This is a genomic window from Methylobacterium goesingense, assembly GCF_022179225.1.
In the GTDB taxonomy this organism is placed as follows: Bacteria; Pseudomonadota; Alphaproteobacteria; order Rhizobiales; family Beijerinckiaceae; genus Methylobacterium; species Methylobacterium goesingense.
The window spans coordinates 1-54142 of sequence record NZ_BPQL01000052.1 but is presented as its reverse complement, the minus strand read 5'-3'; the positions used below and the strand labels follow the sequence as shown (position 1 = coordinate 54142).

Annotated in this window: 49 protein-coding genes; 22 read left to right on the top strand and 27 right to left on the bottom strand. The window is 70.8% G+C overall.

Annotated elements, in window-relative coordinates; translation table 11 throughout:
• The first annotated feature begins 160 nt into the window (after positions 1-160).
• The 8 genes from MFF30_RS10090 to MFF30_RS10055 all read left to right on the top strand — a co-directional run bounded on the left by MFF30_RS10090 (position 161) and on the right by MFF30_RS10055 (position 10588).
• Positions 161-1069 carry an ABC transporter permease gene (locus MFF30_RS10090; protein WP_238279213.1) on the top strand — a complete coding sequence of 303 codons (909 nt, stop codon included), beginning with the start codon at positions 161-163 and terminating at the stop codon, positions 1067-1069.
• Positions 1070-1071: 2 nt separating this feature from the next.
• On the top strand, positions 1072-2100 hold the full coding sequence (locus tag MFF30_RS10085) for an ABC transporter ATP-binding protein (protein ID WP_238279212.1): 1029 nt from the start codon (positions 1072-1074) through the stop codon (positions 2098-2100).
• Positions 2097-3026 (top strand): ABC transporter ATP-binding protein, encoded by a 930-nt coding sequence (locus MFF30_RS10080; protein ID WP_238279211.1) that lies wholly within the window; start codon positions 2097-2099, stop codon positions 3024-3026. Before MFF30_RS10085 ends, MFF30_RS10080 begins: the two co-directional genes overlap by 4 nt.
• 20 nt (positions 3027-3046) lie before the next feature.
• Complete coding sequence (gene ggt, locus MFF30_RS10075; RefSeq protein ID WP_238279210.1) at positions 3047-4624, top strand: gamma-glutamyltransferase; 1578 nt, start codon at positions 3047-3049, stop codon at positions 4622-4624.
• A 138-nt stretch (positions 4625-4762) separates the two neighbouring features.
• The gene (locus MFF30_RS10070; RefSeq protein WP_238279209.1) at positions 4763-6829 is read left to right on the top strand and encodes a glycosyltransferase; all 2067 of its coding nucleotides are present in this window, start codon (positions 4763-4765) and stop codon (positions 6827-6829) included.
• A complete protein-coding gene (locus tag MFF30_RS10065) occupies positions 6826-7935 on the top strand; it encodes a glycosyltransferase (RefSeq protein WP_238279208.1) in 1110 nt (369 codons plus the stop codon). Before MFF30_RS10070 ends, MFF30_RS10065 begins: the two co-directional genes overlap by 4 nt.
• A 216-nt stretch (positions 7936-8151) precedes the next feature.
• Positions 8152-9627, top strand: a complete 1476-nt coding sequence (locus MFF30_RS10060) for a GumC family protein (protein WP_238279207.1) — start codon at positions 8152-8154, stop codon at positions 9625-9627.
• Positions 9628-9775: 148 nt separating this feature from the next.
• Positions 9776-10588 (top strand): WecB/TagA/CpsF family glycosyltransferase, encoded by an 813-nt coding sequence (locus MFF30_RS10055; RefSeq protein ID WP_238279206.1) that lies wholly within the window; start codon positions 9776-9778, stop codon positions 10586-10588.
• A 13-nt stretch (positions 10589-10601) separates the two neighbouring features.
• On the opposite strand, the gene MFF30_RS10050 is transcribed toward MFF30_RS10055, so the two are convergent.
• From MFF30_RS10050 to MFF30_RS10030, 5 genes are all read right to left on the bottom strand, one after another.
• Complete coding sequence (locus MFF30_RS10050) at positions 10602-11174, bottom strand: NUDIX domain-containing protein (RefSeq protein WP_238279205.1); 573 nt, start codon at positions 11172-11174, stop codon at positions 10602-10604.
• A gap of 72 nt (positions 11175-11246) precedes the next feature.
• Positions 11247-11528: a sulfurtransferase TusA family protein gene (locus tag MFF30_RS10045; RefSeq protein WP_238279204.1), complete on the bottom strand. Its 282-nt coding sequence runs from the start codon at positions 11526-11528 to the stop codon at positions 11247-11249.
• A gap of 155 nt (positions 11529-11683) precedes the next feature.
• Positions 11684-12112 carry a hypothetical protein gene (locus MFF30_RS10040; RefSeq protein WP_238279203.1) on the bottom strand — a complete coding sequence of 143 codons (429 nt, stop codon included), beginning with the start codon at positions 12110-12112 and terminating at the stop codon, positions 11684-11686.
• A gap of 126 nt (positions 12113-12238) precedes the next feature.
• Positions 12239-13606 (bottom strand): glutamate--cysteine ligase, encoded by a 1368-nt coding sequence (locus MFF30_RS10035; protein WP_238279202.1) that lies wholly within the window; start codon positions 13604-13606, stop codon positions 12239-12241.
• 124 nt (positions 13607-13730) lie between these two features.
• Complete coding sequence (locus MFF30_RS10030) at positions 13731-14486, bottom strand: 16S rRNA (uracil(1498)-N(3))-methyltransferase (protein WP_238279201.1); 756 nt, start codon at positions 14484-14486, stop codon at positions 13731-13733.
• Positions 14487-14764: 278 nt separating this feature from the next.
• On the opposite strand from MFF30_RS10030, the gene MFF30_RS10025 reads away from it, so the two are divergent.
• Together MFF30_RS10025 and ubiA are read left to right on the top strand one after the other, a co-directional pair.
• The gene (locus MFF30_RS10025; protein ID WP_238279200.1) at positions 14765-15229 is read left to right on the top strand and encodes a hypothetical protein; all 465 of its coding nucleotides are present in this window, start codon (positions 14765-14767) and stop codon (positions 15227-15229) included.
• Positions 15219-16199 carry a 4-hydroxybenzoate octaprenyltransferase gene (gene ubiA, locus MFF30_RS10020; RefSeq protein WP_373320877.1) on the top strand — a complete coding sequence of 327 codons (981 nt, stop codon included), beginning with the start codon at positions 15219-15221 and terminating at the stop codon, positions 16197-16199. Before MFF30_RS10025 ends, ubiA begins: the two co-directional genes overlap by 11 nt.
• A gap of 10 nt (positions 16200-16209) precedes the next feature.
• Here ubiA and MFF30_RS10015 read toward each other — a convergent pair whose 3' ends face one another.
• Positions 16210-16707: a DUF6101 family protein gene (locus tag MFF30_RS10015; RefSeq protein WP_238279199.1), complete on the bottom strand. Its 498-nt coding sequence runs from the start codon at positions 16705-16707 to the stop codon at positions 16210-16212.
• A 366-nt stretch (positions 16708-17073) separates the two neighbouring features.
• On the opposite strand from MFF30_RS10015, the gene MFF30_RS10010 reads away from it, so the two are divergent.
• A complete protein-coding gene (locus tag MFF30_RS10010; RefSeq protein WP_238279198.1) occupies positions 17074-17901 on the top strand; it encodes a 3'(2'),5'-bisphosphate nucleotidase CysQ in 828 nt (275 codons plus the stop codon).
• A 133-nt stretch (positions 17902-18034) separates the two neighbouring features.
• Here the strand turns inward: MFF30_RS10010 and MFF30_RS10005 are convergent, their stop codons facing one another.
• Entirely contained in the window at positions 18035-18286 is a 252-nt protein-coding gene (locus MFF30_RS10005; protein ID WP_238279197.1) for an AsnC family transcriptional regulator, read from the bottom strand.
• A 210-nt stretch (positions 18287-18496) separates the two neighbouring features.
• Positions 18497-18706 carry a cold-shock protein gene (locus MFF30_RS10000; RefSeq protein WP_055956856.1) on the bottom strand — a complete coding sequence of 70 codons (210 nt, stop codon included), beginning with the start codon at positions 18704-18706 and terminating at the stop codon, positions 18497-18499.
• Positions 18707-18996: 290 nt separating this feature from the next.
• On the opposite strand from MFF30_RS10000, the gene MFF30_RS09995 reads away from it, so the two are divergent.
• On the top strand, positions 18997-19386 hold the full coding sequence (locus tag MFF30_RS09995) for a hypothetical protein (protein WP_238279196.1): 390 nt from the start codon (positions 18997-18999) through the stop codon (positions 19384-19386).
• 17 nt (positions 19387-19403) lie between these two features.
• Here MFF30_RS09995 and MFF30_RS09990 read toward each other — a convergent pair whose 3' ends face one another.
• The 3 genes from MFF30_RS09990 to MFF30_RS09980 all read right to left on the bottom strand — a co-directional run bounded on the left by MFF30_RS09990 (position 19404) and on the right by MFF30_RS09980 (position 21868).
• Positions 19404-19622 (bottom strand): hypothetical protein, encoded by a 219-nt coding sequence (locus MFF30_RS09990; protein ID WP_238279215.1) that lies wholly within the window; start codon positions 19620-19622, stop codon positions 19404-19406.
• Positions 19623-19821: 199 nt separating this feature from the next.
• Positions 19822-20103 (bottom strand): hypothetical protein, encoded by a 282-nt coding sequence (locus tag MFF30_RS09985; RefSeq protein ID WP_238279195.1) that lies wholly within the window; start codon positions 20101-20103, stop codon positions 19822-19824.
• A 562-nt stretch (positions 20104-20665) separates the two neighbouring features.
• The gene (locus MFF30_RS09980) at positions 20666-21868 is read right to left on the bottom strand and encodes a pyridoxal phosphate-dependent aminotransferase (protein ID WP_238279194.1); all 1203 of its coding nucleotides are present in this window, start codon (positions 21866-21868) and stop codon (positions 20666-20668) included.
• 286 nt (positions 21869-22154) lie between these two features.
• On the opposite strand from MFF30_RS09980, the gene MFF30_RS09975 reads away from it, so the two are divergent.
• Positions 22155-23093, top strand: a complete 939-nt coding sequence (locus tag MFF30_RS09975) for an alginate O-acetyltransferase AlgX-related protein (RefSeq protein WP_238279193.1) — start codon at positions 22155-22157, stop codon at positions 23091-23093.
• Between the two features lie 99 nt (positions 23094-23192).
• Here MFF30_RS09975 and cysN read toward each other — a convergent pair whose 3' ends face one another.
• Genes cysN through MFF30_RS09960 form a run of 3 tightly spaced genes read right to left on the bottom strand, consistent with a single transcriptional unit; the run spans position 23193 to position 26360 of the window.
• Positions 23193-24593, bottom strand: coding sequence for a sulfate adenylyltransferase subunit CysN (gene cysN, locus MFF30_RS09970; RefSeq protein ID WP_238279192.1), 1401 nt, complete (start codon positions 24591-24593; stop codon positions 23193-23195).
• 1 nt (position 24594) lies between these two features.
• Positions 24595-25566, bottom strand: coding sequence for a sulfate adenylyltransferase subunit CysD (gene cysD / locus MFF30_RS09965; RefSeq protein WP_238279191.1), 972 nt, complete (start codon positions 25564-25566; stop codon positions 24595-24597).
• On the bottom strand, positions 25563-26360 hold the full coding sequence (locus MFF30_RS09960) for a phosphoadenylyl-sulfate reductase (RefSeq protein WP_238279190.1): 798 nt from the start codon (positions 26358-26360) through the stop codon (positions 25563-25565). The genes cysD and MFF30_RS09960 overlap by 4 nt, the downstream gene beginning before the upstream one ends.
• Before the next feature lie 257 nt (positions 26361-26617).
• Here MFF30_RS09960 and MFF30_RS09955 point away from each other — a divergent pair, with 257 nt between their 5' ends.
• The 5 genes from MFF30_RS09955 to MFF30_RS09935 all read left to right on the top strand — a co-directional run bounded on the left by MFF30_RS09955 (position 26618) and on the right by MFF30_RS09935 (position 32068).
• Positions 26618-27124, top strand: a complete 507-nt coding sequence (locus MFF30_RS09955) for an Lrp/AsnC family transcriptional regulator (protein WP_238279189.1) — start codon at positions 26618-26620, stop codon at positions 27122-27124.
• A gap of 108 nt (positions 27125-27232) precedes the next feature.
• Complete coding sequence (locus MFF30_RS09950; protein ID WP_238279188.1) at positions 27233-29008, top strand: diflavin oxidoreductase; 1776 nt, start codon at positions 27233-27235, stop codon at positions 29006-29008.
• A gap of 140 nt (positions 29009-29148) precedes the next feature.
• The gene (locus MFF30_RS09945) at positions 29149-30948 is read left to right on the top strand and encodes an NADPH-dependent assimilatory sulfite reductase hemoprotein subunit (protein ID WP_238279187.1); all 1800 of its coding nucleotides are present in this window, start codon (positions 29149-29151) and stop codon (positions 30946-30948) included.
• 221 nt (positions 30949-31169) lie between these two features.
• Positions 31170-31367 carry a hypothetical protein gene (locus tag MFF30_RS09940; RefSeq protein ID WP_238279186.1) on the top strand — a complete coding sequence of 66 codons (198 nt, stop codon included), beginning with the start codon at positions 31170-31172 and terminating at the stop codon, positions 31365-31367.
• Positions 31368-31444: 77 nt separating this feature from the next.
• The gene (locus MFF30_RS09935; RefSeq protein ID WP_238279185.1) at positions 31445-32068 is read left to right on the top strand and encodes a TetR/AcrR family transcriptional regulator; all 624 of its coding nucleotides are present in this window, start codon (positions 31445-31447) and stop codon (positions 32066-32068) included.
• Positions 32069-32080: 12 nt separating this feature from the next.
• Here MFF30_RS09935 and pyrF read toward each other — a convergent pair whose 3' ends face one another.
• Genes pyrF through MFF30_RS09915 form a run of 4 tightly spaced genes read right to left on the bottom strand, consistent with a single transcriptional unit; the run spans position 32081 to position 36247 of the window.
• Positions 32081-32776 carry an orotidine-5'-phosphate decarboxylase gene (gene pyrF, locus MFF30_RS09930; protein ID WP_238279184.1) on the bottom strand — a complete coding sequence of 232 codons (696 nt, stop codon included), beginning with the start codon at positions 32774-32776 and terminating at the stop codon, positions 32081-32083.
• A gap of 49 nt (positions 32777-32825) precedes the next feature.
• Positions 32826-33467, bottom strand: coding sequence for a uracil-DNA glycosylase family protein (locus MFF30_RS09925; RefSeq protein ID WP_238279183.1), 642 nt, complete (start codon positions 33465-33467; stop codon positions 32826-32828).
• Positions 33468-33527: 60 nt separating this feature from the next.
• Entirely contained in the window at positions 33528-35735 is a 2208-nt protein-coding gene (locus MFF30_RS09920) for a xanthine dehydrogenase family protein molybdopterin-binding subunit (protein WP_238279182.1), read from the bottom strand.
• A 56-nt stretch (positions 35736-35791) separates the two neighbouring features.
• Positions 35792-36247, bottom strand: a complete 456-nt coding sequence (locus MFF30_RS09915; RefSeq protein ID WP_238279181.1) for a (2Fe-2S)-binding protein — start codon at positions 36245-36247, stop codon at positions 35792-35794.
• 290 nt (positions 36248-36537) lie between these two features.
• On the opposite strand from MFF30_RS09915, the gene MFF30_RS09910 reads away from it, so the two are divergent.
• Positions 36538-38070 carry a sensor histidine kinase gene (locus MFF30_RS09910; protein ID WP_238279180.1) on the top strand — a complete coding sequence of 511 codons (1533 nt, stop codon included), beginning with the start codon at positions 36538-36540 and terminating at the stop codon, positions 38068-38070.
• 66 nt (positions 38071-38136) lie between these two features.
• Here MFF30_RS09910 and cobT read toward each other — a convergent pair whose 3' ends face one another.
• Entirely contained in the window at positions 38137-39174 is a 1038-nt protein-coding gene (cobT, locus tag MFF30_RS09905; protein ID WP_238279179.1) for a nicotinate-nucleotide--dimethylbenzimidazole phosphoribosyltransferase, read from the bottom strand.
• A 101-nt stretch (positions 39175-39275) separates the two neighbouring features.
• On the opposite strand from cobT, the gene cobS reads away from it, so the two are divergent.
• The 3 genes from cobS to MFF30_RS09890 all read left to right on the top strand — a co-directional run bounded on the left by cobS (position 39276) and on the right by MFF30_RS09890 (position 41059).
• Positions 39276-40094, top strand: coding sequence for an adenosylcobinamide-GDP ribazoletransferase (gene cobS / locus MFF30_RS09900; protein WP_238279178.1), 819 nt, complete (start codon positions 39276-39278; stop codon positions 40092-40094).
• Between the two features lie 63 nt (positions 40095-40157).
• On the top strand, positions 40158-40379 hold the full coding sequence (locus tag MFF30_RS09895) for a DUF1289 domain-containing protein (protein ID WP_238279177.1): 222 nt from the start codon (positions 40158-40160) through the stop codon (positions 40377-40379).
• Entirely contained in the window at positions 40370-41059 is a 690-nt protein-coding gene (locus MFF30_RS09890) for a retropepsin-like aspartic protease family protein (RefSeq protein ID WP_238279176.1), read from the top strand. Before MFF30_RS09895 ends, MFF30_RS09890 begins: the two co-directional genes overlap by 10 nt.
• Before the next feature lie 41 nt (positions 41060-41100).
• Here MFF30_RS09890 and MFF30_RS09885 read toward each other — a convergent pair whose 3' ends face one another.
• The 8 genes from MFF30_RS09885 to MFF30_RS09850 all read right to left on the bottom strand — a co-directional run.
• A complete protein-coding gene (locus MFF30_RS09885; RefSeq protein WP_238279175.1) occupies positions 41101-44328 on the bottom strand; it encodes an autotransporter family protein in 3228 nt (1075 codons plus the stop codon).
• 188 nt (positions 44329-44516) lie between these two features.
• On the bottom strand, positions 44517-45560 hold the full coding sequence (gene dusA, locus MFF30_RS09880; protein WP_283205884.1) for a tRNA dihydrouridine(20/20a) synthase DusA: 1044 nt from the start codon (positions 45558-45560) through the stop codon (positions 44517-44519).
• 875 nt (positions 45561-46435) lie between these two features.
• Entirely contained in the window at positions 46436-47617 is a 1182-nt protein-coding gene (locus MFF30_RS09875) for a glycosyltransferase (RefSeq protein ID WP_238279214.1), read from the bottom strand.
• Complete coding sequence (locus tag MFF30_RS09870; RefSeq protein WP_238279173.1) at positions 47607-48614, bottom strand: polysaccharide deacetylase family protein; 1008 nt, start codon at positions 48612-48614, stop codon at positions 47607-47609. The genes MFF30_RS09875 and MFF30_RS09870 overlap by 11 nt, the downstream gene beginning before the upstream one ends.
• Before the next feature lie 84 nt (positions 48615-48698).
• Positions 48699-50075 carry an O-antigen ligase family protein gene (locus tag MFF30_RS09865; protein WP_238279172.1) on the bottom strand — a complete coding sequence of 459 codons (1377 nt, stop codon included), beginning with the start codon at positions 50073-50075 and terminating at the stop codon, positions 48699-48701.
• Positions 50072-51226: a glycosyltransferase gene (locus MFF30_RS09860; protein WP_238279171.1), complete on the bottom strand. Its 1155-nt coding sequence runs from the start codon at positions 51224-51226 to the stop codon at positions 50072-50074. Before MFF30_RS09860 ends, MFF30_RS09865 begins: the two co-directional genes overlap by 4 nt.
• The gene (locus MFF30_RS09855) at positions 51226-53367 is read right to left on the bottom strand and encodes a GumC family protein (RefSeq protein ID WP_238279170.1); all 2142 of its coding nucleotides are present in this window, start codon (positions 53365-53367) and stop codon (positions 51226-51228) included. The genes MFF30_RS09860 and MFF30_RS09855 overlap by 1 nt, the downstream gene beginning before the upstream one ends.
• Positions 53368-53430: 63 nt before the next feature.
• On the bottom strand, positions 53431-54142 hold a 712-nt coding region (locus MFF30_RS09850), incomplete at its 5' end, for a glycosyltransferase (RefSeq protein ID WP_238279169.1).

Below are 54142 nucleotides of genomic sequence, written 5' to 3'. Positions count from 1 at the left end.
CTCTCCTCCCCCTTGCGGGGAGGAGTTGGAGGTGGGGGTGGCTCCGCTGGCCTCCGCGCCCCGAGGGCCACCCAACCACCCCCACCCTCGATCCCTCCCCGCAAGCGGGAGGGAGGCCCGCCCTTTTCGGGGATGACATGATCAACGGAAACGGCCCCCGATGACCAAGGCCGCCATCGCCCCGGCCGGCGTCGCCCTGCCGGCCGCCGAGCCCGTGCCCCGCGCCGAGCCGGGCCCGATCCGCGAATTCTGGACCCGCCTGAAAGCGCGGCGCAGCGCCATGCTCGGCCTCGTCATCGTGGTGGCGCTGATCCTGATGGCGGTCTTCGCCGACTGGATCGCGCCCTACGATCCCATCGCCACGGACTGGAGCGCGATCCGGACCGCGCCGAGCTGGGCGCACCCGTTCGGCACCGACGAGGTCGGGCACGACGTGCTCTCGCGCATCGTCTTCGGCGCGAGGGCCTCGCTGGGGGCGGGCCTGACCTCGGTCGCCCTCGCGGTGGCGCTGGGCCTGCCGTTCGGGCTGCTGGCGGGCTACGCGGGCGGCGTGGTCGACCTGTTGATCATGCGCCTGACCGACGCGCTCCTGGCGATCCCGTTCCTCATCCTCGCCATCGCGCTCGCGGCCTTCCTCGGCCCGAGTCTCACCAACGCCATGGTGGCGATCGGCCTCTCGGCGACCTCGACCTTCGTGCGCCTGACCCGGGCGCAGGTACAGGCGGTGGCGGCGGAGGAGTTCGTGGAGGCGGCGCGCGCCGTCGGCAACCCGCCCTGGCGCATCGCGATCCGCCACATCGTGCCCAACATCGTGCCGGCGATCCTGGTCCAGGCGACGCTCACCATCGCGGCCGCGATCATCGCCGAGGCCAGCCTGTCCTTCCTCGGTCTCGGGCAGCAGCCGCCCGAGCCCTCTTGGGGCTCGATGCTCAACGTCGCCAAGAACTTCCTCGAGCAGGCGCCCTGGATGGCGATCTGGCCCGGGGCCTCGATCTTCCTCGCGGTGCTGGCCTTCAACCTCCTGGGCGACGGCCTGCGCGACGCCCTCGACCCCCGGCAGAGGACCTGACGATGGCGCAGGCGAGACAGACCCTGCTCGACGTCCGCGACCTCGCCGTCGCCTTCGACAGCGAGGGCGGCGCGGTCCACGCGGTCAACGGCGTGTCCTACACGCTCGCCGAGGGCGAGACCCTCGGCATCGTGGGCGAATCCGGCTCCGGCAAGAGCGTGCACGTGCTGGCGATGCTGGGCCTGATCCCGCGTCCGCCCGGCCGCATCACCGGGGGACAGGTGCTCTTTCAGGGCCGCGACCTCCTCGGCCTGCCGGAACGCGAACTCCGAAACATCCGGGGCGGGCAGATCGGCTTCGTGTTCCAGGACCCGATGAGCTCGCTCAACCCCGGCATGACGGTGGCGGCGCAGATCATCGAGCCTCTGCGCATCCATCTCGGCCTCGACGGACGCGCGGCCCGCGCCCGCGCCAAGGACCTCCTCGACCTCGTGCGCATCCCGAACGCGGGTGCCCGCCTCGACCAGTATCCGCACGAGTTCTCCGGCGGACAACGCCAGCGCGTGATGATCGCCATCGGATTGTCCTGCCGCCCGAAGCTCCTCATCGCCGACGAGGCGACAACGGCCCTCGACGTCACCGTGCAGGCCGAGATCATCGGTCTGGTGCAGGAGTTGAAGCGCGAGATCGGCATGGCGATCGTCTGGATCACCCACGATCTCGGGGTGGTGGCGGGCATCGCCGACACCGTCCAGGTCATGTATGCCGGCCGCATCCTCGAGCGCGGCCCCGTGGACGACATTTTTCGCGATCCACGGAGTGCGTATACGCTCGGCCTGCTGCGCTCGCTGCCCGACCTCAGCCGGGGCCGGGCCGGGCGCCGGCGCCTGCACCAGATCGAGGGCGCGCCCCCCGACATGCGCCATCCGCCGGCGGGCGACCCCTTCGCGGCGCGCAACATCTACGCGACCCCGCGCTGCCTGACCGAGGCGCCGCCCCTGGCGCAGGCCCCCGGGGCCGCGCCGGGTCATCTCGTGGCCGCCTGGTACGATCTGCCGGCGCGGCTCGCCGCCGAGGAGGCCGCGCGATGAGGCCAGAGCCCGCCGACCGCTATCCGCTGCTCTCGGTGCGGAATCTCAGCAAGCACTATCCCCTGCGCAGCTGGTGGGGCGGCAAGGGCTCGGTGTTCCGGGCGGTGCAGGATGTCAGCTTCGACATCCGGCCCGGCGAGACCCTGGGGCTGGTCGGCGAATCCGGGTCGGGCAAGTCCACCATCGGCCGCGCCGTCACCATGCTCAACCCGCCGAGCGCAGGCACCGTCGCCTTCGAGGGCACGGATCTGGCCAAGCTCTCCGCCTGGGAGATGCGCCGGATGCGCGCCCGCATCCAGATGGTGTTCCAGGACCCCTACGCCGCCCTCAACCCGCGCATGAGCATCGGCGACTACGTGGCCGAGCCGTTCCGGCTGCACCGTCCGGGCATGGCGCGGGCGGAGCGGCGCGACGAGGTCGAGGGCCTGCTGGCCCGGGTCGGGCTCGATCCGCGCTTCGCCCGCCGCTACCCGCATCAGTTCTCCGGCGGCCAGCGCCAGCGCATCTGCATCGCCCGCGCCATCGCCCTCAAACCGAGCTTCATCGTCGCCGACGAGCCCATCGCCGCCCTCGACGTCTCGATCCAGGCCCAGGTCGTGAACCTGCTGCAGGACCTGCAGGACGAACTCGGCATCTCGTACCTGTTCATCTCCCACGACCTGCGCATGGTGCGCTATCTCTGCCAGCGCGTCGCCGTGCTGTGGCACGGCCGGGTGGTGGAACTCGCCGAGGCGGACGCCCTCTACGAGGACCCGCGCCACCCCTACACCCGGCGCCTCCTCAGCGCGGTGCCGGTGCCGAACCCGGTGGAGGAGCGCGCCCGTCTGCGCGCCGCCTCCCTCCTGCCCCCCGCCGACCCGGATGCCATCGGCGGTCTGGTCGAGGTCGCCCCCGGCCATTGGGTCGCCGACACCCGCTATTCCTGACCCTTCGAGGACCCGACATCGTGAGAGATTTCTCGAAACCGGGCCGCTCGCCCGTCTATGCCCCCGAGGCCGCGGTCGCGACCTCGCATCCCCTCGCCTCGCTGGCGGCCATCGAGGTCCTGAAAGCAGGCGGCAACGCCGTCGACGCGGCCATCGCGGCGGTGGCGGTGCAGGGTGTGGTCGAGCCGGCCATGACCGGCATCGGCGGCGACTGCTTCGCCCTCTACGCGCCGAAGGGCGCCTCCATCCCCGTCACCATGAACGGCTCCGGCCGCAGCCCGGCGGCCGCGCACGATTCCTGGTACGTCGCGAACGACGTGGCCATCGGGCCGACCTCGCCGCACGCCGTCACCGTGCCGGGCGCCGTCGCGGCCTGGGGGCGGCTGCTGGCCGACCACGGCACCCGCAGTCTCGGTGAGCTTCTCCAGCCCGCGATCCGCTATGCGGAGGAGGGCTACGCGGTGCAGCCGCGCGTCGCCTACGACTGGGCGCGCAACCGCGACAAGCTGCGGGCCGATCCGGGCTCGGCCGCCGCCTACCTCGTCGACGGCGAGGCGCCGAAGGTCGGCACCACGATGCGCCACCCGACGCTCGCCGCCACCCTGCGGCGCATCGCAGAGCACGGCGCCCCCGGCTTCTACGAAGGCCCGGTGGCCGAGGACATGGTGCGCACCTTGCGCGAACGCGGCGGCCTGCACACGCTGGAGGACTTCGCGGCGGCCGCGCCCGAATACGTCACGCCGATCTCGACCCGCTATCGCGGCTACGACGTCTACGAGTGCCCCCCGAGCGGCCAGGGCCTCGCCGCCCTGATGATGCTCAACGTGCTCTCGCAATACGACGTCGGCGCGCTGTCCGAGCTCGACCGGGTCCACCTCTTCGCCGAGGCCTGCAAGCAGGCCTACCACCACCGCGACGCGCTCTTCGCCGATCCGGTGGTGAACGCCGTGCCGGTCGAGCACCTCCTGTCCCAGGCCTGGCAGGCGCGGGCGCACGGGGCCATCGACATGGCCCGCGCGCAGGAGCCCGTGCTGTGGCCGGAGATCCGCCACACCGACACGGTCTATCTCTGCGTGGTCGACCGCGACGGCAACGCGATCTCGCTGATCAACTCGATCTTCCAGGGCTTCGGCAGCGGCATCACCGCGCCGGAGAGCGGCGTGCTGCTACACAATCGCGGTTTCTCGTTCCGGGTCGAGCCCGGCCACCCCAACACCATCGCGCCGTCCAAGCGCCCGATGCACACCATCATCCCCGGCATGCTGATGCGCGACGGCGCGGTGGTAGCGCCCTTCGGCGTGATGGGCGGGCACTACCAGGCCATGGGCCATGTCGAGCTGCTCACCGGCATCATCGACCGGGGCCTCGACGTGCAGGAAGCCCTCGATGCACCGCGCAGCTTCGCCTATGGCGGCGGCATCGAGATGGAAAGCGGCTTCGAGCCCGGCCTCGCCGAGGGGCTGGCCGCGCGCGGCCACCTCACGGTGCCGGCACCGGTCCCGATCGGCGGCGGCCAGATCATCTGGATCGACCCGGCCACCGGCATGCGCGCCGCCGGCTCAGATCCGCGCAAGGACGGCTGCGCCCTCGGCTACTGAACGGGGACGCGGCGCGACTCACGGAAGATTCAGTCCTTCGCCGCCATGGTCCGGGCAACCGGCCGGCAGCGCGATCCGCGCGGGCCGGAAACGAGGGACGATCGACGTCACGTGACGAACCCGCGGGAAACCTCTCCGGTGACGACGGCGCCGGACGCGGACGGCTCGGCCTACGGGCCGGCCGCCCACGGCGTCGCGGACTGGCCCTTCGGCATGCCCGCCTCCGCGACGCCGTGGCCCGTCCTGCCCGGGGGTGCCCCTTGGCCGCGCGTGCGCATCCTTACCATTGCCTGCCCGGATGCGCCGGGCCTCGCCGCGACCCGCGCCTCCGTCCACGGACAGGCCTATCCGAACCTGCGGCACGCGGTGGTGCCCCCCGGTGATCCGGAACCGGCGACGTGGGGCGCCGACGCCGATTTCGACGCCCTGATGGTCCTGCGGCCGGGGGACCTGCTGGCGCCGGGCGCCCTGGCGGCGCTCTGCCTGGAGATGACCCTGAGCGGGGCCGACCTCGTGGCGGGCCTGCGCCTCGTCTTCGCCTCGAAGCCCCTCGGCCTCGACGCCTGCGCGGCCCCCGCCGGTCCCCTACGCGACCCCGCGCCGCCCGAGGGCGACCTCGCCCCCTTCACCGGGGGCGAAATCCTTCTGTCCCGCGCCTGCGTGGCGCGCGCCGGAGGGCTCGATCCGTGCGCGGCCCATCCGGTCGCCGCGCTCTGGCCGCGCCTCGCCGAACAGAGCGCGCGGCTCTCCCGCGTCGGGCGTCCGGTGCTGCTGCAGCACGCGTCCGGGGACACTGTCGCGCCGATGCCGGCGGGCCTGCGCATCGCCAGCCTGACCGACCGGGGCTATGCCGGCGGTGCCGGCATCGGGCACCGCCGCCTCACCGATGCCCTGGCGCTGGCGGGCCACGCCGTCGCCCACCTCACCCTGGCGGCGGAATCGCCCCCCGCCGCCGCGGAATGGACCAAGGCCTTCCCCCGCACGGTGTCGGCAATCGAAGGCGGCGGGTTCGACCTGGTGCTGGCCGGAAACCTTCACGGCGCGACCCGCAGCCCCGCGATCCTGGAGGATCTCGGGCGGCGCGTGCCGGTGGCCGCCGTGCTCCACGACCTCTTTCCGCTGACCGGACGCTGCGCCTTCCCGGGCGCCTGCCCACTGATCGACGCGGGATGCGACGCGCGCTGCCCCACGCCGGACGCCTATCCGCAGCTCGCGCCGAACCGGATCGCGCGCGCCTACGCGGACAAGCGCGCGGTGCTGTCTGGCGCCCACGCGCCACTGCTCCTGGCCAATTCCCACTGGACCGAGACGGTCGCGCGCCGCCTCGCGCCAGCCGGCACCCGCGTCGGGCGCATCGGCCTCGCCTTCCCGGCGAGCGTGTTCCGGCCCGGCGACCGGGCGGCCCTGCGGCGGGGCCTCGGCCTGCCGGCGGACGACATCCTTGTGATGTTCGCCTCCGTGATCGCCGATGCACCCGGCAAGGGCGCGCCCGAACTCGCCGCGATCCTGCGGCGGATCGCCAAGCCCGGGATCGGGTTCGTCGCCGTGGGGCGACTCGACGATCCGGGGGCGTTCGGCCTGCCCGGGCTCGTCGCGGCGGGGCCGATCGGCGACGAGGACACCCTGGCGCGCTGGTACGGCGCCTGCGACCTCTACGTCACGGCGAGCCGCGACGAGACCCTCGGCCAGACCCCCGTGGAGGCCGCCCTCTGTGGCACCCCCACCCTGGCCTATCGCTCGACGGGCCTGACCACGGCGGTGATCGACGGCGTCTCGGGCCATCTGGTCGAGCCGGTGCCGGGCTCCCTCGAGACCGCCCTGCGGACCCTGATCGCCGACGCGCCGGCGCGGCACCGCCTCGGCGCCCTCGGGCGGATCGCCGTCGAGAGCCGCCATTCCCACGCGTCGGCGGCGATGCAGATCAACGACGTCCTGGTGGCGCACGGCCTTCGGCCGGCGAGCGCCGGGACCGGGCGCATCCGCTTCCGCCCCGAGATGCTCGCCCAGTTCGCCATGGCGCGGGAGCGCGCGCCCGGGCGTAGCGGCACGGTCCCGGGCCCCTCCGGTCCGGGGATCCGTGCCGCGCGCCGGCTCAAGCAGGCGCTCCTCGGGCGCGGCATGCCGCTCTGGTTGCGCCGGGGGCTCTACGGCGCGGCCCGCCTGCGCGGTGGTCTGCGGGCAGGTTTTCGGGGAAGCGCGCCATGACGGCGGCCAGCCCTCCGGACCCGCGCCGGATCTACGTCGACCACACCCATCTGCACGGCCCCGTCACGGGCATCGAGCGGGTGGCGATCGACCTGTTCGGGCCGGAACGCCTGAGCCCCCACGCCGTCGTGCCCGTCCGCTCGCCGAGCGTGGCGCGCATGATCCTGGCCCAGCAGATCGGCCTGCCCCTGCGACTGCTCGGCGACCGCCGGGCGCTGGCGATCTTCCCCGGGTTTCCGCCCGGCCCGATCGCGACGCTGCTGGGGACACGCTGCATCGCCTACATCCACGACACCTTCCTCCTCGACCGCCCGCAGGACCTGAACTGGAAGAGCCGGCTGTACATGGTGCCGAGCTTCGCCTTCGCGATGCGGTTCGGCCGCTGCTTCCTCGTCAACTCCCGCACCACCGGCACGGCCCTGCGCGCGCTCTGCGCGCCCGACGCCCTGGTGGCCCTGCTCCGGCCGGGGGTGCGCGACGTCTTCGGCCTCGGCGACCTGTCCCCGTCGACGCCCCGCCCGGGCGAACCGCTGCGGCTCCTGGCCATCGGCACGATCGAGCCGCGCAAGGATTATCCGGCCGCCATCGCCATCGTGGCCGCCCTCAATGCGGCGGGCGTGCCCGCGGAGCTGCATGTGGTCGGGCGGGTCGGATGGGGACGCCACGCCTTCCTGTCGGCGCCGCCGCCCTTCCTCACCCTGCACGGCTACCTCGCGGACGCGGCACTGCGCCGGCTCGTCGAGCGCTGCCACCTCCTCATCTCGACCTCGAAGGCGGAAGGCCTCGGCCTGCCCCTGCTGGAGGTCCAGCACGGCGGCCTGCCCGTCGCCGCCCCGCACGGGCCCGTCTTCGCCGAGGTGCTCGGCACATCCGGCCTGTCCATCGATCCGGCGGAGCCCGCGCGCGCGGCCGCGGCGATCCGGGACTGGGTCGCGCGGAGCGCCTTCGCGGAGGCCCCGGCCGCGGCGCGGGCGAACGTCGCGCGCTGGAACGCCCTGGCCGGCGCCGATGCGGAGCGCTTCGCCCGTTTCCTGGCGATCGGCCGAGGGGCCTATGCAGAGGCCGACGCGACCGTCGCCGCGTCTCACCCCGCCGGGCCGGCGTGAGAGCCCAAACATCAAGCCGGGGGCGGACCGCGATCACCGGTGGACGCGCCAATCCGCCGACTTGGCATGCCAGGTGCGACCTTTAACACATCGGTAACGATCCCTGCCGTTCCGGTCCCGGTTTGATACGGATGGCGCTGCGGAACGGGACAGGTGCATTCAGGGTGGTACTCGGTCCTCGCCGGTGGCGGGTGGTCGAGGCGGGAGACGACACAGATGTTCGACTTCGGAAGCCCCGTCGGCGGCGAACCGGTCCTGATGGGGAAACGCGAGGCTCCCCTCGACGGCGGGGCGATCCTGCGGCGCCTGTGGCGCGGCAGCGCGTACATCCTGCTCGGCGGCCTCGTCACGGTGGCCCTGGCGGTGGTGCTGCTCAACCTCGCGCGCCCGAACTACACCGCGAACACGCAGATCCTGGTCGACCCGGCCGACCTGCCGGTGATCGCCAACGACCTCAGCAACCGACAGCCGCAGGCCGATAGCGGCGTCTCCATCGCGGAGAGCCAGGCGCGCGTCGTCCAGTCCGACAACGTCCTGCGCCGCGTCGTGGAACGCCTCGACCTCGCCGACGACGAGGAGTTCGTCGTCCCCCCCTCGACCAATCCGCTGATCGTCCGGCTCAAGGCCCTCCTCGGCATGGAGCCCCCGGCGGCGAGCCGCGATCCCGTCAATCTCGCCCTCGACACCCTGCGCCTGAAGCTCGGCGTGCGCCGGGCCGAGCGCACCTTCGTCATCGACATCTTCGTCCAGACCTGGGACCCGGAGAAATCCGCCCGGATCGCGAACGCCATCGCGGAGGCCTACCTCGCCGAGGAAGCGGGCGCGCGGGCCGAGACGGCGCGGCGCGCCTCGGAGGGCCTCTCCGGCCGCCTCGCCGGCCTGCGCCAGGCGGTGGAGCAGGCAGAGCGCAAGGTGCAGCAGTACCGGGAGGCGAACAAGCTCGTGACCACGAGCGGGCGCCTCCTCAGCGACCAGCAGCTCAGCGACCTCAACCAGCAGCTCGTCACCGCCAACCTGCGCACCGCCGATGCAAGGTCCCGCCTCGAACAGGCCCGGCGCATGCGGACCGGCGAGGCCGGCACGGCCCTGCCCGAGATGCTGCAATCCCTGGAGATGCAGAACCTGCGGCAGCAATACGCCGCGCTCTCCCGCAACACCGCCGAACTCGCCACCCGCCTCGGCGAGCGCCATCCCGCCATGGCCGAGCAGTACGCCCAGCAGCGCGACCTCCAGCGCCTGATCCAGCGCGAGAAGGAGCGGATCATCGACACCTCGCAGAAGGATTATGACCGCGCGGTGGCGAGCGAGGCCGCCGTCAGCAAGAGCCTGGAGCGGGCCAAGACCGAGACAGCCGGCAACGACCGCGCCAATGTCGGCCTGCGCGAACTGGAGCGCGAGGTAGAGTCCCGCCGCTCCGTCTACGAGACCTTCCTGCGCCGCTCGCGCGAGACCAACGAGCAGGAGCGCCTGAACAGCTCGAACGTGCGCGTGATCTCCTCGGCGACGCCGCCGCGGCTGCGCACCTGGCCGCCCTCGCCGAAGGTGGTCCTGCCGGTCGCGCTGCTGCTGGGGCTTGGACTCGGGGCCGCCATCGCCCTGGCGCGCGGCGCCCGGCGCGACCGCCGCCCAGCCGTCCCCCCGGGCGCCAAGCCCATGGCGGGCGCGCGCAGCTTCCGTGCCGTCGATGCCTGAGGTAGGGACCGCCCTCTTGCACATATCGACGCCGCCCTCGGAACCGCGCCTGCGCGAGGCGAGTCGTTCCCGAAGCGAGCCCCGCGCCGGGATCGGATCCGCATCCGGCCCCCTCGGCGACACGCCCCAGCCGGCAGGCGAGACCCGCATGAACGTTCGCTTGTTCGACATCGCCTTCACGCCGGGGAGCGCCGCCGACATCCTGCGCTTCGCCGCCGCCCAGCCGGCGACCCGGCCCCGCCTCATCGTCACGGCGAATCTCGACCACGTCGTCACCCTCACGGAGAACGCGGCCTTCCGGGCGGCCTATGACGGCGCCGTCGCCCGTACCCTCGACGGCATGCCCCTGGTCTGGCTCGCCCGCCTACGGGGCGCGCGCTCGGCCGGGCGCGTCACGGGGCACGATCTCATCGCGGCGGCCCTCGCGCCGCCCTGGCCCGCCGGGCAGCGGCTCTACCTCGTCTGCGCCACCGAGGCCGTGGGCCGCCACCTGACCGAGCGCCTCGTCGCGGCGGGCATCGGCCGCGAGGCTATCGCCACGACGGTGCCGCCCTACGGTTTCGAGACCGACGAGGCCTACAGCCGCGCTCTGTCCGAGGCCGTGCGGGCGCACGGCACCACGCTCCTCGTCCTGGGCGTCGGTGCGCCGCGCTCGGAGATCTGGGTCGACCGTCAGGGGGCTGCACTCGGCGCACCCGTGGTGCTCGCCGTCGGCGAGGCCATGAACGTGGCCGCCGGCCTCGTGCCACGCGCGCCGGCCTTGCTGCAGCGGGCGGGGCTGGAATGGTTCTTCCGTTTCCTGCACGCCCCGCGGCGCCTGTTCCGGCGCTACTTCGTGCGTTCCTGGCGGCTGGTCGGGATCGGCATCCGGGCATTCCGGAAGGGCGCGAGTAAACCCGCGGACGCCGCGCCCCTCGGCTCGGTCGGTGCCCGGGTCCGGCGCAATCCGGATTCCTGCTGAACCGCGCGGCGCCTTACCCTCCGGAAAACAGCTCAGGCCGGCGCAGCCGGAGGGTGAGCAGGAGCACCAGGGTCTTCAGATCGGTGACCTCACCCCGGTCGCTCATGGCGGCGAGATCCGCCAGCGGCATCTCGTGCACGGTGATGTCCTCGCTCTCGCTCGCGAGGCCGCCGCCGGTGCCGATCCGGTCGGTCGCCGCGTAGGCGGCAAGGAACAGGTCCATCTGCTCCGTCGAGATCCCGGGCATGCTCCAGCCACAGGTGACGGGCTCCAGGACGCCGAGGCGCAGGCCGGTCTCCTCGAAGGCCTCGCGGCGTGCGCCCTCCTCCGGCTCGGATTCGTCGAGGAGGCCCGCCGGCACTTCAAGGACGCTGGCGACGCCCGCCGCGTAGAGGGCCGGAGCCCGGAACTGCTCGACGAGGAGCGCGACCCGGCGGTCCGGGTCGTAGGGCAGGACCGCCACGGCGCGTCCGTGATCCTCGATCTCGCGCGCGAGCCGGGTGCCGTCCGCCATCGTCACTTCCGCGACGAGGAACCGGCTCCAGCCGTCATGCACGATCCGGGTGCCCCGGATGATGGGCGCCATGCTGTTCTCCCCTCGGCGGGCCGCTCGCGGGGAGCGGCCAGGTCGAGGGCGATCTAGCAGCGGCTTGTCGCATCAATGAGGCGGCACCTGCGGGATTTCGGCCACGCCCTTACGGATTGTGCCCTTGCGGATTGTGAAGGACAGGCCGTCCGGTCCGCGCTCCTGGCGCACCAGCGCGTCACCCGCCTCGCGCACGAGGTTGGGAATGTCGATGGCGGCCATCGGATCGGTGCAGATCACGGTGAGGAGGCTGCCCGGAGCCATTCCGCGCAGCGCCTTGGCGGTGCGCAGGACGGGCAGCGGGCACTTCAGGCCGCTGAGATCGAGATGGGTGATCTCGCCTTCATCCTGCACCGGGCATCTCCGTCCGCGTGTCGCCGACAGGCCGCCTGCGTGTCGCAGCCGAAGGGTCTACAGGGCCCGACCAAAAAAATCCCGCCCCCGGGCGAGGCCGGGAGCGGGATTCGAACGAGGCTCGCGGGTGTCGGGGGACACCCGCCGCAGGGTTGTCAATATCCGTAGCCGTAGGTGGGGTAGCCGTATCCATAGGCCGGGGCGCTGTAATAGCCGTAGGCCGGGGCACCGTAGCCGTAGCCACCGCCGTACCCGACGCCGGCATAGCCGCCGTCGTAGTAGCCGTAGCGCGGCGCCTGGCTGGCCGCGATGGCACCGCCGATGATGCCGAGGGCCGCGCCGGCCGCGAGGGCGCCGCCGATGCCGGGACCGCGGCGGTAGCCGCCGTAATAGCCACGACCGTAACCGCGGCCATAGCCGTACCCGTATCCGCGATAGCGGACGTTCTCGACGCTGGCGTTACCGCCGGCGACCTGGGCCGCGGTCAGGGCGGGCATCGGCGCGGCCTGAGCGGCGGTGAAGGACCCGGCCGACAGACCGACGGCGGTGGTTCCGGCGAGAGCGAGGGACAAGATGCGCGACATGCGAGCGTTCTCCGTCACAGGATTGAATCACCCTGGAAACGGCAGAGTTGGCGATCCGTTCCAGGAATGCCACCGTCAAGCCATTCGCTCCCGTGTGGCTAGACACATGCCAGGGCGGCGGCCCGGTCAGAATACGCACTGGGTGAAGGCAGGCTCCACCGAGCGCTGCCAGGGACCTTCGTAATCCGCGAGGCGCTCCTCCGCGAGGGAGCGGCCGGCGGCCACGATGGCTTCGAGGGGCTGAAGGTACTGCGTCTCGTCGCGCCCCTGCGGGTCCCGGCGGCCGCGGGCGGCGAGCCCGGTGCGGGCGATGGCCAGGGCCTCGGCCGCCACGGCACCGAGGGGGCGCCCGGCGATGCGGGCGGCGAGGCCGAGGCGCGGGACCGTGGCGCGCAAGTTCTCCCGGTCGCAGGCGTTCCAGCCCTTGGCGATGTCCCAGGCGGCCGCGAGGGCCGAGGGCTCGTAGAGCAGGCCGACCCAGAACGCGGCCTGCGCGGCGATCATCGCGGGGCCACCCACATCGGCCCCGCGCATCTCGAGGAAGCGCTTGAGGCGCACTTCCGGAAACGCGGTGGAGGCGTGGTTGGCCCAGTCCGACACCGTGGCGCGCTCGCCCGGCAGGGCGGCGAGGCGCCCGTCCATCAGGTCACGGAAGGAGGCGCCGGACACGTCGTGATAGGTCTCGCCGCGCTTGACGAAATACATCGGCATGTCGAGCAGCCAGTCGACATAGGCCTCGTAGCCGAAGCCGGGCTCGAAGGCGCGCGGCAGCATGCCGGTGCGGTCCGGGTCGGTGTCGCGCCAGATCTCGGAGCGGCGCGAGAGAAAACCGTTGGGGCGCCCATCGGTAAAGGGCGAGTTGGCGAAGAGCGCCGTGGCCACGGGCTGGAGCGCCAGGGCGACGCGCATCTTGGCGACCATGTCGGCCTCCGAGGCGAAGTCGAGGTTCACCTGCACGGTGGCGGTGCGCAGCATCATGTCGAGGCCGAGGGTGCCGACCTTCGGCATGTAGCCCGCCATGATCTTGTAGCGGCTCTTCGGCATCACCGGCGTCTCTTCCCGGGTCCATTTCGGGCTCATGCCGAGGTCGAGGAAGCCGATACCGAGGGGGTCGGCGACGCGGGCGGTGGCGTCGAGATGCGTGCGCAACTCGGCCGCCGTCGCGTGGATGTCGGACAGGGGCGCGCCCGAGAGCTCGAACTGGCCGCCGGGCTCCAGGGAGATCGCGCCCCCCTCGGCACCGGCGAGGCCGATCAGGTGCCCTGCATCCTCAATGGCCTCCCAGCCGGTGTCGCGGGCCAGCCCTTCGAGGAGGGCGCGGATGCCGTTCGGACCCGCATACGGCACCGGACGGTGGCCCTCGCGGTAGAACGGCACCTTCTCGTGCTCGGTGCCGATGGCGAAGCGCGCGCGCGGCTTCTCGCCCTCGGCGAACCACGCGATGAGCTCGTCCCGGGTGGTCAGGGGCGTCGTGTCGGACGTATCGCGCGCCATGCGCTGCCTCGTGCAGAAGGTCGTACGGAGGAGAGGCGCACCGGACCGCAGCGGCGTGGCCCCTGTCGGGATATCGTGCCTCATAGGCTAGGGAACCGGCGCGAACAACGCGCCACACCGCCTCTCAGCGGGCGTCCCCGAGCACGGCCTGCACCAAAGCGAGCACCGCCACCGCCGCCGTGTCGGCCCGCAGGATGCGCGGCCCGAGGGACAGCGCCACGGTGTTCGGCCGGGCGAGGATCAGCGCCCGCTCCTCCGAGGCAAAGCCCCCTTCGGGCCCCACCAGCACCGCCAGCGGCGGCGGCTCGGCGGGGTCGGCCACCCCGCGCCGTAGGGCCTCGACGGGATCGGAGACGGCCGCGTCCTCGTCGCAAAACACCAGCAAGCACAACGGGTTGAGGTCGGCGAGCGCCGCCGGGAGCTTCACCGGATCGGGCACGTCCGGCAGGCTGAGGACGCCGCACTGCTCGGCCGCCTCCACGGCGTTCGCGCGCAGGCGGTCGAGGTTCAGGCGCTCGCCCTGCGTGTAGCGCGTGATCACGGGCCGCAGGGTGCCGGCCCCCATCTCCACCGCCTTCTGGGCCATGTAATCGAGCCGCGCGGTCTTCAAGGGCGCGAACAGGTATTGCAGGCCGGCGCGCGGCGGCTGCTCGCGTGTGCGCTCGCGCACGACGAGGTCGGCGCTCTTGCGGCCCGTCGGCGCGATCTCTGCCCGCCACTCGCCGTCTCGGCCGTTGAACAGCAGCACCGGGTCGGCGGGCCCGCGCCGGAGCACGTTCAGAAGGTAGTTCGCCTGCGCCCGGTCGAGGGGCAGCACGGCGCCGGGACCGAGATCGGCCGCGACGTGGAGGCGGGGGGCGGTGAAGTCGTAGGCAGCCATGGCCGGGGTGGTCGCGCGCCGCCCGCGCCCTGTCAACGCGTGCCCGGCCCGGGGTGATGCAGGCCGGCAACACGCGCACAGATTACGCCGCCGATCCCCGCCCAATCGCGGCCGGGCGTTTGCGGCTCGAAAGACGCCACATTCCTATGCCGAAACGAGACCAAGGACGGGCGGCACGGAACCATCGCGTGCGGCCCGACACGAATCAGCAAGTCCGCCATGGATCACGGGCCCGGGCCCACCGAGCGTGCGGATTGGGGGAGAAAGGATCTCAACGCATGTCTTTCAAGACCATCGCGGCCCTCGCCGTGCTCGGCACGGCCCTCGCCAGCAGCCAGGCCTTCGCGCAGGGGGCCGCCGCCGAATGCGGCGCGATCCAGCAGACGCTCCAGGCCCGCAAGGACCTCGTGGCGAAGGCGAATTCCGCCTCGAACTCGAAGAAGAAGATGACGCCGGCCGAGGCCTGCGCCCTGTTCGGCAAGCTCCAGGCGAACGGCACCGCCGGCATCAAGTGGATCACCGCCAACAAGGAATGGTGCTCGATCCCGGATTCGTTCGCGGAAGGCTTCAAGGCCGACCACAACAAGGTCTCGGGCATCAAGACGAAGATCTGCGGCATCGCTGCCCAGGCCTCCAAGATGGAAGCCCAGGCCAAGGCCCAGGCCCAGAACGGCGGCGGAGGCGGCCTGCTCGGCGGCCCCGGCCTCACCGGCAGCCTGAAGATGCCCCAGGGTGCGCTCTGACCCGTCGTCCGTGGACGGCGTGAACGCCCCGCCGGCCGACCGGCGCGTCGCCGATGCGGTGGCGGGCCACTGGGTCGACCGGCTCGCGCCGCGGCGGGCGCGCCCCTACCTGCGCCTCGCCCGCATCGACCGGCCCATCGGCTGGTGGCTCCTGCTCCTGCCCTGCTGGTGGTCCTCGGCGCTGGCCGCCATCGCGTCCGGCGCGGCCTATCCCGATCCGGTCCATCTCGGGTTGTTCTTCGTCGGCGCGGTAGCCATGCGCGGGGCGGGCTCGACCTACAACGACATCGCCGACCGGGACCTCGACGCCCAGGTCGAACGCACGCGCTCGCGCCCCCTGCCGTCGGGCCAGATCCGGGCGCGCCAGGCCGCCGTGTTCCTGGTGGCCCAGGCGCTGGTCGGTCTCGCGGTGCTGCTGCAGTTCAACGCCACCGCCATCCTGGTCGGCATCGCCTCCCTGGTGCCGGTGGCGATCTACCCGTTCATGAAGCGCGTGATGCCGGTGCCGCAGGCGGTGCTGGGCCTCGCCTTCGCGTGGGGCGCGCTGATGGGCTGGGTGGCGGTGTTCGGGCGCCTCGATGCGCCGGCCCTGCTGCTCTACGCGGGCACGATCGCGTGGGTGATCGGCTACGACACGATCTATGCCGTGCAGGACATCGAGGACGATGAGATCGCCGGCATCCGCTCCTCGGCCCGCTTTTTCGGGCGCCGGATGCGGGGGGCGATCGGCCTCTGCTACGGGGTCAGCGTGGCCTGCATCGCGGCGGCGGCGTGGCGGGCGGGGGCTGGCTGGCCGGGCCTCCTCGGCGTGGCGCTGTTCGCCGGCCATCTCGGCGGCCAGGTCTTGCGGCTGGACACAGGGGACGGGCGCGGGGCGCTCCGGCTGTTCCGCTCGAACCGGGATGCGGGACTGATCCTGTTCCTGGGCCTCGCGGCGGACGCCGTCCTGCGGCACCTCACCGGCCCCTGAGGGACGGGCTTCAGCAGCGCGCGCCGGAGATCTCGCTCTCGCCGCGGTGGATCAGGGGACGGACCGGCAGGGTGCCGGTCTTACGGCGCACCAGGAAGCGCGGGCGACGGCCGTTCAGCAGCCCGACGCGGCGGCGCATCCGGGTGCGGCCCAGGGCCACCGGACCGAGCTGAGCCGACACGATCGAAAGCGCGCCGTCCTCCTTGACGATCATGCGGGGCAGGCCGGACTTCGCGGCGCAATCCCGCCAGATCGCAACGACCTCCTCCTCGCAGAACGGGCCGAGGCGGGTGATCACGGCCTCGCCCGCATCGACGAGGAGCAGGTCGAAGCGGTCCTCGCCGCAGGCATCCGAATCGTCCTCGGCGAAGGCCAGGGCGATCCCGGCGGGGCGGCGCGCGGTGCTCCGGCCGAACACCGGCAGGGGCGAGGCGACGGCGCAGGGCGCGTGCGTCACGGCGGAGGCGACATCTCCGGAGGGGCCGTTCGTGTTCGCGAAAGTGCTCATGGCTCGTACACCTTGTTGGCGCCGGCAACCTCTGTGGGCCACCCGTCTATGGCAAGCAGATTTGCGTCTAACCTCCTCAGACCACCTTAAGAGTGAGCGTTAAGCGAGTGTGGACGAGGCTCAAGTGCGTGGAATGCTCAACGCTTCCTTGCCGAGATCAGGCACATTCGCACGTATCGACATCTGCGCAGGTTCGGCCCGACCCGGCTCGACGCGCATGGCGCGTCCCCGCCGCGCAGCGGGTCGTCGGCTTGTGACAAGTCCGTGTGCCGCCTACAACGGTGGCGCCGCGTCTCGCCCTAAAGGTGTGGAACGAGCGGCGTCTCACGCGACAAGAGACCGACCTCCAGCGCCGTACGGAGACGCATGTCCGACTCGATGTCCCCGGAGGCCGCGCAGGCCCTCGTTCCGGCCCTGCGCGCCACGATCCGCGAAGCGGCCACCCTCGCCCTGCCCTTCTATCAGGCGGGCCGGCAGACCGGCGCGCGGGTCTGGTCCAAGTCGGGGGGCTCCCCCGTCACCGAGGCCGACGTCGCGGTGGACACCTTCCTGAAGGTGCGCCTGAGCGCGTTGCTGCCCCGCGCCGCCTGGCTCTCTGAGGAGACCAGCGACGATGCGCTACGCCTGAAGGCCGACCTTGTCTGGATCGTCGATCCCATCGACGGCACCCGCGCCTTCATGTCCGGGCATCCGGACTGGTCGATCGCGGTGGCGCTGCTGGCGGCTGGCCAGCCGGTGCTCGGCTTCGTCCACGCGCCCGTGACGGACACGTTCTACGAGGCCGCCGCCGGGGCGGGCGCTACCCGGAACGGGCAGCCCATCGGGGTGTCGGGACAGCGGGAGATTGAGGGCGCCCGGGTTACCGGACCGAAGCCGATGCTGGAGCGTCTCGCGCGCGGGGCTGCCCGCGACGGCGTGCAGCCCGACCTCGTCACGGTCGAACGCATTCCCTCCCTGGCCCTGCGTGTGGTGCGGGTGGCCGAGGGCTCCGTCGATGTCGGACTGGTTTCACCGAACGCGCGCGACTGGGATCTGGCCGGGGCCGACCTGATCCTGCGGGAGGCCGGCGGATCTGTCTGCGACCTGCAGGGCCAGCCGACCACCTACAACCGGCCGGACCCGGTCCACGGCGAACTCGCCGCCGTGTCGCACGGACTACGCGACGCGGTCGTCGCAGCCGTGGGGACCCGCTGACGCGGGTCCGGGCTCCGGCTCGATTTGATGGGTGGGGGCGTGTGAAACCCGGCACGCCCGGACCGGGAGCTTATTAGACCCGACGCGGAACGCCGTGTGCCGAGCATCCGCGTACGGCGGCTCGGCAGCTTTCTCAGGCGTGCTCGAGAAGGGCGACGGCCTCGGGGGCCATGCCGAAGCGCTCGGCCAGATGCCAGCGCAGCTCGCGCGGCGAATGATAATTGTAGGAGGTGTCGATCAGGTGGCTGAGGTCGATGTCGTGGCTCTTGGCATCCTGAACCTGGGCATCGTGCGACAGGGTCTGCTTGAGACGACCAACCTTGAATGTCGCCGCGTCCGTGACGGGCGAACGGACGCCGCGGCGCCGAGTGTATTCAAACAACATATTTTTCTTGTGTACTTTCAGAAACTTGGATGTGCAGGCCCCAGGGGGCTCAAATCGTTGGTGTTGGGGGAATGCCGGGTCTCGCGTTCCCTTCTCCCCGGAAGGGTTCCGATCGCCGGCGGCTCTCAAGCTTCATATGAAGCTCTCTCGCGACCTCGCAAGAGGCCGCTTTGGGGGGGGACGCCAGCCCGAAGGCTGGCGCCGGAAGCGTCAGGCCGCCTGGAGGTTACCAGCCGAGTCCTTGCCGCTGCGCTTGTCGGTCTGAATCTCGTAGGAGATCTTCTGACCCTCGATGAGGTTGCGCATGCCAGCGCGCTCGACTGCGGAGATGTGAACGAACACATCCTTGCCGCCGTCGTCAGGCTGAATGAAGCCGTAGCCCTTGGTCTCGTTGAACCACTTAACAGTGCCGGTATTCACGAAATAGATCCTCGTATCGTTCGTCGATCAACAGCCCGCGTCTACGCGACGCAAGCGGCGGATCCTCTTCGGTAGACCTGACGGAATCAGCAGGACGTGAGACGCTTCTTGGTGCAAACGCTCAGCTCACCGATGCCCGCTGTCCCTACATGTAGTCCGATCATGCGGCGGCAACAAGGCATTCAACCCGACCGAACCGTCGCCGCCCCGCGCGCAGGGCCCGCCGGACCCGGTGTTCTTCGCCGCTCCGACCGCATATAAGAGTTCGTGACCAAGCATTTAGGCGATTCATGGCAGGCATCTCGGTTTCCCTCGAAGGCGCGAACATCCAGCTCTCGTTCCAGAAAGACGATCAGGCGACGGCGGTGGTCATGGATGCCCGCGCGGCGCGCGCCCTCGTGCGTGCCGTGAGCCAGCTCCTCACCGCTATCGACGAGCCGGACGACGCCGATCTGCCCGACGATCTGAGCGACGAGGACATCGCGATGCTCGATGTGACCTCCTCCGCCATCGAGGTCGGCACCGACGAGCAGGGGCAGGCCGTGGTCGCCCTGCAGGCGGGCGCCCTGCCGCCGTTCCAGTTGCGCCTGACGGACGAAGAGGCCCGCCACGTGGTGACGAGCCTCTCGGAGATTCTCAGCGCGCCGCGCGACGTGCGGGCGTCGCACGGCGATCACTGAGCCCGGATCGCGAGACGCTACATGCGCACGCCGGGGTCGGTCGGCCCGCCGGGGAGATAATCGGGCTCGGAGCCCGGCCCGGTCGGCTCGTCGATGCCCGGATCGTTAACCGGATAAGGGGTGCGCGGTCCGGTCGGGCCGATATCCGGCTGCTCCTCCGGAATCGGCGGTGTCGGCAGGTCGCCAGGGATGCCGCCGGGCAGCGGCTCGGGGATGGGTAGGCCGGGATTGGCCATGCCGAGTGTGGCCATGCGAAGCCTCCTGTCGGGTTGTGGGAGATGCTCACCAACCCCCCGAGGCAGAAGCCGGTTCCGGTATCGGCCGGATCGTCGCACGGTGCGCCAGCGCTGTCCGGCCCCACACGAGACCAGATCATGCGGCGTGCGACCATCGGCGCCGCGGCGTTGCGCCGCCCGGCGAACGGCCGCGCGCGCTTCAGCGCTTGGCGGCGGCTTTCTGGAGCTTCGCGCCCTCGAACAGGGCTAAAAGGCCGCGCTGGTCGAGGCCCTTCGTCACGTCCGGATGCACGACGGCGGGCTCGGCTGCCTCCCCCTTGCGCGGAATGATCGAGCCGGTGGTCACCGGATCGGCGATTTCAGCCAGGACACGGGACGAGGGCGTGGGTTCGCGCTGAAGGCGCAGGACCCAGTGGGTGGCGGTGGCAAGCGCGGCAATGGCGAGGATCGCCTTGATGCCACCCGTCAGGAGGCGTCTCATGATAGTCGGGCCCGAAGCTACGCGGTGGGACGCGACCGGTTCCCCGGTCATCCCCCACTGTTGCCGAGGATCCTTAACGATCGGCGCCCTCCCGCAGGGGCGGCCTGTTCCGCTTCGGCACGATTTCGAGATGGACCCGGATGGCGACGCGGATTCGATGAATAGGCCACGGAAGCCGGGATCGAGGTGGGCCATGCGCCACGGCGGCGGTTCCTGTTCCCCGCGCCCGTGACACGCCTGTCGCAACCCGGCCCACTAGGCCTCACAGAAACCGCGCAGAGAACTGGTCCGCGCCGCCCCGTCACGACAAGCCCCGCTACCATGCCAAGCCCGAGAGGGTTCGCGAAACCATCGGACGCCTCGGCGGCAGGGACGCCCGATGTAGGGGGCCCGCGCGAAGCCGGCAACCGACATCGCGCGGTTCATCCCGGCTGCGACGATCCGCACGCCTCGCTGAGGGCGCGCAGGCGCGCGGCATCGTTCGACACTTCGTCCAGAGCTGGAACGACCGGGCCGGCCGCCATGCGGGGCCGCCGGACCGGCTTTTCCCGGTCCTTGCGGATCAGTTCAGCGAGCCGCAGAAGCGCTGGATCCGCGTGCAGGCCTCCTCGAGGGCGGCGTTGGAGGTCGCGTAGGAGATGCGCAGGTTCGGGCCGAGACCGAAGGCCGAGCCGGGCACGGCCGCGACGCCCTCGGCCTGGAGGAGTTCGCCCACGAAATCCGCGTCGGTCTCGATGACCTTGCCCGAGGGCGTCCGGCGCCCGATCGTCTCGGCGCAGGAGGGATAGACGTAGAACGCCCCCTCAGGCGTCGGACACTTGAGGCCCTTGGTCTGGTTGAGCATCGAGACCACGAGGTCGCGCCGGACCTGGAAAGCGTCACGGAACTGCGCGAGGTGTTCCTGCGTGCCTTCCAGCGCGGCCACGGCGGCCCATTGCGAGATCGTGGTGGCGCCCGAGGTCTGCTGGCCCTGGACGAAGTCCATTGCCTTGATCAGGTGCTCGGGGCCGGCGGCGTAGCCGATGCGCCAGCCCGTCATGGCGTAGGCCTTGGAGACGCCGTTCATGGTCAGCGTACGCTCGTAGAGGCCGGGCTCGATCTGGGCCGGGGTCACGAAGGCGAAGTCGCCGTAGGTCAGGTGCTCGTACATGTCGTCGGTGAGCACCCAGACGTGCGGGTGGCGCATCAGGACGTCGGTGATCTTCTTGAGTTCGGCATGCGCGTAGGCGGCCCCCGACGGGTTGGAGGGCGAATTCAGGATGATCCACTTGGTCTTGGGCGTGATCACCCGCTCCAGCTCCTCGGGCTGGAGCTTGAAGTCGTGGGCCATGTCGGTCTCGGCGAAGACCGGGGTGCCGCCGCACAGCACCACCATCTCGGGGTAGGACACCCAGTAGGGACGCGGGATCACCACCTCGTCGCCGGGGTTCAGGGTGGCCAGCAGGGCGTTGTAGATGACCTGCTTGCCGCCGGTTCCCACGATGGTCTGCGCGGGCTTGTAGTCGAGCCCGTTCTCCCGCTTGAACTTCTTCGCGATGGCCTCCCGCAGGGGGACGATGCCGGAGACCGGCGGATACTTGGTCTCGCCCCGGCGGATCGCCTCGATGGCGGCATCCTTGATGTGTTGGGGCGTGTCGAAATCAGGCTCACCCACGGAGAGGCTGATCACGTCCATGCCCTGCGCTTTCAGCTCGCGCGCCTTCTGCGTCATCGCGATCGTCGCGGACGGCTTCACGCGGGACAAGGCGTCGGCCAAAAAGCCCATGGCGGGGTGCTCCTGCTGATCTCGTGTTCGCGCCGCGCGGGGCGAAGGGGCGTCGGACGCCAGGCCCGGCGGCGCGCGGACCGTAGTGATGCCGACCCATCGGAGCAAGATCCAGACCCGTTCGGGGCCTCGGGAACGCACGCCGTCCGCGTGCCCCCCGGACGGCGATTCCCCGCCGCCGGGCGGAGCCGGATCGCACACCGTGATCCGCACCTCGGTTGCCGGTGAACCGGCCGCGCGTTAAGCGCTGCCCCGAGAGGTGAGATCAGGCCGGAAAGGATCACGGATGCCCGACGCGCTGGCGGCCTTCATTCACGAGGGACGCGACGGCTGGCTGTTTCTCACGGCGGGCAGCAACAACGTGATCGGCCAGTTCAGCGATACGCCCCTCATGAAACAGCGGCTGGCGGACTGGAGGGGGCTGCTCATCGCCCGGAGCCGGCGCTGCGAGAGCCTCGGCACCACCTACCAGCACCTGATCGTGCCCGAGAAGCTGACGGTCTACGACCACCTCCTGCAGGGTCTCGAGATCGACCAGCGCCTGTCCCCGGCCCTGCGCCTGCGCCAGAGCCTGATCTGGCATCCCCTCGTGCGCCGCTCCTGCCTCGACCTCGTCACCGCCTTCCGCCAGCGCTGCCGGGACGAGGATCTCTACTTCCGGACCGACAGCCACTGGTCCTTCGCCGGGCGCATGGTGGCCTATCGCGCCCTCTGCCAGTCCCTCGGGGCCGTGCCGCAGGAGGACCTGCCGGAACGGCCCTTCGTGGTGCAGCAGTTCCAGGGCGACCTCGGCGGCCAGCTCGAACCGCCCCAATCGGAGCCCGCCCGCTTCTACGACCTCCAGCGCGACGCCGTGCGGCACTACGCGAGCCCCATCGTCGAAAAGCGGGAGGCGGACGGCGCCATCAACACGCTGCATGTCGGCGCGCACGTGATCTACCGGAACGCGTCCCCCGCTGCCGATCCGCGCCGCCTCGTCCTGTTCGGCGATTCCTACGCGCATTTCGCGCCGTCGATGCTGACCATCATGCTCGCGGAGACCTTCCGCGAGGTGCACTTCATCTGGTCGACCTCGATCGACTGGCGCTACGTGGAGCGCACGATGCCGGACATCCTCGTCACGCAGATCGCCGAGCGCTTCATGTTCCAGGTGCCAGACGACGGCTTCGATCTCGACGCGTACTGCGCCGAGCGGTTCGGGGCCGAACTCGGGCTCGGCGCCTGAGGCCGGAACGCAAGAACGCCGGCCCGCGACAGGCGGGCCGGCGTTCTTACGTTCCAAACGGGCGGATGCCGGGCCGGACGGCCCGAAATCCGGGTGCGGTCAGATCCCGCCGAAGACCCAGCGCAGCTTCGACAGGAAGCCGCCGCCGGAGCGCTTTTCGCGGACAGCCGCGGGCTCTTCCTTGACCGGAGCCGCCGCCGCATCGGCCTGGATCAGGCCGAGAGCCGCCGTGTCGGTGGTCTCGCGGTCGATCAGGATGAAGCCGCCGGTATCGCGATTGGCCGCGTAGGCATCGACCGCCACCGCCCGGTCGAGGGTCAGGGTGACATCGGCGATGTCGTTGGCGGTGAGGCGCGCGGCCGGCTCGGGGTTGCCGGTCTCGGGATCGATCCGGGTCCGGATCGTCGTGACGACGGCGTTCACTGTCACGGTCCCGATCTTGGCGAGCAGGGTGGCGCCGGGCAGGAGCTCGGTCTCGGCCGCCCAGAACAGGCGGGCCTCGAGGCTGTCGGTTACCCGCATCGGCGCGTCGGCCGTGACGATGACCGAACCGCGCGAGGCGTCGATCTCGTCGGCCAGCACCAGGGTGACGGACTGGCCCTCCACCGCGTGGGGCAGATCGCCGTCGGCGGTGACGATGCGGGCGATGGTCGAGGTGCGGCCCGAGGGCTCCACGATCACGGCGTCCCCGGGGGCGACGCGCCCGCTGGCGATGAGGCCGGCAAAGCCCCGGAAATCGGAGTTCGGCCGGTTGACCCACTGCACCGCCATGCGGAACGGGGCGGCCTGCTCCTCGACGCGGACCGGGACGGTCTCGAGGTACTGGAGCAGCGGGGTGCCGGTGTACCAGGGCGCGGCGGTGCCCGGCAGCACGACGTTGTCGCCGTTCTTGGCCGAGAGCGGAATCGCCCGGATCTCGGTGAAGCCGAGGGGCGCCGCGAAGTCCTTGAACGCGGCCAGAAGCTCCTCGAACCGGGTCTGCGACCAGCCGACGAGGTCCATCTTGTTCACCGCGAGCGCCACGCGCTTGATGCCCAGCAGCGAGACCAGGAGCGCGTGGCGCCGGGTCTGCCGGGTCAGCCCCTGGCGGGCATCCACCAGGATCACCGCCACGTCCGCCGTGGAGGCGCCGGTGGCCATGTTGCGGGTGTATTGCTCGTGGCCGGGGGTGTCGGCGACGATGAAGGAGCGCTTGTCCGTGGAGAAGAAGCGGTAGGCGACGTCGATGGTGATGCCCTGCTCGCGCTCGGCCTGGAGGCCGTCCACGAGGAGCGCCAGGTCGATCTCGGCGCCCTGCGTGCCGTGCTTGCGCGAATCGCGCTGCAGGGCCGTCACCTGGTCGTCGAAGATCTGCTTGGTGTCGTGCAGGAGTCGGCCGATCAGCGTCGACTTGCCGTCGTCGACGGAGCCACAGGTGATGAAGCGGAGCACCTCCTTGTTCTGGTGGGCCGACAGGAAGGCGTCGTAGCCGAAGGCTTCGGGTGACTGATGGATCGTCATCTTAGAAATAGCCCTCCTGCTTCTTGCGCTCCATGGCGCCGGCGCCGTCCTTGTCGATGACGCGGCCCTGGCGCTCCGAGGTCCGGGCGGCCAGGGTCTCGCCGATGATCTCCGGCAGGGTCGCGGCACTGCTCTCCACGGCGCCGGTCAGCGGATAGTCACCGAGGGTGCGGAAGCGGACCGACACGTCCTTCGGGGTCTCGCCCGGGTTCAGGGGCAGGCGGTCGTCGTCGACCATGATGAGCTGGCCCTCGCGCTCCACCACCGGACGGGGCTTGGCGAAGTAGAGCGGCACGATCGGGATCCGCTCCTGCTCGATGTAGAGCCAGACGTCGAGTTCGGTCCAGTTCGAGAGCGGGAACACGCGCAGCGACTCGCCGCGCTTCTTGCGCATGTTGTAGAGGTGCCAGGGCTCGGCGCGCTGGCGCTTCGGGTCCCAGCGGTGCTGGGCCGTGCGCAGGGAGACGATGCGCTCCTTGGCGCGGCTCGCCTCCTCGTCGCGCCGGGCGCCGCCGAAGGCCGCGTCGAACCGGTGCTTGTCGAGGGCCTGGCGCAGGGCCTGGGTCTTCATCACGTCGGTGTGGACCTCGGAGCCGTGGCTCACGGGGCCGATGCCGCGGGCCAGACCGTCCTGGTTGGTGTGGACGATCAGGTCGAGACCGAGTTCCTTCGCGCGCTGGTCGCGGAAGGCGATCATCTCCTTGAACTTCCAGGTGGTATCGATGTGCATCAGGGGGAACGGCAGCCGCCCGGGGGCGAACGCCTTCAGGGCCAGGTGCAGCAGCACCGACGAATCCTTGCCGATGGAATAGAGCATCACCGGGTTCTCGGTCTCGGCGACCGTCTCCCGCATGATGTGGATGCTCTCGGCTTCCAGGCGCTGGAGATGGGTGAGCCGCGCGGACCGGCTCGCCGCTTGGGTGGTGGCCGCTTGGGTAGTGGCCGCTTGGGTGGTGAGGGGGGCGCCGCTCATCGGGCCATCTCCAGGGCATTCGAGGGTGGGGTTGTTTCGAAGGCGGCCGCTTCCTGGCCGGGCGCGACGCTCTCTTCGGCGGCGTGGACGTGCAGGCCGCATTCCTTCTTGGAGGTCTGCTCCCACCACCAGCGGCCGGCGCGCTCGTCTTCGCCGATGCGGATCGCCCGGGTGCAGGGCGCGCAGCCGATCGAGGGGAAGCCGCGATCGTGCAGCACGTTGTAGGGCACGTAATTGTCGGAGACGAAGCGCTCCACGTCGGCGCGGGACCAGTCCGCCAGCGGATTGATCTTGATCAGGCCGCGCGCCGCGTCGGCCTCCGCCAGCGGCGTGTCGGCGCGGTTGGCCGATTGGCCGGCCCGCAGGCCGGTGAGCCAGCCGGCGGCCCCGTCCAGTGCGCGGCCGAGCGGCTCGACCTTGCGGAAGCCGCAGCAGGCCTGCCGGGCGGCGACGGAATGGCGGAATCCATTGATACCGGATTCGGCCACGAACCGCTCCTCGGCCTCGCGCTCGGGCGCGTAGGCGCGGATGCGGATGCCATAGGCCGATTCGGTCTCGCTCCAGGTGTCGTAGGTCTCGGGGTAGAGCCGGCCGGTATCGAGGGTGACGATCTCGGTCCGGCCCTTCTGCATCGCGACCGCGTGGGTCAGCGCCTGATCCTCGATGCCGAGGCTGGTGGTGAACACCAGCCGGCCCGGCACCGTCGCCTCGATCAGCGCGATCCGGCCCTTCAGGTCCAGGCCGGCCATCGCGGAGGCGAGGTCCAGCGCCGCGTTTTCCAGGGGAGAGGTCATGAGCGACTTCTTACGGTGACGGTTTTGCCGGGCGGGCGTGGCGATGTGGCTTGTCTGATCCCTGAAATGTTCGCTATAACGAACGCTGTCAAGGCATGGCGGCCATCCGCACGGGTCAACCCCGAAGCGCGGCGGCGGCCTTGCCGCAGCGGGCCGCGACCCCATCCTGTCACCCGGTGGAGAAATTTCCTTCTCATCGGGCCACCACGATAGGGCGCGCCGCCCGTCCGTCCGTCTCACGAACCCGCGAGGCCAGCTTGGATTCGATCGACCTGAAGATCCTGGCGTTGCTGCAGCACGACGCCACCCTGTCCATCGCCACCATCGGCGAGAAGGTCGGACTGTCGCAGACCCCGTGCTGGAAGCGTATCCAGCGCCTGGAGGCGGACGGCGTCATCGACCGGCGCGTCGCTGTGCTCGATCCGGTGAAGCTCGGCCTTGGCCTCACCGTATTCGTCTCCATCGAGACTGCAGATCACTCCCGCGAATGGTTGGAGCGCTTCGCCGAGACTGTTTCGGCGATGCCGGAGGTGCTCGAGTTCTACCGCATGGCCGGCGACGTGGATTACATGCTCCGCGTCGTCGTCGCCGATATGCGCGCTTACGATACGTTCTATAAGCACCTCATCGCGACTCTGCCCCTCAAGAACGTGACCTCTCGGTTCGCGATGGAGAAGGTCAAGTCCACCACGGCCCTACCCCTTCCGGCCCCACCCGCCAACGGACGCTTCACGCCGACGCTGGCGGTGGTCGCCGGAGAATAAAATTCTCTTTTGCACTGCACGCGCAGGCAGCTCCTTCTACCGTGACGTCGTTCTGTAAAACGGACACCCCGTTGACAGCCGGCCTCTCAGGACGACATGGCTTTCCACATGGCACGACACGCGATCATTCCCCGCACGGCTCCCTTCGGCGACACCGAACGCGCCAGCCTCGACGCCGTCCTCGGCGCAGCCTCCCCGATCCAGCGCGCCTGGCTCGCGGGTTTCCTCGCCGGCCTCGACGCCAGCGGCACGCCGCAGGCCGCCGCCGTTCCGGCAGCTCCGCCGAAGGCCGCCGAGCCGCTGACCATCCTGTTCGCGAGCGAATCCGGAAATTCCGAGACGCTGGCCAACGACATGGCCAAGCTCGCCCGCAAGAACGGCTTCAAGCCGAAGGTCGTCGACTTCGCCGACCTCGAGATCGCCAGCCTCGCCAAGGAGAAGCGCATCGTCGCCATCGCGGCGACCTGGGGTGAGGGCGAGCCGCCGGCCCGGGCCGTGCGCGCCTACAACGAGCTGATGGGCGACGGCGCGCCACGCCTCGACGGCGTGTCCTTCGGCGTGCTGTCGCTGGGCGACACCTCCTACGCGGAGTTCTGTGCCATCGGGAAGGCGCTGGACGCCCGCTTCGAGGCGCTGGGCGGCACCCGGGCCCACGAACGCGCCGATCTCGACCTCGATTTCGAGACGCCGGCCGCAGCCTGGATCAAGGACACCCTCAAGGCCCTCACCCCCCCGCCGAGCGCCGACAACGTCGTGGCGGTGGATTTCGCCGCCCGCGCCGCCGGCGACGAGGACGAGGAGGCCGAGCCGAGCCGCGAGCCCCGGGTCGTCGAGGTCATCGACCACGTGAACCTGAACTCGTCGCGCTCCGACAAGGAGACGATCCACATCGCTCTCGAATTCGAGGACGGCGCCCCGGCCTACGAGCCCGGCGATTCTCTGGAGATCTATCCAGAGAACGACCCGGCCCTGGTCGATGAGATCCTCGCCGCCACCGGCCTCGCCGGCGACGCAGCTTTGCGCAAGGCCCTGCTGGCCGAGCGCGACATCACCACGCTGTCGGCCACCACCGTGGAGCGCTTCGTCAAGGCGACGGGCCATGCGGAGGCCCAGAAGCTCATTGACAGCGGCGAGGCCAAGGCCTGGATCGAGGGCCGCCACCTCATCGACCTCATCCAGAGCTTCCCGGCCACGATCACCGCCGAGCACCTTAACACCATCACCCGGCCGCTGCCGCCCCGCGCCTATTCCATCGCCTCCTCGCGCAAGGAAGTGGGCGACGAGGTCCACCTCGTGATCGCGGCGGTGCGCTACGAGACCCACGGCCGGGCCCGTTCCGGCGTCGCCTCCACCCATGTGGCCGACCGGATCAAGAACGGCGCCAAGCTACGGGTGAAGCTGAAGCCCAACCGGCACTTCCGCTTGCCGCAGGACCCGGCCACCGACATCATCATGGTCGGCCCCGGCACCGGCGTCGCCCCGTTCCGCGCCTTCGTGCAGGAGCGCCGCGCCGTCGAGGCCGCCGGCCGTTCCTGGCTGTTCTTCGGCGACCGGCACTTCACCCACGACTTCCTGTACCAGCTCGAATGGCAGGAGGCCCTGGAGGACGGCTCGCTCACGCAGATCGACGTGGCGTTCTCCCGCGACCAGCCCGAGAAGATCTACGTGCAGGACCGCATCGCCCAGCATGCCAAGGAACTGGTGGCCTGGCTCGACGGCGGCGCCAGCTTCTACGTCTGCGGCGACGCCACCCGGATGGCCAAGGACGTGCGGGGCGCCGTGGTCAAGGCCTACCAGGACGTGAAGGCCCTCAGCCCGGCGGATGCCGAGGCGGCGGTGGCCGCGCTGGAGCGGGCGCACCGCTACCAGCAGGACGTCTACTGAGACCCCCTCCCTCCCCCTTGTGGGGAGGGACCGAGGGTGGGGGTGGTGCAGGATCGAGCGCTCGCGGTGCCTTCTGCACCACCCCCACCTCCAACTCCTCCCCACAGGGGGGAGGAGAGCTCCCGAACCGGATGCCCGCCATGGCCGACAAGACCACCACCCGCACCTACGAGACCCCGCCCACCGACCGCCCGATCTCGGACGCGGAAGCGGCGCGCGCGGCGGGTCTCGCCGCCAACGAACACATCAAGATCGCCAGCGGCTATCTGCGCGGTACCCTGGCCGACGGCCTCCTGAAGCACGCCACCGGGGCGATCTCGGAGGATGACGGGCAGCTCGTGAAGTTCCACGGGATGTACCTGCAGGACGACCGCGACATTCGGGCCGAGCGCACCAAGAAGAAGCTCGAGAAGGCCTACAGCTTCATGATCCGCCTGCGCATCGCCGGCGGCGTCGTGACCCCGAAGCAGTGGCTGGCGCTCGACGAGATCGCCACGACCTATGCGGGCGGCGCCCTGCGCGCGACCACGCGCCAGACCTTCCAGTACCACGGCGTGATCAAGTCGAACCTCAAGCGCACGATGGCGGCCATCGACGCGACGCTGCTGGACACCATCGCGGCCTGCGGCGACGTCAACCGCAACGTGATGGCGGCCACGAACCCGGCCCAGACCGGCGCCCACAAAGCCGCCTATGAACTCGCCAAGGACATCTCGGATTCGCTCCTGCCCAAGACCAGCGCCTGGCGCGAGATCTGGCTCGACGGCGAGCGCGTGGTGGGCGGCGAGGAGGTGGCCGAGGTCGAGCCCGTCTACGGAAAGACCTACCTGCCCCGGAAATTCAAGACCGTAGTGGCGGTGCCGCCCTCGAACGAGGTCGACATCTTCGCCCACGACCTTGGCTTCATCGCCATCCTGGACAAGAAGGGTAAGGTGACGGGCTGGAACGTCACGGTCGGCGGCGGCATGGGCATGACCCATGGCGAGACCGATACCTTCCCGCGCACCGCCGACGTGATGTGCTTCGTGAAGCCCGAGGACGCCCTGAAGGCGGCCGAGGCCGTGATGACGGTGCAGCGCGACTGGGGCAACCGCAAGGTCCGCAAGAACGCCCGCCTGAAGTACACCATCGAGCGCTACGGCCTGGCCGCCTTCCGGGCCGAGGTCGAGAAGCGCGTCGGCAAGCCGCTGGCCGATCCGAAGCCCTTCACCTTCACGGGCAACGGTGACCGCTACGGCTGGACCGAGGGCGACGACGGCCGCCACCATCTGACGCTCTACGTCGCCTCCGGCCGCATCAAGGACTATCCGGACGGCGGCCCGCAATTGCTCACGGGCCTGCGCCGGATCGCCGAGATCCACCAGGGCGACTTCCGCCTGACCGGCAACCAGAACGTCATCATCGCCAACGTGCCGGCCGAGAAGCGCGCCGAGATCGAGGCCCTGGTCGACCAGCACGGCATGATGAAGGGGGCGAGCGCGCTGCGCCGCAACTCCATGGCCTGCGTCGCCCTGCCGACCTGCGGCCTCGCGCTGGCCGAGAGCGAGCGCTACCTCCCGAGCCTGATGGACGAACTGGAGGCGAGCCTCGCCTCCCACGGCCTGCAGGACGACGAGATCACCATCCGGATGACCGGCTGCCCCAACGGCTGCGCCCGGCCCTTCATCGCCGAGATCGGCCTCGTCGGCCGCGGCCCCGAGCGCTACCACCTCTATCTCGGTGCGGCCTTCGACGGTTCGCGGCTCGGCAAGCTCTACGCCGAGGACGTCACCGCCGCGGAGATCAAGACGCACCTCGACCCGCTCTTCGCGGCCTATGCCCGCAACAAGCAGGCCGGCGAGCGTTTCGGCGACTACCTGATCCGCGACGGCTACGTTACCCGGACGATCAACGGCCCCGACTTCCACGATGCAACCGGTGCGCTGAAAAGCGCCGCCTGATGCACCGCCAGCGCCCGCCGGGGTACACCTCGGCGGGCGCGATTTCGACGGATGCCGGGAACCAAATTCAATCCAGATTCATGCGGCGCAACAACACGACCCCGCATCGCAACACTAGAGCGACCTCACGGCCACGCTTGGACTGATGTCCCGAAAGCGCGACCATTGGTGAACCGTTCCGGTCCTGCCTCGTTGTATGGCAAGACAGCCCGGAGCGCGCCATGGCCAAGCATGAGATCTTGAACTTCTTCGAACATCGCCGCGACGGTGCCTGGATCTGCGTCAGGCCATTCACGCTGACGACCAAGAGCAGCAGCGTCGATATCCGCCAGGGTATGCGCTTCGACTACGGCAAACGCGTCGGCGGCGTCGATCTCGCCGAATACTTGGAGCAACTGGGCTCCCAATTCGGTTCCTGATCCTTCTGATCAACTCGTCGAAGCCGCTCCCCGGATGCGGTTTTGACGCCGCTGCGGCGACAGCCTAGTTTAGCGTCATGACCCGCACGGCGGCCATTGTCCGCGACATCCCCGAAGAATCCGCGCCCACCACCCGCTGCCGCATTCTCGCGACGGCGGAAGAGGCGTTCCGCGTCGTCGGCTACCAGAAGACGACCGTCGCCGACATCGCCAAGACCCTGCGGATGAGCCCCGCCAACGTGTACCGTTTCTTCGAATCGAAGAAGGCGATCCACGAGGCGGTGATCAAGCGCCTGATGGACGACACCGAGCGCCGCGTGGCCCTGGCCGCCGTCGCGCCGGGTCGGAACGCGGCCGAGCGCATCGCCGACGTGGTCACGGTCATGCATCAGGCCTGCGTCGAGCGCTGCGAAGCCAATCCCCGCCTGCACGAGATGATCGAGGCAGCGGTCACCGAGAGCTGGGACGTCTGCCGCGCCCATATCGACGCGATCGGCTCGGCCCTGCGCGGGCTCGTCCAGGAAGGCGCGGTGGCCGGCGAGTTCGACGTCGCCGATCCCGCGATCGCGGCGGCCTGTATCCACACCGCCATCATCCGCTACTGCCATCCCGCCCTGGTCAGCCACTACCCGGACGCGGGCGCCCCGCCGCTTGCCGCGATGATCGCCTTTCTGCTCGAAAGCCTGCGCCGCAGGGCCTGACGCGCCGAACGCTCAGAGCATCTCCGCGACGATGCCCTGCGCCACCGCGCGTGGATCTGCCGCCTGGGTGATGGGACGGCCGACCACGACGTAGTCGATTCCGATCCGCCGCGCCGCGCCGGGCGTCATCACGCGCTTCTGGTCGCCGGCCTCGGCACCGGCCGGTCGGATACCCGGGGTGACGATGGCGCGGTCCGTCCCGATCCGGGCGCGCACCGCCTCAGCCTCGGCGGCACTGCACACGATTCCGTCGATCCCGGCCTCGGCCGCCTGACCGGCGCGCCGAGCCACGAGTTCGGCCACCGGCAGGGCATAGCCCGCCTCGGCGGCATCCGCATCGTCGTAGGAAGTCAGGACCGTCACGGCGAGGATCTTCGGGCCGTTCGCGCCCCGGCCGCGGATCGCCGCCCGCATGGTCTGCGGATAGGCATGGACGGTGAGGAAGGTGGCGCCGAGGTCGGTCAGCGCGCGCACCCCCTCCTCGACGGTGTTGCCGATGTCGTGCAGCTTGAGGTCGAGGAAGACCTTGCGGCCGGACGCGGCGAGGCGCGGCACCAGGGCGAGCCCGCCCGCGTAGGCGAGCCTGTAGCCGATCTTGTAGAAGGTCGCGGCGTCGCCGATCCGGTCGACGAGGCCTTCCGCCTCCGCCACGGTTCCCACGTCGAGGGCGACGATCAGGCGGTCGCGCGGGTCCTGCAAGGCGGTCATGGCTCTCTCCGGTTTCGCGGGCGAGCGATCCCGCGCATGGCCGCTCCTGTCAACGGGGCGCCATCGCGTGCGCCACCTCCGTCTTGAGGACAGGCAGCAATTCGGCCTCGTACCAGGGATTGGCCTTGAGCCAGCCGCTGTTGCGCCAGGAGGGATGGGGCAGCGGCAGCACCCGCGGCGTGCCGGGGCTTGCCAGGATCTCGCGCCAGCGCCGCACCGTGTCGGTGAGCCCGGCCTTCTGGCGCCCGAGATGCCATCCTTGAGCGTATTGGCCGATCACCAGGATGAGTTCGAGGTTGGGAAGCCCGGCGAACAGCTCCACTCGCCAGCGCTCGGCGCATTCCCGGCGCGGGGGTTTGTCGCCGCCCTTGGCGTCGTAGCCGGGAAAGCAGGCCCCCATCGGCACGATGGCGAGGCGACTCGCATCGTAGAACGCCGCCTCGTCGAGGCCGAGCCAGTCCCGCAGCCGCGTGCCCGAGGGGTCCATGAACGGGACGCCGCTCTTGTCGGCCCGGTTGCCCGGCGCCTGGCTCGCCACGCAGAGCCGGGCCGAGGCGAGCCCCTGGACGATGGGGCGCGGCTCCTGCGGCAGGGGCGCGCCGTAGAGCGGCGCGTCCCGGCAGATCCGGCAGGCGCGCAGGCGCGCCACGGTGGCGTCGAAGGCGGTCTCGGCGTCGATCTCGGAAAGCATGATGCCCTCCGAGATAGGCGGCCCTCGCCCGTGGACGAGGGGCCGCGTCGTCGCTTCCGGTCAGGCGCCCTTCAGGCCGCTGAGGTCGAGGGGCAGCGAGCGCAGGCGCTGGCCGGTGGCGGCGAAGATCGCGTTCGAGATCGCAGGGGCGATCACGGGCACGCCGGGCTCGCCGATGCCGGTGGGCGCGGCGGTGGAGGGCACGATATGGACCTCGACCACCGGCATCTCGCTCATGCGGGTCGGCTCGTAGGAATCGAAGTTCCGCTCCTGCACCACGCCGTCCTTGAGCGTGATCTTGTTGCGCAGGACAGAGGACAGGGCGAAGCCAACGGCGCCCTCGACCTGGGCGCGGATCACGTCCGGGTTGACCGCGACGCCGACATCCACCGCCGCCACGATGCGGTTCACCTTCACCTTGGCGTCCTCGGCCGTCACGTCCGCCACCATGGCGACGTAGGAGCCGAAGGATTCGTGCGCCGCGACACCGAGGCCCCGGTTCTTATCGGTTGCCTTCTTCGGGTCCCAACCGGCCTTCTCGGCGGCGAGCCTCAGGGTCGCGGAGAGGCGCGGGGCGCCGCCGAGCAGCCCGAGGCGGTAGGCGACGGGATCGGCGCCGGCCGCATGAGCGAGCTCGTCGATGAACACCTCCATCGCCTGGGCGGTGTGGGTGTGGCCCACCGAGCGCCACCACAGGACGGGCACGCCCTCGCGGGCGTTGTGAACCTCGAAGCGGTAGGCGGGCAGCGCGTAGGGCGTATCGGACGCGCCCTCCACCGTGGTCGCGTCGACGCCGTCCTTGACGATCATGGTCTCGAAGGCGGTGCCGATCATGATCGACTTGCCGATGGTCCGGTGCTCCCATCCCGTGATCCCGCCCTTGGCATCGAGGCCGGCGCGCAGACGGTGGACCACCATCGGCCGGTAAAAGCCGCCGGCCATGTCGTCCTCTCGGGTCCAGACGAGGTGAACCGGGGCCTTGCCGCCGGTCGCCCGCACGATCGAGGCGGTCTCGGCGAAGTAGTCGGCGCTTGGCGTCGCGCGTCGGCCGAACGAACCGCCGGCCCACTGCGTGTGGAGGCGGACCTTGTCGGTGGTCACGCCGAGATTGGCGGCCACCACCGCCTGCTCGATCGTCTGGAGCTGGCAGCCGGCGAAGACGTCGTAGGTTCCGTCCGAGGCCTTCTCGATGGTGGCGTTCAGGGGCTCCATCGCCGCGTGGGCGAGGTAGGGGAAGGTGAACTCGGCCTCCAGCACCTTGGCCGAACCGGCGATGGCACCGGCAGCGTCGCCCTTCTTCGAGGCGACGAGGCCGGGGCTGTCGAGGCGTTTGCGGAAACCGGCCAGGATCGCGTCGGACGAGCGGGTCTCGGCCGCGCTGTCGTCCCAGGTGACCTTGAGCGCGTCGCGGCCCTTCATGGCCGACCAGGTGTCCTTCGCCAGCACCGCGACACCGGTGGGGATCGTGACCACGTCGACCACGCCGGCCACCGCGCGGGCGGCCTTGTCGTCGACGCTTTTCACGGTGCCGCCGAAGCGCGGCGAATGGGCGACCACCGCCGTCAGCTGCCCGGGACGGCGGACGTCGAGGGAGTAGATCGCCGTACCGTCGGTCTTGGCCACGGAATCGAGGCGGGGAACCTTCTTACCGATCAGAGTGAACTCGCTCGCCTCCTTGAGGCGCGGCTCCTTCGGCACCGGCTGGGCAGCGGCGGCTTCGGCGAGTTCGCCGAACCGGGCCTGCCGGTTCGAGGCCGCGTGGCGCACCGTGCCGGACGCGACCGTGATCTCGGAGGCCGGGACCTTCCAGCGCTCGGCGGCGGCGGTCACCAGCATGGCGCGGGCGGCAGCACCCGCCTTGCGCAGCTGGACCCAGGAATTGGCGATGGCGGTGGAGCCGCCGGTGCCCTGAACCGGGCCGAAGGCGAAGTTGTTGTAGAGCGTGGCGTCGGCCGGCGCGAAGGTGGTGCGGATGGTGGCCCAGTCCGCATCGAGTTCGTCGGCCAGGATGGTGGCCAGCCCCGTCGTGTTGCCCTGGCCCATGTCGAGGTGCTTGATCACCACCGTCACGGTGTCGTCGGCGGCGATCCGCACGAAGGCGTTCGGCATCGGCGGCAGGCCCGAGAGGTCGGGGCCGGCGGCGGCCTGGGCGAACTTCGCCGGGTCGAGAGTGAAGCCGATGACGAGGGCCCCGGCGGCCACGGTGGCGCCGCCGAGGAAGGCGCGGCGGGACGGCACGGGCGGGGCGGCCTGACGGACCTTCAGCATGGGTGGCTCCAGTTCAGACGCAAGGTTCGGGAGATGGCGGACGTCTTCGGCGGGGCTCAGGCGAGGGTTCGCGCCGCCTCGTGGATCGCCGCGCGAATACGCTGGTAGGTGCCGCAGCGGCAGACATTGCCGTCCATGGCACCGTCGATGTCCGCGTCGGTCGGCTTGCGGTTCTCGGACAGGAGCCCGATCGCGGACATGATCTGGCCGGATTGGCAATAGCCGCACTGAACCACGTCGAGGCCGCGCCAGGCGGTGCGTACCGCCTCCGCGACCTTGCCGGAGACGCCCTCGATGGTGGTGATCTTGGCCTCGCCGACGTCGCCGATCCGGGTCTGGCAGGCGCGGACCGGCTGGCCGTCGAGATGGACCGTACAGGCGCCGCACTGGGCGATGCCGCAGCCGTACTTCGTGCCGGTCTGGTTGAGGTGGTCGCGCAGGGCCCAGAGGAGCGGCATCTCCGGGTCGGCGTCGACCTCGTGGGCGACTCCGTTGACGGTGAGTTTCAGCATCCCGGCCTCCAGGGGCGTAGTTTGGAATAGAGCTAAACCTTGCGCGGCCCCATCCGTGTGCGCCAGCGCACCTGTGCCCCCGGAACCCAATCCCCGCCCGCGAAAGCGGAACTTCGCAAAGACGTGCGCGGGAGCGAGGCGGACGAAAACCTGAGGAAACACGGACAATGCCACGCATCCAGGCAGGCGGTTCTTAACACATCCCCCGCACTCTCGGGGTGGTCGTATTCCGGCCTGTCGGCGGTCCCCTGATCGGGATCGCGACGCCTCCCCGAAGCCTCAAGACGGTGATGACCGACCTGACTGCGGAAATGATACAGCGTGGCCGCGGCCCCTCCGTCCAAGAGGCGGCCCGCCGCCGTGAGGTCGCGCGCGACATGCGCTCGGCCCGCGAGAAGCTCACCTCGACGAGCGGCCTCGAACGCGCCTTCGACTACGAACTCATCCGCGCCTACGCGCAGCACCGCGCGGGGGCGGTGATCCCCCTGGGGCTGCTCGGCCTCGCGGTCGCGGGCATCGCGTCCGTGTGGACTCTTCCCGTGATCGCGATGGCCTGGGGCGTCTGCCTGCTCGCCACGGTGACGCTGTCGACGCTGCTGACGCGCCGCTTCCTGGCGCAGGACCCCGCGCAGGTCTCGGTCTGGCGCTGGCGCCGGACCTTCATGGCGGCTGAATTCCTGCAGAGCACCGCCTGGGCCATGATGGTGCTCGTCGGCGCCTCCGGGGCGCTCACCTTCGTGCTGTTCGGCCTCGTCATCGTGGCGGCCGTGGCTACCATGCTGGCCGCCACCCTGCCGGCGGCGGCCGTGGCGGCCCTCGTTCCCCTCTGCGTCGCGGCCCTCTCGCTCCTGGCCGTGTCGCAGGACGTGAACACGATGATGCTGGTGACGATGGTGGTGGGCGCGCAGGTCTTCTTCATGGGGCTCGCCCGCCGCGTCTACGCCGCCACCGTCGAGGCCCTGCAATCCCAGGCCGAGAAGGACGCGATCTTCGGCGAGCTCGAGCAGGCCAAGGCCAATTCCGACGAGGCGCGCCGGCGCGCGGAGGAAGCCAACCTCGCGAAATCGCGCTTCCTCGCCACCATGAGCCACGAGTTGCGCACGCCGCTCAACGCGATCCTGGGCTTCTCGGAGGTGATGAAGAACGAGGTATTCGGCGCCCACGTGGCGGCCTCGTACAAGGAATACGCCGCCGACATCCACGACAGCGGCCTGCACCTCTTGAACCTCATCAACGAGATCCTCGACCTGTCGCGAATCGAGGCCGGGCGCTACGAACTCAACGAGGAGGCCATGCAGCTCGGCCACGTCGTGGAGGATTGCCGGCACATGATGGGCCTCCGGGCCCGGGGCAAGAATCAGACGATCCACGAGTTCATCGACGCCACCCTGCCCCGCCTTTGGGCGGACGAGCGGGCGCTGCGCCAGATCGTCCTGAACCTGCTCTCCAATGCCGTGAAGTTCACGCCCCCAGGCGGCGAGATCACCATCAAGGTCGGCTGGACCTCGTCGGGCGGCCAGTATGTCAGCGTGAAGGACAGCGGCCCCGGCATTCCCGAGGACGAGATCGGCACCGTGATGTCGTCCTTCGGGCGCGGGTCTCTGGCGATCAAGACGGCCGAGCAGGGCTCGGGCCTCGGCCTGCCCATCGTGAAGGGCCTCGTGGACCTGCACGGCGGAAACTTCCAGCTGAAGTCGCGGCCACGCGAGGGCACCGAGGTCGTGGTGATCCTCCCCGCGAGCCGGGTGATGGACACGCTGCCCGCCATCGAGGTGCCGGGCGAGGCCGCGCCGTCCCAGGAACGCCGCGCCCGCGCCGCCTAGGCCGACCTGTCGCAGATCCCTGCCGCAGAGCCGGCGCCCGTCGGTCCGGGACCTGCCCGGCGGGCATCAGCCCGCGCTGCGCTCCGAGACCCCGGCCTGCGCGAAGGTCGCCATGTCGCGGTGGCAGGCCAGCGCGCCCTTGAGAAGGCCGAGCGCCAGGGCGGCGCCGGAAGCCTCGCCGAGGCGCATGCCGAGCGCCAGCAGCGGCACGAGGCCGAGGCGCTCCAGCACGTCCGCGTGCGCGCCCTCCGCCGAGACGTGCCCGGCCAGGCAATGGTCGAGAAGGCCGGCAGCGAGGCGGTGCAGGATAGCGGCGGCCGCCGTCGCCACGTAGCCGTCGAGCACCACGGGCACCCGCTGGAGACGGGCCGCCAGGATCGCGCCCACCATGGCGGCGATCTCGCGGCCGCCGAGGCGCGCCAGCACCTCCAGGGGATCGTCGAGATGCCCGGCATGATGGGCGAGCGCGGCTTCCACCGCCGCGACCTTGCGGGCGAGCCCCGCGGTGTCGACCCCGGTGCCGCGCCCGACCCAGTGGGCGGCCTCGCCCCCGTAGAGGGCCGCGTAGATCGCCGCCGCGACGGTGGTGTTGCCGATGCCCATCTCGCCCAGCGCCAGGCAGTCGGTGCCGGCAGCCACCGCCTCCATGCCGAACGCCATGGTGGCCACGCAGGCCTTCTCGTCGAAGGCCGGTCCCACCGTGATGTCGCCGGTTGGCATATCGATGGCGAGGTCGAACACCTTGAAGCCGAGGCCGTAGGCGGCACAGATCTGGTTGATCGCCCCGCCGCCGGCCGCGAAGTTGTCGAGCATCTGGCGGTTCACCGCATCCGGAAAGGCGGAAACGCCGCGCGCCGTGACGCCGTGGCTGCCGGCGAAGACGCAGACCAGCGGGCGGTCGAGGGTCGGCTGGCCCTTGCCCTGCCAGGCGGCGAGCCAGGAGACGAGGTGCTCCAGGCGTCCGAGGGACCCGGCCGGCTTCGTCAGGGTCGCGTCGCGCTCGGCCACCATCGCCACCGCGTCCCGGTCCGGCCCCGGCAGGGACGCGACGAGGCGGCGGATATCGTCGAACGGCGTGGCGGCGGTCTGGTCAACGTCGGTCATGGGGCAAATCCGGTGGCCGGCCCCGGCGCCAGGATGGCGGGCCGCCCGTTGCGGGAGCTATAACGGGCCGGGCACGGGTGGTGAAGGCGGGCCGGTTCGCGATGCATGAGACGGTCGAGCCCGCCTTTCCGGGCGCTGCCCTCGCCTACGATCTGGCCGGCTGCCTGCGCTTCTTCTCGCGCCTGCCGGTGCCACGGCTCCCCGGCGAGGGCGACCCGCACGGCGTGCCGGATTTCCGCACCCTGCCCCGGATGCTGCCGCTGGCCGGCCTGATCCTCGGCCTGCCCGGCGCCGGAATGCTGCTCGGCGCCTGGGGCCTAGGCCTCGGGCCCTTCCTCGCCGCGACCCTGGCGGTGACGGTAGGCGTGCTGATCACCGGAGCCCTGCACGAGGACGGGTTGGCGGACGTGGCCGACGGGTTCGGCGGCGGCGCGACGCCGGCCCGGCGCCTGGAGATCATGCGCGACAGCCGGATCGGGGCCTATGGCGGGGTCGCCCTGATGCTGTCGCTGGCCCTGCGCATCGGCGCGCTGGCGACGCTGCTCGACCGCTCGGGGGCCGTGGCGGCCCTCGCCCTGGTGCTCGCCGCCGCCCTGTCACGGGGTGTCGCGCTCGCGCCGCTGGCGCTCCTGCCGCCCGCCCGTGCGGACGGGGCCGGCGCCAGCGTCGGGCGCCCGAGCCGGGCGACGCTGATCACCGCCGGCGCCATGAGCGTGGTCCTGACCCTTCTTGGTCTGCCCCTGGGGCTTCCGCCGCTGGGCGGCTGTCTGATGCTGGTCCTGAGCGCGTCGGCGGCGCTCGCCGTCACGGCGCTCGCGCGCCGCGCCATCGGGGGCCAGACCGGGGACGTGGTGGGCGCCGCGCAGCAGGGCGCGGAGATCGCCGCCCTGCTCGGGCTCGTCGCGGCGATCCCGGCCTGATCCGGTTCCGCGACGCCGACCGGACTTGATCCGGGGGCCGCCGCCCTGTCATGGATCGGGGCGATGAGCCAGATCCGCCCCAAGCCATCCAGCCCCTGCACGAAGCTCTGCCTCCTCGATGCGGCCACCGGCCTGTGCGAGGGCTGCGGCCGCACCCGCGACGAGATCGCCCTGTGGGGTTCGATGTCGGAGCCTCAGCGCCGCGCCGTGATGGCCACACTGGAGGGCCGCCTGCGCGCGGCCTATCCGGAGCGGACCCTGGCGGGAGCGACGCCATGTGGCTGATCGGGCTGCTGATTGTCGGAGGTGCCCTCGCGCTCCTCCTGCTGTCGGGGGACAACCAGCGCATCGCGGGTCTCGAGCCCGACCAGTTCGCGCAGGTGGCCATGACCACGGGTCTGCTCACCGTGATCGTGGCGGGGTTCTGGCACCAGTTCCGCAGCCGGATGAGTGCGAACGTCACCGCGCTCCTGGTCTGGGGCGCCCTCGGCGCGGCCCTGGTGGCGGGCTACGCCTATCGCGACGAGGCCCGGACCCTCGGCGACCGGATGCTCGGCGCGGTGCGGCCCGGCAGCGCCGTCACGGGCGCGGACGGAACGGTGACGATCACCCGGCGCGCGGACGGCAATTTTCACGTCCGGGCCCAGGTGAACGGCCGGCCGCAGGGCTTCCAGTTCGACACCGGGGCGAGTTCCGTGGTCCTCACCGCCGAGAGTGCTGCCGAACTCGGTATCCGCCCGGCGGAATCCGAGTTCAGCGTGCGCGTCTCCACCGCCAACGGCGTCACCGTGGCGGCCCCCGCCTTCCTGGATAGCCTGCAGGTCGGCTCGATCGTGGAGCGGCGCGTGCCCGCCCTGGTCAGCCGCCCCGGAGCCCTGCGCGAGAATCTGCTCGGCATGACCTTCCTCGATCGGCTGGCCTCCTTCGAAGTCCGCGGCGACCGGCTCATCCTGCGGGACCGCTGAGAAGCGCGACGCCGTCCCGGAGGACGGCGTCGCGCGTGCGCTCAGAACCGATAGGTGAAGTTGCCCTTGACGGCATGGTCCTGCGCCCGCTCGCCGACCTGGCCCGTATAGGCCACGCCCAGCGTGGCGTCGCGCGCCACCCTTACGTCGAGTCCAGCCTCGGCCACCAGCGCGTCCCGGCTGATCGGGGTGCCCGCCGTGAGGAAGCCCGGCCCCGTGCCGAAGCTCAGGAGGGCCTTGGGCACCACGTCGCCATAGGCCCGGCGGTAACCCACCAGCCCGTGCAGCGAGACCGGCGCGCCGAACCCGAGATCGAGGCTGGTCTGGCCGCGAACGCCCACCGTCGAAGTCGCCACCTCGGTGGTCTGCGCCGCGCCCGTCAGGGCCGCCAGCCCCCCCGTCTCGGTGAAACGATCCCGCCCGATCGAGACGTAGGCGCCGCCCACGAAAGGCTCGAGATAGGCCGGCTGGATCGTCGCGACCGGCCCCTCCCCCTTGGTGAGGAGGCCGACCTGGGGCGCGCCCAGGAAGAACCTGTAGCCGAGCTCGCCGAAGCCCTGCACGGTGGCGCCGCCATAGCGAGCCGTGTCGCTGTCGGTGAAGCCGGCAAAGCTCACGGCCCGGCGCAGGCGGCTCGACTGGTCGGCGTAGACCGCGCCGAGGCGCAGGGCGACGGGTCCGCGCTCGAAGCCGCCGTAGACGCCGCCGAAGCCGCTCTCGATGGTGCCGGAGGAGAGCCGCCCCGCGCTGTCGAGGCTAGTCGCGGTGTAGCCGCCTGCCACGCCGAGGCGGAAGCCCGTCTTCAGGCGGGCATCCGCGCCGAGCACGAAGCCGGAGGTCTGGCGGGCCAGGCCGGCGGCGTTGCCGTCGGTCCGGGCCTCGCCGAAGCTGCCGAAGCCCTGGCCCCAGAGCCCGAACACCCGTGGGTCGAGGACGCGCACCGGCACCGGTGCGACCGGAGCGGCGCGGCCCGGCAGATCGGCCGTGTAGGCCGCCGGCAGGGCACCGTAATCGCTGAACTCGGCCGCACCAGGGGTGGCGCCCCAGCGCAGGCGGTCGAGGATGGCCTCGCGCACGAAGAAGGCGGTCTCGAACTGCGCGCCCGCCATGCTCGCGTGGATGTCGCCGGTGAGCGCACCGAAGGCGGCGCGCGCCTCGGGCGTGGTCAGCCCGACGGTGCGGCCGTAGAGGGCGGCCCCCGGCCCGGCGGCCTGGATGGCGTCGGCGACGCCGGCCTGGTTGCGGGTCTGGGCGATGCTGGAGAAGGCGATGTCGTTGCGCGTCAGCGTCAGGTCGACGGCCCCGGGCTGGTAGCGCAGGGTGGGGGTGAGGAAGGCGAAGTTGGCACTGACCCCGTCGAACCGGCCCTGCACGCCGCCGCCGGCGGTGAGCACGGTGTAGGCGGTGCGCGGATCGTAGGTGCCGGCGGCGGCCTGCACCTGGACGGTGCCGCCGTTGAGGGTGGCGGTGCCGGCCACCGCGAGGCGGTCGGCTTGGCCTGCGGCGTCCGCCTCGACCTGGAGGGTGGAGCCGGGGGCGAAGCTCGCATTGCCCGCCACCGCGAGGGTGCCGATGCCGTTGCCCGGCGCCACCACGGCGCCGGACCGGGCCGCCAGGCCGCCCACCGTGCCGGTGCCGCCCAGAAGTCCGCCCGCGCCCACCGTCACGGTTCCGGCGATCGTGCCGTTGGCGTAGAGCGCGCCGGTCTGGCCGATGGTGACGTCGGTGGCGACGCGGTCGCTCGCGGCCAGCGACAGGGTGCCGATGACGTTCTGGAAGTAGCCGGCCGCACTGTAGAGGTCGATGCGCGACCAGTAGCTCAGCGGTGTGCCGTAGAAGGCGCTCAGCGCATTCGTCTCGGTGTTGACGATGATCTGATTGATCGTGGCGGTCTGGAGCGAGCCGTAGAGGCCGCCCCTCGGCGCGATCTGCGCCGCCGCGTCACTGCTGCCGCCATAGAGGGGCGCGAGCAGGATCGCGGCATCCGGCCCGCCGGTGGGCGCGGCTTCCCGGGGTGCCTGGGCGAAGGTCAGGATCGGCAGGCCATAGGTGAGGCGCGACTGGTAGAGAGCCTGGTTGGCGGCGGAGGGGACGTAGGGGTTGTTCGCCGTGTTGGCCGCGCCAGTGGCGCAGGTGGCGACGGCGGCCCCGCAGCCGGCCGAGAGGTAGCCCTGGAGCTCGCCCTGCGCCTGGGTGAAGAGCGACGTCAGGTTGATCGCTGTGCCGGTGGTGGTGGCGTTGTTGATGTAGGCCGGGTTGGTGAAGGCCTGAGCGAGGTCGTAGGCCGCGAAGGCGCGGCTGGCGATGATGTCGAGGGGGTAGTGAACGCCGAGCACGATGCGGCTGTCGGCGTATTCCGACCCGCGCAGGAGCATGCTCTGGTAGAGCGACGGCGTCAGCATGCCGAGCAGGATCGAATCGGTGATCGCGTAGTTGGTGTGCCCGCTCGGGAACGAGGGGTTGGTGGTCAGCCCGTTGATCGAGGTCGGGTCGAACGCGTTGATGGCGTTCGGCCTCGCCTGGACCGGGCGCGAGCTGCCGTAGACGTCCTGACCCGCTTGCGTGTTGGTGACGCCGGCGGCGATGTCGAGGACGCTGGTCGTCGTATTGGGGAGCCCGTTGAAGCGCGGCAGCGTGTAGCCGGCGGGCGCCACGGCCGGGACCGCGACGTAGCCGGCCGGCGTCACGCTCGGGTTGGTGGCGGCCCCGTTGGCGAAGTAGTTCTTCGCCACGCCGAGATCAGAGCTCGTGAAGGTATAGGCCCGGTTGAGGAGGTCGAAGGTCCGGGCGAGCGGCCCCGTCGTCGCCGTGCTGGCGCGGATTCCCTGCTGGTAGAGCCGGCCCAGGACCGTACCGTAACCGCCCACCGGCTGGACCGGGTTGATGGTGCCCGACGTTCCTGGATTGCTCTGGATCGCCTGGAGCGGCAGGCCGCCGGCCAGGTTGTCCGCCGGGCCCAGATTAACCACCGAGCCGTTGACGAGGGTGACCGTGCCGAGGAAGGGCGTGCTGCCCGGCAGAGCCTTGTCGCTGATGGCGAGCGCCCGCTGCTGCGGCGTCGACTGGTTGTTGGTGGCGATGGCCTGGGAGAGGTTGAGCTGCAGCGTCGCTTGGCCGACCGGGTTCGCATTCAGGGCGAGGAACGGTCCGAGCAGGTTCAGGACATTCGCGTTGGCCGGCGTGATGTTGGCCGTCTGCGCCTGCGCCGAGGCTAAGCCCGTCGCCGAGAGTATGATAGCCGCCGTCGAAACCCCGTATTGGAACCGCATGATTCGCCCCCTGCTTCCGTCCACCGGACGGAGGGACTGAATAGCGAGGCTTACGTTTCGCGCTTGTTCATAATCCTGTCATATTATACACTGAATATCGGCGTGCTGAATCGGCAACAACTTCGCTCTGCCCGTAAAGTATTTTGCCAGCGAAGTAGAACCCAGGTAATTGTCGCCGCGCCTCGAAGTTACGCGGCATCCTGCGGAGCGGCGTCATCTCGGGCGCTCTGCTCCGAGACGGACCCGTGGCGGGACACCTGGGCGATCGCCGCGCGCAGGGTTGCGAGGCCGGCATCCGCCTGAGTCCCGGCCGTCGAGAGATGACGGCGATAGGCGCGGGCGCCCGGGCGACCGTTCAACAGGCCGAGCATGTGCCGCGTCACCGCGTGAAGGCGCACGCCCTCCTGCAGGAAGCCGGCGAGCACCGGCTCGAACGCCTCCAGGGCCGCGAACGGGTCGACGGCCGGGGCAGACTCGCCGAACAGGACCGGATCGACCGCGAGGAGGATCGCCGGATCGCTGTAGGCGGCCCGGCCGATCATCACACCATCGACGTCCGCGAGATGGGCCGCCGCCTCCGCGATGGTGGCGATGCCGCCGTTGATGGCGATGGGCAGGCCGGGATGGGACCGCTTCAGTCGTGCCACCCGCGGGTAGTCCAGGGGCGGCACGTCGCGGTTCTCCTTGGGCGACAGACCCTGGAGCCAGGCCTTGCGGGCATGCACCACGAGGCCGTCGACGCCGGCCGCCACCACCGCATGCGTCAGAGCGTCGAGGGCCTGCTCGGTGTCCTGGTCGTCGACGCCGATCCGGCACTTCACCGTGACCGGCACAGACACCGCCGCCTTCATGGCGCCGACGCATGCGGCCACGACGGCGGGCTCGCGCATCAGGCAGGCACCGAAGCGCCCGTCCTGTACCCGATCGGAGGGGCAGCCGACATTGAGATTGACCTCGTCGTAGCCATAGGCCTCAGCGATCCGCGCGGCCTCGGCTAGGTCGGACGGGTTGGAGCCGCCGAGCTGCACCGCCACCGGATGCTCGATGTCGGCAAAGCCCAGCAGACGATCGCGGGGGCCATGAATGACCGCCCCGGTGGTGACCATCTCGGTGTAGAGGCGAGCGCGTCGCGACAAGGTTCTGTGGAAGGCCCGACAGTAACGGTCAGTCCAATCCATCATGGGCGCAACGGAGAAGCGCCACGGACTGATATCGTCAGTTCTTCTCGTCATCACAATCGCTTGCGCCGTCTCTTTCGCAACCGTGCTCGCTTGCATCTCGACCGTTCCATCACGCGATCCGGCCCTCGCGGCCGCGCGCCGTCGGTGTCGCCAGTCGAGACGACCGTCCAGCGGATACGGAAATGCGGCGGCACCGGATAACACGCCGGGCCGGCGATCCAAATTCCGGGCATTCTCTGCCGGTGGGCTCAGACCTTTCGATCGCGCCGCGACGGGATGGGCCTGGATGGGGAAACGGATCTGACATCGTGCGGGCCCTCGGTGCCGCGCTGAGCGGTGTTGGGCCGTGGACCATTCGGGATCGCGCCGCCGCCTTCACCGACGGGTCGGACAGGTTCGTCGATGGCCGAGGCGCACGGATGGAGGTCCGGTCGGACAGGATCCGATGCCAACCGCGCACAGGGTGGTGCGCCGGCACCTGCCGGACTCGGTTCGGAACCGGATCACCGGCAAGCCAACACATCATGTCCATCGGACTGCGCGCCTGCGCTCGCGCGTGTGGATCAATACGCAATGGCCCAAGCTTTGCAATAAACGATTTACCATCGTGTTTTTCATGGTTACGTTTCTTCTAAAGGTTTGGTCTCCTTGGAGATTCCGGACGAGCTGGGTGGGGCAATGGATCTGATCGACGACGTGGACTCGACGGGAATACGGGCAGCGTGCAGGCGGGCGTACATCCTGTACCGCTTCGCCCTCATCGTGGTCGGCGATCTCTGGCGCCCGTAGCAGCACGATCGGTCCGCGTTTTCCCGATTCCGCGCGGCGAACAGGGGCGAGACAGCGCCGACGTCACGGATGAAACTGTCGCCTTCACCCGGTGAGTGGCAGCCCGCGCGACAGGGTCCGTCAGCGCCGGATCGATCTCAATCCTGATTGCCGGCGCAAAACGCCCCCGGTGTCAGCCTCTCGTTCGATGGGGAGACGGCTGAGGCCGCGGCCAGCCAGGCCTGTGCGAGTGCGTCGGCGACAGCCTCGTAGGTGAACCGCTCGGCGACGTTACGAAGGCCGGCGCGGCCTCGGGCCGACCGCTCACCGGGGTCGGCCGCGATCCTTTCCAAGAGCCGTGCCATCGCCTCGGGATCGCTCTCGGGAACGATCCAGCCGCCCGGCCCGACGACGGAGGGAATCGCCCCGCAGGTCGAGCCGATCACCGGCACGCCGCAGGCCTGCGCCTCGATGATCACGCGTCCGAACTGCTCGCGCACCGCGCCCGTGGTCCGGGTGGCGAGGACGACGGCGTCGCAGGCGTGAAAGAAGCGTGCGACCTCGGCCGGGGCCGCCCACGGCGCGAAGGTGACGGACCGTTCGAGGCCGAGTTCGGCGATCCGCCGTCGCAGATGGGGCGCGTGCGGTCCTTCCCCCATGATCGCGAGGCGGGTCGGCACCCGACTGCGGGCCATCGCGTCGAGCACGTCGTCCAGCCCCTTCTCGACCACGAGGCGACCGACGTAACCGAGACGCAGGACATCGGACGGACCGGACTCCGTCCGGGGCCGGAACGTCCGCGTATCGACCCCGTAGCCGATCGGGGTCACGGCGCCGGCATAGCCGCCCGCCCGGACGACCGCCGTGGCATCCGGGCTGCGGGCGAGCACGTGCGCCGTACGGGCCAGGGTGAAGCGCCGGATCGCCTCGAAGGGCGGCGGCAGCCGCTTGAGGATGTTCTGATCGACCTCCAGCACCATGCCGGCCGGGCCGCGCAGGAGGCTCGCCTGCAGGGCGACGAAACTCCAGGGCTCCTCCCAGAGATGCACCACGTCGGGGCGCAACGTCCGGATCAGGCCGCGCAGGCCGGGATAGATGTGCAGATACCATCCCATCGGCCCGGCCTTGGGCAGCCAGGTCGGCAGCACGTGCACGCGGATGCCGGGATCGTCGGGGGGATCGGCATCGATCGCACGGCCGAACTGATGCCAGCGCCGCGGCACGACGAGATGAACGTCGAGGTCGGTGCGGCCGCCGAACGGCGCATAACGCAGGCGGCCGGCCTCCCGGCTCACCGCCGCGTGGGCGATCGACAGGACGCGTAGCGGTCTAGACACGATTGAGCATCCTGGCGGCGAGCCCCGTCGCCCCCGTGAGGTGGGCCTCGGCGGCGGCGATGTGGCGGTGGGTGCCGCTCAACGTGTTGCGGGGCAGGCTCCATGCGTCCTGCCCCCGGCGCACCAGGCCCTTGCGGGTCGTGGCGGCGCTGGAAAAACCCGCCCGCCGGGTGAGCGCGAAGTCGCGGGCGCCGCAATCGCCCCGGCGTCCGTAGGGGAAGGCGAAGTGCCGGGCCTCGCGCCCGAGACGCGCGCCGATCCGCTCACGGCACCCGGCGATCTCGCCGAAAGCCGCCTCGGGATCGAGGGCGGAGATGCGGGGATGGCTGACGGTATGCCCGCCGATCTCCACCAGGGGATCGTCACCGAGGGCGGCCAGCATGTCCCAGGTGATCGCATGTCGCCAGTGCATCGCCTCCTCGTCGATACCGTTCCGGCGGCAGAAATCGCTGTAGCGGGGGCCGGCCTCAGAGCCGTCCCAGGCGGTGGCGATGCGCAGGTAGGCCGCCCGGCGCTCCTCCGGACTCGACAGGGCGAGCCGTCCCTCCGGCAGGTGGACGACGTCTCGCGTCCGCAGCACCTCCTCGAGGCCGGCCCCCCAGAGGGGAAGGGTTCCGTCCGGGATTCCGGTGGTGAGGAAGAGGGTGACGGGAACGCCGTGGCGGGCAAAGAGCGGAACGATCGCCTCCGCCGTGTCGCGATAGCAATCGTCGACGGAGAAGTTGACGTAGCGGCCCCCGCGCGGATCCTCGGCGCGCCGCTGCGCCTCGTCGAGGGTGACGATGTCCCAGCCGGTTTCGCGCAGGTGCGTGAGGAGCCGGTTCAGGAAGCCGAGGTCGAGGTGGAAGCCTTGGTTCGGCATCGCCGGCCAATCCTCGGTCCTGACCGCCCGGTGGAAGGTGAAAAGGCAGCCCCGCGACCCGAGGGCCGCATGCGCCAGCCCCGCGAGCGTGCTCCCCAGCGATCCCCCCCCGGCTCGCGCGCCCGGCATCGTGTGCATTCCCCGCTCCTGCGTCCGCATGTTCATGTCAGGCTTCGACCCCATCGCAGGGACGGCCACGCGGGGATGGCTCAGTCCCGCGCCTCATCGCCCGGCCCTGCCCGCTACCGGTGCCAGGACCACGAAGGTCCAGAACAGCACGCCGAGTTCACCCGATGCGATGTTGGCGAGCATCATCTGCACCAGGGCGCCACACGCCAGGGCGCCGACCACCACCGCCTCCGGGCCGCCGTCGCGCCGCGCCCCGTCGATGGCCCGCCCGATCGCCAGGAGCAGGCCGGCGAGACAGCACAGGCCGACGACCAGCCCCATCGTGACCCAACAGGAGACGATCATCCCGTCGATGGCCATGGCGCCGGCGCTGCCGACGTCGGTGACCGTGAAGCCCCGGCCGAAGATCTCGCTGTCGGGCAGGTTCCACAGGTGAACGTATTGCTCCAGCCGCTCGCGGGCGCTGTCGTCCTGAGCGCCTGAGCCGATCGAGGCCAGCCGTTCGCCAATGACGCCCCCGAACGGCGTCACCGACGCGCCAGCGACGGCTAGCACGGTCACCACCATCATGCCGGCAGCCCGGCCGCGGGTCGCGGCGAACAGCAGGCAGAACGCGACGCCGAGCGCGAGGGACAGCCACGCCGTCCGGTACATCGACAGGAGCAGCGCGAAGGCGGCGGGCGTCGCCAGGACGATCGTGATCCAGCCCGAGCGCAGGAACCCCACCAGCAGCAGGCCCGCCGCCGTGAAGGTCGCGAAGCTCGCCGGTCCGTTCATCGTGCTGAACGTGCGAACGCCGAAGGGCACCGGCTGTCCGATCGACATGATCGTGGTGAGTTGCATCCAGTAGCGATCCCAGGTGGGGGGATCGATGTACTGATAGAGCCCGTACAGGCCGGTCAGCGGCAGGATCGCGAGGAACACCGAGGCGGCGGCGTCCACCATCTCGCGCCGCTCCGCGTCCGACCGGAAGGCGAGAACCGCGCAATAGAGAAGCGGCGCGAACCACTTGAGCGATCCCGTCGCGGCGGTGGCCCAATCCCCCTGGAACAACGACAGGGCGGTGCCGTAGGTGACGCAGGCGCCGACCACGATCACCGCGGCCAGGGTGGGCGGCATCGGCCGGTCTTCCTCGATGGCGGCGCGCAGGCTCGGAAGCGGCATCAGGATCGCCAGAAGCGGACCGACCAGCATCACGCCGCTCGCCTCGTAGCCGGCGGAGAGATCGACGAGGCGGCGCAGGAACGGCGCGAACGAGAAGATCAGGAGGATCGCCTGGAGATGGGAGGCGGGCGAGCGCCTCCAGGCATACCAGCCGACCACCGCACAGCCGGCGATGAAGGCGAACCGCGTCGCCCCTCCGAGCACGGGGCCGGCGAGGGCCGTGCCGCCGAGGAGCAGGGCCGCGGCGAGCCAGCCGGGCAGGTTCAGCCGATGCCAGGCCGGCGCGGCGGCGAGGCTCGACCTCATGCCCGCCCCCCTTCGGCGACCCGGCGGATGATCCCGGCGATCGCATCGCGCATCCCGTCGGCCCCGTAACGGGTCCGCGCCCGCTCGGACGCAGCGGCGACCTGCGTGGCACCGCCCGCATTACCGGCGAGGATCCGCCGGATGCCCTCGGCGAGCGCCGCCGCGTCGCCCGGCGGCACCAGGGTACCGAACGCCCCCTCATCCAGAATCTCGGCGGCGGCGCCGGTCCGCGTGGCGACGAGGGGCACGCCGGCCAGCATGGCCTCGACGAGTGTGCGCCCGAACGGCTCGGGATGAATGGACGGATGGACGACGACCTCGACGGCCTGCATCAGCAGAGCCACGTCGGATCTCTGCCCGAGAAAATGCACGCGGTCGGCGATGCCCAGTTCGGCGGCCAGACGCACCAGCTCGGCCGCGTAGGCGTCCTCCCCGAAGAGGGGCGCGCCCGCCACCACGGCACCGACGCCCGGAAGCTCCGCCAGGGCGTGCAGCAGGACGTGCTGCCCCTTCCACGACGCCAGCCGGCTGAAGACGCCGACCAGCAGGCCCGACGGCAGGCCGGCGGCGCGGCGCAATTCGGCGCGCGACCGCGGATCCGGGACGAGATCGAGGCCGTTCGGCACGATCGCCACCCGGTCGCGTCGCCCGCCCGCCGCGACGAAGGCGTCGGCCACGGCCGTCGAGGGTGCGATGACGCAGGTCGCCCTGGCGTTGGCCAGGCCCACCTGAAGCCGGCGCTGGGCAGTTCCGAAATGCAGGGGGTCGATGATGTCGTGCAGGTGCCAGATCAGGGGCCGGCGGACGATCCCCGTCGCGAGGGCGCCGAGCACGAAAGCCTTCTGGGAATTGGCGTAGATCACGTCCGCGCGCCGCGCGCGCCCGGCGATTTCGAGGACGAGGGCGGCCAGACGCCCCGCCATCGGGAGTGCCCGCAGGGGCGAGGACGAACGCCGCAGACCCGTGAGGCCGCCCCCTGCGCGCGCGCGCTCGACGCGCAGCCCGCAGCCGGCCATCGCGGCATTGAGCGGACCGTCCTCGAACAGGAAGGCGGTGGCGCCGCGCCAGGCCCGGACGACGTCCGCCAGCACCAGTTCGGCACCCGACATGGTGCTGGTGTGATTGATGAACAGAACTCGGGGGCCGGTCATCACACGCGCCCGAGAAACGCGGCGACGGGGGCCGGCCGCTCTCTATAGAGCGCCTGATCCTGCGGCGGCACCATGGTGATGATGGCGCCCGCCATCGTGCCGCCCGCGGCACGGATGCCGTCGATGGTCGCCGCCGTGGCCTCCACCTGCGACCGGCCCCAGCGGGCGCAGACCAGCACGCCGTCCGCGTGCCTGGCCAGCGCGGCGGCATCGGCCAGGAGCCCGAAGGGGGGTGAATCGATGAGGACAAGGTCGTAGTCGTCCGCCAGGGCGACGACCTGAGCGGCTCTGGCCCCCATCAGCAATTCGGTTGAGCTCTCGAACGCGCGGCCTGCCGGCAGCGCGTCGAGATTGGGAAAGCGCGTGTGGCGGACCGCGGCGCCCACGGCGACTTCGCCGCGCAGGACCGCGACGAGGCCCGGACTGGGCGGCAGCCCGAGGGCCTCCGTGAAGGTCGGGGCGCACAGGTCACCTTCGACGACGAGCACGCGGCGGCCGCTGGCGGCGACGCTGCAGGCGAGCGCGAGCGTCGTGAACGTCTTGCCCTCCTCGGGCAGGGCCGAGGTCATCAGCAGGGTGCGCAGGCCTCGTCCTCCGTGCCGCAGGGCGATCTGTGCGTAGAGCGACCGCAGGGCGGCCTGCAGCTTCGCGTCGTCGCGCGCCTGGGCGAGGGCGAGTTTCAGCGGGATGGCCCGGCGGCCCGGAATGAGTTCGCCTCCGGCGAAGGGGCGTCGGGTGCTCAGGCGCGGGACGAGCGCGACCGCGATGGCGCCGGCGGCATGACCGATCGATGCCGCCGCCCGGATGGTGCCGTCGGTCTTGTCGCGCAGCAGCGCCGCGGCGGTGGCAAGGAGCGTCGCGAGGGTGAGCCCCGCCGCGAGAAAGGGCAGCCGCTTGGGGAAGAACGGCTTCGTGGGCAGCTCCGCCAGGCTGACGACGCGGGTACTGCCGGTGAGAATCCGCTGCTCGGTCTCGAGGTCGCTCGCGCGCCGGAAGAGATCGGCATATTGGGCGCGCTTGAGCTCGACGCTCCGGGTCATGTCGGCGAGCGTCGCTTCGGCGTCGGTCGCGGAACCGACATCGGCCTTGGCCGCGTTCAGCTGCTTCTGCAGCGAGGCCACCAGGGTTCCGGACGCATCGTAGACCTGCCGGGCACTGGCCGCGACGCTGGCCACCTCCTGGCGCATCCGGGCCTGATACATGCTCCGTTCCCGCTGCAGGCCCTGAATCGTGGGATGGTTCGGTCCCAGCGTGGTCTCGCTGTTGGCGATCTGACTGGAGACGAGCGCGGATTGCTGCTTGAGGTCCCCGATCGTGCGGCTCGCCAGAACGGCGGGGGAATCGGCGGACCCGCGCGCCTGGTCCGCGTTGATCTCGCGCAGGCGGGCGGCGGCCTCGGCGCGCGTGGCTTCGGCGGAGGCGAGCTGCTGACTGATGCTCGTCAGGCGTTCGGAGGCGATGGGTGCCGTCGAACCGCGAACGAGACCCTGCCGGCGCCGGAACGCCTGGATGCGCCCCTCTTCCTCGCGCAGCGTCTTCTCGAGCTGATGGATCTCCTGCCAGATCCACGCGGCGGCCGCCTCGCGGGTCTTGGCGAGATTGGCACGCTGATCCGCCATGAAGGCCGTGATGACCGCGTTCGTGATGCTCTGCGCCACCTCGGGCACCGACGACTGGTAGGTGATGTTGAGCACGCGCGAACGGCCGACGTTTCCCACGAGCACGCGCGGCTCGAGGTATTCGACCAGCGCTCCGCTGTCGGGAAGCAGCGTCGCGCACGTATCCGTCGTGCCGCCGGCGAACCGCGCCAGCGCGAACCCGCTCGACGCGACCGCTCGGCACTCGCGCCGGGCCGCCTCGGCGATTCCCGGCTGCGCCATGGCCAGGCGAAGGATGCGGGGCGAGCGGACCTGCAACAGCTGGCTTTCGAGATCGGCCGGATCGCCGCTTCGCTGCGCCCAGGCGGCGGAACTGTTGGCCGTCCCGGGTTCGGGCTCCGCCACGATCACCGAGCCCGTCGCGGCGTACCGCACGGGCAGCACGAGCAGCGCGACCACCGAGAGGCCGAAGACGGTCAGGAACACGCCGAGGAACAGGCGCCGCCGACGCCACAGCCGCGTGGCGATACCGACGCGCGGCATCGCCGGCGCCTCGTTCTCCACATTTCTCTGGGCAAGCGCGATGCTCACTGCCTTAAACCCCGCCTAACCATACGCCTCGAGAGTATAGATGCGATCTTCCTGAAAATTGACGTTCAGACGGTCGCTCACCATTTGCTTTTCGACGAAGGTGGTAAACTCGCGCCGAAAGCGATCCGCCGAGAAGTGGGCCGCCTGTGCCCGGCAAGCCGCGCGCGAGAAGCTGTCCTCGTCGGCCACGAAGCGACGCACGCACGCGGCGATGGCCGGGGCGGTCGGCTCGTCGAAGAACAACCCGGTCCGTTCCAGTCCCCAGGCGACGACCGTCTCGCACGCTCCGCCGCGCCCGAGCGCCAGCACCGGGGTTCCCTCGGCCTGCGCTTCCACCGGGACGATCCCGAAATCTTCCTGGGCTGCGAAGATGAAGGCCCGGGCCGTCGTCATCAGACGACGCAATTCCCCGTCGCCGACGAACCCCCTGAACGTGACATTCGGACCCGCGCGCTGGCGCAGCCGATCGGCTTCCGGGCCGTCTCCCGCGACCACGAGCTGGAGATCGGGCAGGTGCCGGAACGCGTCGACGATCGCCTCGATGTTCTTGTAGGGGACGAGCCGGCTCGCGGCGAGGAAATGGCGGCCTCGGGGCCGGTCGATACTTTCGCCCGCGAGGGTCACCGGCGGATGGATCACCGCGGCGTCACGCCCGTAGATCTTCCGGATCCGTCGGGCGACATAGCGGGAATTGGCGATCATCGCGTCCGGCCCCGAGGCCGTGCGC

Excerpts from the sequence above, each read along its gene's own strand:
- MFF30_RS09910 (WP_238279180.1), top strand. The coding sequence starts at position 36,538 with ATGACCGACCTGACTGCGGAAATGATACAGCGTGGCCGCGGCCCCTCC.
- MFF30_RS09945 (WP_238279187.1), top strand. The coding sequence starts at position 29,149 with ATGGCCGACAAGACCACCACCCGCACCTACGAGACCCCGCCCACCGAC.
- cysD (WP_238279191.1), bottom strand. The coding sequence starts at position 25,566 with ATGAGCGGCGCCCCCCTCACCACCCAAGCGGCCACTACCCAAGCGGCC.
- MFF30_RS09915 (WP_238279181.1), bottom strand. The coding sequence starts at position 36,247 with ATGCTGAAACTCACCGTCAACGGAGTCGCCCACGAGGTCGACGCCGAC.
- MFF30_RS09935 (WP_238279185.1), top strand. The coding sequence starts at position 31,445 with ATGACCCGCACGGCGGCCATTGTCCGCGACATCCCCGAAGAATCCGCG.
- MFF30_RS09865 (WP_238279172.1), bottom strand. The coding sequence starts at position 50,075 with ATGAGGTCGAGCCTCGCCGCCGCGCCGGCCTGGCATCGGCTGAACCTG.
- MFF30_RS09890 (WP_238279176.1), top strand. The coding sequence starts at position 40,370 with ATGTGGCTGATCGGGCTGCTGATTGTCGGAGGTGCCCTCGCGCTCCTC.
- MFF30_RS10065 (WP_238279208.1), top strand. The coding sequence starts at position 6,826 with ATGACGGCGGCCAGCCCTCCGGACCCGCGCCGGATCTACGTCGACCAC.
- MFF30_RS09995 (WP_238279196.1), top strand. The coding sequence starts at position 18,997 with ATGGCAGGCATCTCGGTTTCCCTCGAAGGCGCGAACATCCAGCTCTCG.
- MFF30_RS09950 (WP_238279188.1), top strand. The coding sequence starts at position 27,233 with ATGGCACGACACGCGATCATTCCCCGCACGGCTCCCTTCGGCGACACC.
- MFF30_RS10085 (WP_238279212.1), top strand. The coding sequence starts at position 1,072 with ATGGCGCAGGCGAGACAGACCCTGCTCGACGTCCGCGACCTCGCCGTC.
- MFF30_RS10010 (WP_238279198.1), top strand. The coding sequence starts at position 17,074 with ATGTCCGACTCGATGTCCCCGGAGGCCGCGCAGGCCCTCGTTCCGGCC.
- MFF30_RS10060 (WP_238279207.1), top strand. The coding sequence starts at position 8,152 with ATGTTCGACTTCGGAAGCCCCGTCGGCGGCGAACCGGTCCTGATGGGG.
- MFF30_RS09855 (WP_238279170.1), bottom strand. The coding sequence starts at position 53,367 with ATGCCGCGCGTCGGTATCGCCACGCGGCTGTGGCGTCGGCGGCGCCTG.
- MFF30_RS09870 (WP_238279173.1), bottom strand. The coding sequence starts at position 48,614 with ATGCACACGATGCCGGGCGCGCGAGCCGGGGGGGGATCGCTGGGGAGC.
- MFF30_RS10025 (WP_238279200.1), top strand. The coding sequence starts at position 14,765 with ATGTCTTTCAAGACCATCGCGGCCCTCGCCGTGCTCGGCACGGCCCTC.
- MFF30_RS09860 (WP_238279171.1), bottom strand. The coding sequence starts at position 51,226 with ATGACCGGCCCCCGAGTTCTGTTCATCAATCACACCAGCACCATGTCG.
- MFF30_RS09885 (WP_238279175.1), bottom strand. The coding sequence starts at position 44,328 with ATGCGGTTCCAATACGGGGTTTCGACGGCGGCTATCATACTCTCGGCG.
- MFF30_RS09960 (WP_238279190.1), bottom strand. The coding sequence starts at position 26,360 with ATGACCTCTCCCCTGGAAAACGCGGCGCTGGACCTCGCCTCCGCGATG.
- MFF30_RS10050 (WP_238279205.1), bottom strand. The coding sequence starts at position 11,174 with ATGGCGCCCATCATCCGGGGCACCCGGATCGTGCATGACGGCTGGAGC.
- cysN (WP_238279192.1), bottom strand. The coding sequence starts at position 24,593 with ATGACGATCCATCAGTCACCCGAAGCCTTCGGCTACGACGCCTTCCTG.
- MFF30_RS09980 (WP_238279194.1), bottom strand. The coding sequence starts at position 21,868 with ATGGGCTTTTTGGCCGACGCCTTGTCCCGCGTGAAGCCGTCCGCGACG.
- MFF30_RS10090 (WP_238279213.1), top strand. The coding sequence starts at position 161 with ATGACCAAGGCCGCCATCGCCCCGGCCGGCGTCGCCCTGCCGGCCGCC.
- MFF30_RS10080 (WP_238279211.1), top strand. The coding sequence starts at position 2,097 with ATGAGGCCAGAGCCCGCCGACCGCTATCCGCTGCTCTCGGTGCGGAAT.
- MFF30_RS10005 (WP_238279197.1), bottom strand. The coding sequence starts at position 18,286 with ATGTTGTTTGAATACACTCGGCGCCGCGGCGTCCGTTCGCCCGTCACG.
- cobT (WP_238279179.1), bottom strand. The coding sequence starts at position 39,174 with ATGACCGACGTTGACCAGACCGCCGCCACGCCGTTCGACGATATCCGC.
- cobS (WP_238279178.1), top strand. The coding sequence starts at position 39,276 with ATGCATGAGACGGTCGAGCCCGCCTTTCCGGGCGCTGCCCTCGCCTAC.
- MFF30_RS09990 (WP_238279215.1), bottom strand. The coding sequence starts at position 19,622 with ATGGCCAATCCCGGCCTACCCATCCCCGAGCCGCTGCCCGGCGGCATC.
- MFF30_RS10055 (WP_238279206.1), top strand. The coding sequence starts at position 9,776 with ATGAACGTTCGCTTGTTCGACATCGCCTTCACGCCGGGGAGCGCCGCC.
- dusA (WP_283205884.1), bottom strand. The coding sequence starts at position 45,560 with ATGACGAGAAGAACTGACGATATCAGTCCGTGGCGCTTCTCCGTTGCG.
- MFF30_RS09985 (WP_238279195.1), bottom strand. The coding sequence starts at position 20,103 with ATGAGACGCCTCCTGACGGGTGGCATCAAGGCGATCCTCGCCATTGCC.
- MFF30_RS10040 (WP_238279203.1), bottom strand. The coding sequence starts at position 12,112 with ATGTCGCGCATCTTGTCCCTCGCTCTCGCCGGAACCACCGCCGTCGGT.
- MFF30_RS10030 (WP_238279201.1), bottom strand. The coding sequence starts at position 14,486 with ATGGCTGCCTACGACTTCACCGCCCCCCGCCTCCACGTCGCGGCCGAT.
- MFF30_RS09940 (WP_238279186.1), top strand. The coding sequence starts at position 31,170 with ATGGCCAAGCATGAGATCTTGAACTTCTTCGAACATCGCCGCGACGGT.
- pyrF (WP_238279184.1), bottom strand. The coding sequence starts at position 32,776 with ATGACCGCCTTGCAGGACCCGCGCGACCGCCTGATCGTCGCCCTCGAC.
- MFF30_RS09895 (WP_238279177.1), top strand. The coding sequence starts at position 40,158 with ATGAGCCAGATCCGCCCCAAGCCATCCAGCCCCTGCACGAAGCTCTGC.
- MFF30_RS09925 (WP_238279183.1), bottom strand. The coding sequence starts at position 33,467 with ATGCTTTCCGAGATCGACGCCGAGACCGCCTTCGACGCCACCGTGGCG.
- MFF30_RS10035 (WP_238279202.1), bottom strand. The coding sequence starts at position 13,606 with ATGGCGCGCGATACGTCCGACACGACGCCCCTGACCACCCGGGACGAG.
- MFF30_RS09920 (WP_238279182.1), bottom strand. The coding sequence starts at position 35,735 with ATGCTGAAGGTCCGTCAGGCCGCCCCGCCCGTGCCGTCCCGCCGCGCC.
- MFF30_RS10015 (WP_238279199.1), bottom strand. The coding sequence starts at position 16,707 with ATGAGCACTTTCGCGAACACGAACGGCCCCTCCGGAGATGTCGCCTCC.
- MFF30_RS09975 (WP_238279193.1), top strand. The coding sequence starts at position 22,155 with ATGCCCGACGCGCTGGCGGCCTTCATTCACGAGGGACGCGACGGCTGG.